We start from the raw sequence: 44,710 nt of genomic DNA, 5'->3' as shown, positions 1-44,710 counted from the left end.
GATGACCATAGCAAGTTGGTCCCACCCCTTCCCATCCCGAACAGGACCGTGAAACAACTTTGCGCCGATGATAGTGCTGCAACCAGTGTGAAAGTAGGTTATCGTCAGGCTTGTTATATAAAAAAACCCCGCTAGGTGCGGGGTTTTTTTTCGTCTGCAGCATTCATCGCACTAGATGCCCCAGGTGATGCTTTCGCCTTCAGCCTTGGCCGCGCGCAGCATTTCCATCAGTGGATAGGCGCGCTGCGAAAAATGCACTTTTTGTGCGCGCGCATGTGCGCCCGTTTCACCATCTTCCAGCGATTCAGGCGTATGGGCATCGTGTTCGATGTCGTTCTCCGGATGCAGTTTGCTTTCCGCGACTTCTTTTTCCAGCAAGGCCAGGGCATCGCCCGCTTCCGCTGGCGTGATGACGCCGCGGGTGGGGTTCTTGTGCAGAATGTCGAGGATACGCTGGGCGTGTTCCTGATACATCAGCACTTCAGGCGAGGATTTGGATTTGAATGAGATCAACATAAGCGCTTTCTGAAACTTGTTGTTAGTGTCGAAACAATATCACGACTTGAAATATCGCACAGGCCGTCCGATTGCCCGGATGACGCATTTGCGAGCCGGATAGGGCTATCTGTTGGACAGCGTACGTATTTACAAGAGCTTGCTTACGGTCAAAACATCCGTTTAAGCGATCATTAAGTCTCAATCCAGTTTCACGGAGTCCATGAAGGTGTCGATGGTGTCGCGCGACAGCTTGCGTTCTTCACCGAGAATGATGATCTGGAAGATGTGCTTGTCCTGTGCCACAAAACGGCCGACCAGCAAGACAGGCTTGCCTTGCTGCGTGCCGCTGGCCTCGATGCTGAGCGAAGTACGCTGCTGCGTTCCGGCAGCAGTGCTACTGGCCGCTGATGCGGTCTTTTCGCTGCGAACGGTGCCGTTGATATTTTTCAACAGGGCTGTCTGCATGGCGGGCAGGGCCGCTTGCGCCTGTTCTGCGCTGTCGAGCACCGCGCTGCCGATGGCAAAGGTGCTGCCGTCGATTTCGCTTGCTGTCATGGTCAGGCTGACTTTCTTGCCATCGAGATCAATCTCGCGTGTCAGCACGGCTGGCTTGCCTGGAAACAGGGCTGTGAACTGGGCGTCGGGGCTGCGATAGTCGCGCCAGTCGAATTTCGGACTGCAGGCGGACAGCGTGCAAGCTGTCGCGAGCACGGCCAGGAAGAGGGCAAGTGATGGTTTTTTCATCAGCAGATGGTAGCAGTGCCATCAGGCACGCGCAATCGCGCACGCGTGGCTTTCACTGGTCGCCTTATATTTCAGGCAGTACACGCCGGTACTGGATCGCTTCGGCGACATGCGGTTGCGTGATCGTGGGGCTGCCCGCCAGGTCGGCAATGCTGCGCGCCACGCGCAGTACCCGGTGGTAAGTGCGCGCTGACCAGTGCAGGCGCGACATGGCGCCATGCAGCAGCTGTTCACCATGCGCTTCCAGGCAACAATGCTGTTCGATTTCCATGTTGCTCAAGCGCTGGTTCGCTTTCCCCTGGCGTGCCAGTTGCAGGGCAAAGGCTGCTGCGACCCGCGTGGCGATGGACTGTGTGCATTCGCCTGCGCCTGCGTGCCGCCCCAGCGCCGCCGGCGGCATGGCGGCCACTTCGATTTGCAGGTCGATACGGTCGAGCAGCGGGCCGGACAGGCGACTGTGATAGCGCAGCACGGCGTCCGGTGTGCAGCGGCAGCGTCCGGAAGGGTGGCCCAGATAGCCGCATGGGCAGGGATTCATGGCGGCGATCAACTGAAAGCGGGCAGGAAATTCGGCCTGGCGGGCCGCGCGCGAAATGCTGATGACGCCAGATTCCATGGGCTGGCGCAAGACATCGAGTACCCGGCGCTGGAATTCGGCGATTTCATCGAGAAATAGCACACCGCAGTGTGCCAGCGAGATTTCTCCCGGGCGCGGCACGTTGCCGCTGTGATATTCTTAAATAACTGCGACACTTGGCCCAAATTTTCAGTTACTTAGGATTCAATTTTGGAAAATTCTGCGACAATAAATCAGAAATTAGATGCGACTGACCCCGAAATGAATCGAAATAACTGCGACGAGGCCATGCCGCGACAGACGCGAAAGATCAAACCCACCCGCCGTAGCGTCTCGGGTGTCCATCCGTTCCGTGGAGAGTCGTCTATACCGTTCGAATCGACGCTCGAAAGGGACTTTCTTCTCAGGGCCGAATTCTTTACAGATGTCTTGGACGTGATCCCTCAGCCAGTCCAAATACCCTTCATTGGAAAAAATGGCCAAAGCTACATCTACACGCCGGATTTCCTCGTGTACTACAAGCTCGGCGGCAAGGACTATTGCAACTATCCGAAGCCTGTGTTGGTTGAGGTGAAGCCCGAGGCCGATTGGCGAAAAAATTGGAGAGAATGGCTGCCGAAGTGGAAAGCCGCACGCCGCTATGCGATCGCCCAGGGCTGGATTTTTCATGTTGTCGATGAATCGAGAATTCGCGACAAGGTTTTGGAGAATGTTAGGTTTCTGGAGCGCTACAAGCGCATGTCCTTTGCGCCTGCAGATAGCGAAGCTGTTGTTTCCAGCGTACAGGAGATGGGCGCGACGCCAATACATTACCTACTCGCACGGCACTTCATGGGGATATATCGGGGTGAAGGGGTGGCGCATCTATGGTCACTGCTTGCGGCGCGGCGCCTTGACTGTGACATATCGCAACCTCTCAATGAATTCACTCAAGTGTGGATCCCGCATGTTTAACGATACTGATGCTTTGATGCCCAACGATGCCTTTGAACCCGTCCGTGACCGCGTAGACGTGAGTGTCGGGATGCTAGTGCGCCGGGCCGCAGACGTGTACCGCATTGCGCAGGTGCTCGATTTCGAATCCTTGATCGGAGTGGACGTGGCGACGGGCCGTAGCACTGCCCTGCGGATTGGAGACCTACGGCCATTGACGCGAGATGGACAAGGTGAGCAGCCGTCCGGCGTGGATATGGCCGAGATCGCCGATGAAGACTGGCGCATTGCTCAGGAGCGCCTAGCGGCCATTAAGCCACTGCTGGGCAGAATGCATATTGGGCGGGAAGATGTCGAGCTGCGCGGAGCCGAACTTGGAATCGACCCGGCGACGCTATATCGTTGGCTTCAACGGTACAACGCATATGGGGTAGCGACGGCACTAATTCCGCAAAAGCGCGGGTGGAAAGCCGGCAATAGCCGTATTGGGTCGGAGACTGACGCCCTGATCGAGCAAGTCATTCGAGACTTTTACCTGACACCGCAGCGCCCGACTGCTCAGAAAACAGTACTAGAAGTTCTGCGAGCCTGTCAGGCCAAGGGGGTCAAGGCACCAAGTGCTTCCACCGTCCGCGCACGGATTTCTCGAATTGCGGAGAAAGAGCAACTACGGGGACGGGGTTATAAGGAGCAGGCCAAGAATAAGTTTTTTCCAGTGCCGGGTGCCTTTCCACACGCTGACTTCCCTCTGGCAGTGATGATGATTGATCATACGCCCGCCGACATCATTTTAGTCGACGACGTTTTTAGGAAACCGATAGGGCGTCCCTGGATCACGCTTGCGATCGACGTCCATTCCCGGATGGTTACAGGTTACTACCTTTCGTTTGACCCCCCATCCGAGACATCGGTTGCCATGTGTGTGGCGCATTCGATCCTTCCAAAAGAGGATTGGATGTTGCTGCACAAGGTTGAGGCTGAATGGCCGGTGTGGGGAGTTCCCAAGACAATCCACGTCGACAATGGCGCCGATTTCCGTTCGAATAATTTCCAGCAATCCTGTCTGATGTACGGTATCAGCCTGGAATTCCGGCCAGTGAAGCAACCCCGGTACGGAGGACATATTGAACGCATGCTGGGCACGTTAGCGCGGGAGATCCACGCCTTGCCCGGCACGACGTTCTCGTCGGTCAAGGACAGAGATGGGTACGACTCGGAAAAGCACGCGACCATGACGAAGTCCGAGTTCGAAGAGTGGCTGGTGACGCTCATTTGCAAGGTCTATCACCGCCGTCTGCACACTACGATTGGTTTGACGCCAACACGCAAATGGGAGATTGGGATATTCGGCAACGCCGAGATTCACGGTGTGGGTGTGCCGCCGCGACCCACAAACAGCCTGACCATTCTGCTGGATTTTCTGCCTTTCTTCCGCCGCACGGTGCAGACGTTCGGCGTGACTATTGACGGTCTCACCTACTATGCCGAGGCGTTACGGCCATGGATCAATGCTCAAGATCCAGAGACGAAGAAAAAGAAGGATTTGGTCTTCCGGCGAGACCCACGCGACATCAGCACGATATGGTTTTTCGATCCGTTGCTAAAGCACTATTACAAGATACCTCTGGCCGACCTGGCGCTGCCGTCCATGAGCATTTGGGAATATCAGCAGGCGCGGGATAAGCTCAAGCAAGAAGGTATTGCGAGCGTGGACGAACACCAGATTCTCCGAGCCATCACGGAACTACGTAGCCGTGTGGACGAGGCGATGGAAAAGACCAAGACCGCGCGGCGGCAGGCCCAACGCCGGAAAGAGCATGCCAAAAAGATTTCGCCCGCTCAACCTTTACCCGCATCCTCGCTCCCATCAAATCCATTGGCGCCGATGGGGATAGATGATCTGCTCGACGGCGACATACAAGATTTCGGAGATATCGCATGAGTAACTACGAACATATCCATCCTGACTTTCGGCATGTGATGGCACTGACCGATGCGGAACGCTTGAGCTTCCTAGATCATCCTCGATGGATCGGCCATAAGGTCGCCCAACACATTCTCGATACCTTGCAAGGGCTTCTTCTCAAGCCGAGCAGGCCCCGAATGCCGAATTTACTGATCGTTGGGGACTCTAACAACGGCAAGACCACGATCATCGAGCGATTTCGGCACCTGTGCGGACAAGGATACGTAAACGAAGAGGCTGAGCCGGTGAAACCCATCATTGTTGCCGAGGCGCCGCCGAGCGCGGACGAAAAGGGTTTGTACATTTCTATCCTCGAGCAATTTTTTGCGCCCTATCGTGCAACGGATCCGACGTCGAAACTGCGATACCAGGCTATTCATTTGTTCCGGTCCTGCCACGTGCGGATGCTCATCATTGACGAGATGCACTCATTGCTGACGGGTTCTCCTGTCAAACAGCGCGAGGTAATGAACGCCATCAAGCTCATGTGCAACGAGCTGGCCATACCGATCGTGGGGGTTGGTACGCGTGAAGCGGTGCGCGTGCTGCATAGCGACCCCCAGCACGCAAGCCGGTTCGATGTGTTGAGCTTGCCTCTGTGGGAACTGAATTCCGACTTTCAGCGGCTGCTGGCCGGGTTTGAAAAAGTTTTGCCATTGCAGCAGCGCTCGAACCTGCATTCGCCCGAGATAGCGAAATTGCTCCATACGATATGCGAAGGAAATACGGGCAACTTGCATCGACTGTTGGTTGAATGCGCCGGCGAGGCGATCAAGTCGGGCAAGGAGCACATAGACAAGTCCATCGTTGAAAGCAAAGCATGGTTACGGCCCACACGTGGCATCCGGGAACTGGTCGGGTAGTGAGTCGCTGGCCTGTTCCAGTTGCGCTCGCACCCGACGAACTGTTCTCCATGTGGCTCGTGCGGGCGGCGCTAGCGCAAGGCGTTGACCCGCTAGTTCTTGCGGGGCATCTGTGGCCGAAGTGGCGCGTATGGACGATTGACTTGGACCGAGGCATAAACGATGAGCGCATGAATACACTCGCTCGTGAGTCAGGCATCGATGCGGCCACGCTCAGGGCAGCATCGCTTCTGCCGATCGCCGTGGTGACTGGGCTGGAGCCGGAGGCCGCCAGCGGGATCTGGCACTGGATACTCGCCTTGGGATCTCGTAACCGGAAGCGACGTGGCGGTTTGCAGTACTGCTCCCTTTGCCTGGCCAATGATGTTCGACCGTATTTTCGCCTACATTGGCGATTGGCGTGGCACACATGCTGCGCCGTTCACAAAGTGAGCCTGCGCGATCGATGCTGCCATTGCCAACTTCCGATCGAACCGAATCGGCTAACGGCTGCCGCTGTTATGACCTCTTGCGCGAACTGCAAGGGAGATATTCGACACTGCCTGGCGCTGTCAGCCGCCGATGCCGCGCTTGCGTTTCAGAAGTGCGCTGACCAGGTGGCACTCACTGGAGCAGGAAGTTATGGGGCCCATCGGGTGCAGGCAAAGGAATGGTTTCATCTCGCGCGCTATTTTCTGATGCTATTGCGTTGCGCGGTCAGGCATCAAGATTCAGGTCTCGGGAGATGCCTTGCTGTTGTGGATCCAAGCGTGTCCCGCTTGCGCCCGCCAGTCACCGGTCTTGGCTTCGAAATGCTACCGACTTTGGAGCGCTCTGGGTTTCTCGAAAGCGTCGGAGCACTCATCGGGGCAGGGCCTGAACAGCTTCGCAGTGCCGTAATAGCCGAGTCGATGAATGATACGTCGCTGCGCCAGAGGTGGCGATCGCTGCCGCCCCACATCGATAGTCTCGTGCACGAGATTCCGCAGCTGGTCCGTTCACGCAAGACAAAAGGAAATTCAACTCCAGCACCGATGTCTCGGCAGACTGTATTGTATAAATGGGCACGCCTACAACGTAAGATGCGACGGGCTTCATGAACAGCGATCAAGCACTAAAACAGCTATGTGACGAATGCGGCAGAGGGATGATGAGGGCGCATCGCGTCGAGGCAGGACAGCGTTTCTGCGGGACCTGCTATCAACGCGTATTCGAACGGCGCCAATGCGCCCAGTGCGGCGTCCTTGCCCGTCTGCCGAAGAGCAATTTGGAGGCAATTTGCCGCGACTGCATGAAAAGTGCTCCGTGTGCACGTTGCGGGAAGAGCGAATATAAGATTGGAAAGATCACACACTTCGGCCCCGTTTGCAACAGTTGTTCCGTCTATTTTCGCCCATCAGCGTTGGTAGAGGTGCCGGTTGTACAGACTGAGGCGCAGTGCGCATTGGAAACCGGACGTACGCCAGCACCGTCCGATCACGGTACCTGCCAGGATTGCCGGCGCCATCGTCGTTTGTCAACTACCTCAGAAGGTCGCCGGCTGTGCTATGCCTGCCTCACGGTTGGCATTATTCCGTGCCCGTGCTGTGGCACGGACATGCCTGCCGGGCGGGGGAATTCCTGCGAACAGTGCTATTGGAAGGATACTTACCTCAAGCGACTTCGGCTGGATGAGGCGGGGCTTTCAAGTTCGACATTTGTGCAACTATTCCACGCATTTGGCATGTGGCTCTTGGAGCAAGTGCCGGCCCAAAAGGCGGCGCTGACCATCCATGGCTATTTTCCCTTTTTCTATGAGATGGAAAAGCGCTGGGGTGAGATCCCGCGCTACTCGCAGCTCCTCATCTATTTCACCGCAGAAGGCTTGCGGCGCGTTCGGCTTCCAATGCGCTGGATGTCCGAAACTGGGCAGGTTGTCGTCGATGCACAGGAACGGGAGGACGCGTCCGATTTGCGCCGCATCGCCGTTATAGTAGCGTCCCTCCCTTCAGGAACGCCGGCCGGGCGAGTCTTGGGCGCATATAGTCGCGAGCTCCAGTCGAAGGTGGGCGCAGGTCGTGTATCCATCCGGACAGTGCGTCTGGCTCTACGCCCTGCTGCATCCCTCTTGGCCAGCTGTGAGGAGAATGGTTTTCAGTTGCCAGAGCAGGTAGCACTAGATCGCTACCTTCTCAACGCCCCTGGCCAAAAGGCATCGATTACTGGCTTCGTCTCTTACATGAACCGCCAACATGCGGCGAACCTCGTCATCCGAGTGGACGAGCAAAAAACACTATTGATGCGCCGTCGGCGACTTGAGGCTGCATTGGTCGCGCTACTTGAGGGCGAACGGCGCGACGAAGAATTCAAGACAGAATGGATTTCGATATCACTGGCATACTTTCATGGCTTGCCCCGCCGGATCGGGAAAGGGCTGAAGGGTATGTCCATTTCCGCCGATGCCGAAGGCAATTTCTCGGTCGTTTTGAAAGGAAAAACTTATTGGTTCCCCCACTGGGATTATCGCCCCGGACCCGCGCCGGCGTCTGATTCTATCGTGACGCGGCGAGTCAGTCGCTAAAGTTGTCAATCTTTGGGGTGTGGTGATTATTGGTGAGTGTTGCTTGCCGGCCTTTGTGTTAGCTTGATGCGGCGCCATGCAGAGCAGCTTGGCTACGAGCCGTAGATCACACTGATCAGGGTGGATTTCACGTCTTGATTGAATAACGCCCCCGAGAATTTTTATGACAACGCCGATAGTCGCCAGCAAAAACAGATACGAAATTTTGAGCCTTTACTCCGAAGTCGCCCCCTTTCTTGAACAGGTAGTGCGCTCGGCGGATGCTCACCGCAATGCGCTCGGTTTTTTTGCTGAGAACGTCTTTTACGATTTTGCTGTCCGAGACCGCCTTCTAGTGATGGTGGAGAGTTCGCCGACTGGGCGTCAGTACGTAGGGCATCTACTGTTTCGGCCACAGCCTCCTCGCGCTCACGTAATGCAGATGCTGACGCTGCCGGAGTTTAAGAGACGTGGGCTTGCTAGCCAACTGCTCGATCACTTGCGTGCTCAGCTTACTCAGAATGGGTTCATTTCCATTTACGCTCGGGTCGCCGAGGACTTGGTCGAATCGAATGAATTCTGGCATAAGCAGGGCTTCTACGTGCAGCGTGTCGAGAAGGGGGGCGCTACTCGCAAACGTCAGATACATGTCAGATGCCACGAGCTCGCTTCGCCTCAGTTGTTCCCCACCAGCGGAATTGATGCAGGAAATCCGTTGGGCCTGATTACTTCGCCCGTCGATGTGGTGCCCTTGTATTTGCTTGATTTGAATGTTCTGTTTGACGTGGCGCCCCGTCGGCCACGCCATGCTGAAGCTGCCAGCCTTTTCCAGGCGGAGCGATCAAATTTTTGTCGGTTGGCAATTAGCTCGGAGATCCGTGAAGAGCTCCAGCGAACCGCGCATGTAGGGCGCACTGATCCAATGGCAGCGTATATTTCTCTCTACCCATCCTTCCCTCTGCTTGACGTCAAGGAAGGGGCGACACTCCTGGATGAGCTTGCAGCCCTCATTTTCCCGGACAGGTTCAAGAACGGCTTACTTACTGCCAACGACCGTTCAGATCTGAGGCACGTCGCGACTGCTATCCAACATGAACTGGCAGGCTTGATAACGAATGACGAAGCGATCCTATCGGCTTCTCATGCCATTCAAAAGCGCTACTCGATCGAAATCGTGTCGCCAAGCGCATTTCGGATCGAAGGCGATGCCCCAAGTGCTAATGCCGCTTTTGAAACCCGCCAGGACGTCACATTGGCCCTGCAGGAGGTGGGGAAAAGCGATGAAACGGCTGTCCTAGGCTTGCTATCCAAGCTTTCATTGTCCGGCTCAAGCATCGCAGCGGGTTGGATCCCCATTGATCCTCAGGGACGTATAGCGACGTGCTGTGCGGTCTGGCAGGACGGTGGCTTGGTGGGCTATGCGACGTGGGCTGCAAAAGGCGGCGTCGGTGCCCTTACGATACGAATCGCCGTTGACGAAACATCGCCTTACTCGTTGAACGCCACGCGGATCCTACTGATTTACATGCTGGAGAATTTGACGATTCAGGGATCGCAAAGTATTCGGCTTGAGTTCCCGCCGAACCAGTCTCATGTCAGGGAGCTGGCAGCTAGCTTTGGTTTTCACAGTACAGGGCATCATGGTAGCCTCACCAAACTGGTACTCGGAAGCGTCCTGACCAGTGCTACCTGGCAGGTAGGCCAAGCTGAGTTGGCCACAAAATGTGGGTTGAAACTTCCTACAGCGGCGCCAACGTATCGCAACGTTGACCAACCGATCCAAGTGCTTACACCGAACGGTAACCAGACGCACGTGCAGTTGGATATGCTTGAGACGTTGCTGTCGCCAGCGTTGCTCTGCTTACCAGGTAGGCCAGCAGTTTTGACTCCGATTCATAACAAGTTTGCAGACGAGCTTCTGGGAAGCTCGCCCCAGGGCTCGTTGCTGCCCCGTGCATCAGCATCTCTCTTCCAAGATAGGCACTACCTTAGCGGCCCTAATACGTTGCGGCACTTCAAGAGAGGAACGATAATACTGTTTTATGAATCCACAAAACACGGCGGTCGCGCCGCTGTGGTCTCCATTGGGCGCGTCCGCGAAGCGTATCTTCGAGCGACCGACCTGCTCGATAGCGATGGCCTTGAGCACTCGGTGCTTACGACTGATACGCTGGATAAGATCGGAAAATCGAAGATGAAGACAGTGACGATATTCGACAACATTTTTACGCTTCCTTACCCGGTGCCCTTGACTACGTTGAAACGTATCGGATGTGGAGCCGCGACTCAACTGATTACGACCCGCGCGCTTACCGATGCCCAGTTACGCGAAATTCTTACCGAGGCGTTTGTTCGTGGCTGATTCGGAACACATACTGATATCGTTGGCGCCGCGTCATGCAAAGAACATTTTTGATGGGGTAAAACACATTGAACTTCGTCGCAGGCCCATGAAAGTTGAGCCAGGGACGATCATTTGGATCTACGTGACTCTGCCTGTTGGCGTACTCATGGGGAGGGCGAAGGTTGCCGCCCTGCATACGGCGTCTCCTGGTGCCCTGTGGCGAAAATTTGGTTCTGTTTCTGGATTGGTTAGAAGCGAGTTCCTTGGATACTTGGATGGCCTTGCGGAGGGCTTTGTGCTCGTTCTGGAGGATGTGAAGGCCCTGTGTGAGCCGCTCTCGCTGGAAGCCTTGCGGGCTATTGCGAAGGGATTCAATCCACCGCAATTCTTCATTCGGATCGACAAGGAGCATCCCTTTTTTCCCTCATTGACAGCTCCGGCGAGTGTGCTTTTTCGTCGCAAGAGGCCCAAGATGCTCGACGCTAGCAAGCAGCCTTGAGACAAGGCCATCTCGAAGCCGTCGCTGCGAGATGGCGGCCGCTAGCCTGGACGGAGAGCTAAGGAAAGATTGCTCTCATGTGTTGATTTGCACCGAAAACTGGCCCACCTAGCCGCATAATTTGCATCGAAAATTGACCCACGTTTAGCACACAATCCTACTTATCTGAATGAGTAGGGGATCGGAGTGATCGACGTGGCATTACTAGGAATCATTAGACGCTGGCACCTTCGCGACCAGGTCCCATTGAGGGAAATCGCCAAGCGCCTCGGCATCTCGCGCAATACCGTTCGGCGCTACTTACGCTCGGAGACCACCGAGCCCGCCTATGCGGAGCGTCAATCGGCCAGCGCCATCGACCCATACGCCTTCCAGCTCTCAGGCTGGCTCAAGACCGAGGCGGCCAAATCCCGCAAGCAGCGGCGCAGCTTAAAACAGCTTCACGAGGATCTATCCGAATTGGGATTCAAGGGGTCTTACGACCGCGTGGCGGCGTTCGCCAGGCAATGGAGAGCGGGTCAAACGGAGTGGGTCAGTTCGGCGCGCAAACGAACAGTGGGTCAGATTCCGTTGCAAATTCGTGGGGAAAGTGGGTCAATTTTCAGTGCAACTTAACACCCGGACTGTTATCACAGCGGATGACTCGAGGTCTACCACGCCATTCGATGATCCTGTCCAGGGATCGAATAGCGCACTCCGATGGCAATGAGAAATCAACCTTGATGCCAAGCCCCTCACGGTCGTAGTCGTCGATGACATTGAACAATCGGACCCTCACGGTTGTAATCGTCAATCACGTTGAACAAGCGGATGCTACGGCCATCAGCCAGCTGGTCGTGCTGAAGTCCATCGACTAGGTCTCGTTGATTTGTGCAGGCACGGCCAGCGGCAGCGGCTTCTCCAGCACCAGCAGATGGCGTGGCTTGATACGCAGGTTCAGTTCTAGCTCGCGATAGATCCTGTAATCGGAAGACAGAGCCGACGCTTACTGCCAATCTGCTGCTGGCCGGCAGGCGCTTTACGGTCATCGAATCCCGTAGTTCATCCTGATTTGCAGAAAGACGCGAAGCATTGCGCCGAATCGCAGGAAAAATAGGCTTGAGCGGTTCGCCAGTGCCCCATTTGGCCCGCCAATCTTGATGAGAAAGCGAATCGATCAGTACTTCCTTAAAGGAGCTCTGTTACTACTGTTCATAGAAGCTGAATGGTAGGCTTGGAATTCAGGTCATTTATTATTAGTTCATATTAAATGCTAATTTCTGGCTTTCCTCCTATGCCAACAATTGCGTTTAAAAAAAACTTACTGATTGCGTGCCTTAGTGCGATTCAAAACTAATTTATCAAGTAAGGAAAACATGGCATCTTCAATCTCGAAGTCTGTTTTGTACGCTGGTTTGGCCGCTGTACTAAAAAAATCTGAAATCCACGATTTTTTGTCTGATGGAGGGATTTGGAAGAAATCGGGCCTGGTCAGAAATTTCTGATCGACCAAAATAGCTGGAATACTACGTATACCTAATGATTTTTGAAAGAGTGATGCCTCTTTTACTCGACTACTTACTATCGAGGAATTATAGGCATTTAAAAATTCTTGTTCATTTATCCCATTTTCCTTGACTAATCGCGTGATTTCCTCTAATCGACTTAACCGTACATTTTTTTTGTGTATTTCATCGAAAACCTGCTTTCGGACAGAAGACTCCTTTTTCATGTAATCGAGTGCAAAATATAGGCGTTGTTGCTGAGCAGTATTCTCACCAAAAAATACATGAATTCGGCGAAATGCTATTTTTTTACTATTTTTTGCTACCCATGCATTCAACTTCTCATCCAATACATCACAGTGAGGACAGCCGTAAGAAAAAAACTCAATAACCTCCACTTTTGAGGATTCGATAATATGTGATGATTTAGGGACCTCGATATACCCTTTGGTGTACCCATCTGATATATTTTCGGCTAAAGCAATTGGCAAAGCGCCATTGAAAATTGCGAAAATAACCGCGATAATAATATTTTTCATGATAGTTCAATGTTTAAAGAATTATTTAGTCAGGCCAATGACGTTAAAAGAGGAAAATATTTTATTGGTGACATACCAGCACACGAAAAATGACAAAAGCGCAGAGGTTAAGGTCACGCCTAAAATAGTAATCCATAAGGCTTCCAAAGGAGGTGACCATCCAAGTAAAAATACAGTCGACACTCCAATTGTGGAAGATAATAGAATTGCTGCAATTAGCTGCGATACCACATCAATCTGAATCCAAGAGAAGACGGTGGCACGGCTTTGTCCAATACAGAGGCGCAATGCCGCTTCACATCTCATGGGAACAAAAATTCCATGAATGTATAAGCCCAGGCCAACGATTAGAAGCATAGAAGCAACACTGATCCAAACCCTGGTTGCATTGGATAAATTAAAACTGGCACCGATAACGCCCCCCCCCATCGGTGCGACGTCTAAATTCAGCCTTTTATTGTTGCCTTCAAGTAATGATATTAATTCAGAACTAGGTTTATTCACTAGACCAAACCATATTGCAACTATATTTTCTCTCCCCCTTCTTCCGCCGATCTCCCTTAACGCTGATAGGGGAAATACGATAGCATTGGTAGTACGTCCCTCTTCCAGGGAGGCTAGCGCTGCCGGCAAGGGCACCAACTCACATCGCCAATTTGTTGCGACAACCAACATGGCTGATGTGTTCGCTGTCCTTTTTCCGGGTTGTATCAAGGCGCAACGCGGAAAAGACGAGCTTGAAATTAGCTCGATGGTCTTGGATGACGCGAATAGCATATCAGCCGAGGATACATGTGAATTTTTGGTATCTGCCACTGTCACTGAATTACGCGTTTGAAGCACAAAAACAGGGGTGGTAACTTGTATTAGATCAATGAGCGCGGCAGGTAACAAGCGGGAATGTGCCTTACTAGATTGCGTGATCTTGCTTACCGTAACGTGGTAGCTTGGAAATCCATCCAACCTGCCGGCGCGAGATAACAATTGTTCGACAGCGTTGAGTTCAGCTAGCGCCACGGACAACGCGACCCATGCAGCGCCGCAGGCCACTATTGCAATGATTGACCTCGCGGGAAAGCCGAAAGCACGGCGTAAACCGTGCCGGCCGTAAAGATATAATTGATATATCACGCAGACAATCGCGCTTCGGTGGCAACGCCGACTATTTTTCCTTGGTCAATGCGAACGGTCCGTGATAGAGCGTCTGCCACAGCTTCGTTGTGCGTCACAACAATCAGCGTTGTTCCATCCGCAGCAAGCGTATTCAAAAGCTCTAAAACATCAGACGAGCTTCTATCATCTAAACTTCCGGTGGGTTCGTCCGCCAATATAACGGGAGGGTTACGCATGATCGACCGAGCAATAGCGGCTCGTTGTGCCTGTCCTCCAGAGACTTCCGCCGGAAATCGCCTTGCGAGATTTTCAATGCCGACTTTCGATAACATTTCCAGCGCGCGGTAAGATGCTTCACGTCGGCTCACATTCAAATGCTCAATAGGCACTTGTAAATTTTCTTGTAAGGTTAAATGAGGTAATAACGCGAAATGCTGAAAAACAAACCCTATCTGCTCACCACGGAACTTTGCCAGTTGAGCAGGTGAGAATGATCGAAGATCATGTCCGTGAAACTCATACGATCCGGACTGCTGACGCAACAAACCGCCTAATACGGACAATAGCGTGGATTTCCCGCATCCGCTTGGCCCCATCACCGCCACGCGTTCGCCTTGCATAATATCTAGATCGAAGTGATCAAGAGCAAGTTCCCTGGAATTGTAAGAAACGCAAAGTTTTCGTAATTTAATCATTTTAATTTTCAGGTAGTAAGTTTTAACCGCCCAAATCAACTTCAGCGTTCATTCCTGGTAAAAGCCGTTTCGTTGAAGCCGGATCAAATTGGACGCGAAATTCTCGTCTGGAAATTCCCGAGTCATTAGTAATTACTGGGGAAACGTCACGAACCTTTGCAGCGATAGGGTGTGCACCCTCCGTATCAACCAGAATTGTCGCTTTGGCGCCCACTTCGAAACGCAAAGCATCTGACTCTTTTGCTATACAAGCTCCTATTAAGATGCTCGGATCCGCGACTTCAAACAAAACGTCTCCACCTCCGACGCTCGCGCTGCCCGAGCCCACAACCATCCCAGGCTCAACAGATCGAGTTAAAATTACGCCATCGAATGGCGCTTTCACCACAGAACGTTTCATTTGAACGTCAATTGTTTGTAAATCAAGACGCGACAATCCTTGACTCAGCTCATTTTGTTCCAAGTCATTACGGCGTTCGACGAGTGCGGCTTTCTCCTTTCCATATTGAGGTAAGTAAGAATTAACTGTACCCGCCATGTCGTAGACAACAGAGAACTCTTTTTCAGCTTTTACAATCTGAAAACGTAAAAGATCCGCTTTTTTTACGAGTTTTTCTAACTCGATTTCCGTTCTCGCCTTTTGTACTTTTAAATCTTCAATATCGATAGTTGCCAATATCTGGTTTTTTGATACACGACTTCCCTGTTCAACTTCGACAGTTTTTACAGCTCCACCGATTTGAGCCTTCAATCGTACGACTTTTGCAGAACGAATTACACACGTTCCACGAACCCGATAATCAATCGAGTTCTGCCTGTTTTGTACACCTTCGGTCTGGACAGCTACTGCCCCTTGGCTACCGTCTATATGTTTAGTACAGCCGATCGTTGCGAACACAACGAGCAGGGTGGTAGAGAAAATTTTGAAAGCTCTTGACATTATAATTTTGAACGAATAGTTGAGCTAAAATTCGTAGCTGCGCTCACCCGCGCACTCGCCGCGATTACTAAGATCGCTAACGCTGTTATAGCACTCAACGAGAGAAGATTGCTAGGGGATATCATCGAACTCCCAGAGTTGACAGAGAAATTAACTACACTACCAACGATACTACCCAATACCATGCCAATAAAAATCGAGGCTATAAGAGACCGAATACTTAGCCAAATTGCATAGCCAACAGTTGCACCGAGAGCACGCCGCAAGGCTATTTCATAACGCAAGCTATTATATCGAACAAGCATGAGTAGCGTTACCAGTGTTATAGAAACTGTGAAGAAGCCCAAGCGCAATCGGCCTGCCCAACTCGTCACGACTTCAGCACCAATCTCGTCCTCAAAATACTTTGAAAATGGCGTTACTTGAACCTGCATATTAGGGTTTTTCAATGATATATTTTTCAATATTTTTTCTAGATTCATTTGACCGTCTTGTACGTTCACTCCTTCCCTAAACTTAACTAGAACGTTTATTTTTGGCAAAAGAAACAAGCCTGGCACATTTATTTTCTGTTGCTTGCCAGTTGTGAAAATGACATTTTCAAAGAAAGACGTATCATAGCCAAGATTTAGGGTCTGTTTCCGAACGAAAACTGAAAATCGCGCTTTCGACCAATCGAAGCTAGAGCGCATCTGGTACGGCAACATGGCTATAGTCTCATCGGGAATGCTTACGATCGCGGACGAGTGATCGACAAGACGTAGTTTTCGAGCTAACGCATTACTGGGCAAGTATTGACCAGCGAGCAAATCATTAGAATTTCCCAAATTAAATTCCTTCATAAAAACCGGAGGAACATTTAAGACCTCAACCACGGCTTTTGAGTCATTTCCAGTGCTAAGCTGCCATGACGATCTTGATATCGCCATAACGCTATCGATTTCAGGCATCGCTAAAATCTTTGATAGCGTGTCATGGGAAAGCAGTGCTAAAGGCCCATCAGAGACGTCAGGACCAGAATTGATTACTTTCCGCGCGTCATCGTCATAAAGTTCGCTTGCTCCATTTTCAACAGAAATAATCATTGTACGGTTGAACCCGTGTTGAGAAAGCGTTTCATCAAGAGCCATCTGCTTCGATGAAATATAACCTGTAATAAGTATGTACAATGTACCAATAACTAACGTACATAAACAAATAGATTTCTCGCGAAATAGAGACATAACGTACCGTGAAGGGATATTTTCTATAAAACAACTTAAATATTGATGCCTGAAATGCAAAAATAAACAATTCAGGCATATTTTAGATCAGCGGGATTGGTAGCCGCGTTATATTACTGCCTTATTTACTTTGGACCCTCGCAGCTACTGCAAGCACAAATCTTGGTTCCCTTTACCGTTACACAGCTGCAGCCTGTGCAAGTCGCAGCATATGCGGCGCCTACAGCACCAAGTAAAGCGATGACGGCAACAGCCTTTTTAAATACACTCATGTAATTTCTCCAAAAAATTAAGTTTATACCTTGAAAGAATTTAAATTCAAATTTCCATAAAGGCAATGTATATTAAAATGCAAACATTCTATGAGTCAACTGATTTTTTGCAATTTTTTAAATTCACTAATCCAGTTGTTTTTTTGCAACACTGATTGAAATTATCAATGCTAACAGGACTGTGTCGAAATAGAGATATACGTGAATTGTCACACTGTTGAACCTCCCGCCACTCGTGCCGTTTAAATATTGAAATATTTGGTGAGTTTGTGTGAGGAGACACAAAATGTATCTGAGTATTTTTTCGAAATCGGCAGAATTTTGTAATATCATACTTCCGTTTCACGGATAGTGTTAGCGTCAAACGATACGAAAGGACGTCGATTGAAGTGGAAAATAAGTTGGAGCAACGGTGCCACCATGATGCACATTTTTGCTCGCCACACGCATAAGAACTGCGTGCACACTGCTAGTGTGTGAATGCCTTCGTTGCCAGTCATCGCATATTCGATGGGTTTCGCATGAATACGATTTGCCTCGGAAGCTCCTAACGGGTTGGGGTGTTCGCAAGGCACCGTAAGAATTTCTTCGGCGACAACGAAACAAACTTTTTGGAGGAATGCATTCCAACTATCTCGGGAGCATTCACATCTAGCGAAATAGAATTCGACTGGCCTGTCTTAACGGCATCATTTCCAGCGCTCCTAGAATGTCTAAAAGGGGCTGCATGATAAAATTTCTAGTCCATGCATGGGGTGAAAAGCTCTTTCATGATAAAGTACGCGTTTCGGGACGCCGCCTCGCTGATACCCAGGAACAGCCGTGTCGTGGATAATTGAGCTTATAAAATTGAAGATTAAACGCGTTAAAAGGGATCTTATGCAATCTTTAGCTATCTTGTTTTTTTCTGCAGTGGTTTTAGCTAGTCCCGAGGCTTCAAGCGATCCCTTGCTCAAAGAAGATGTTTCTGTGGTCCGTGCATCGTGTGCATCAGATGGCGTGTCGCAAGCAAAAAAACGATTTTTTTCCGTTACTTCAAAGCCTGCCGCATTTGGCGATTTGCCATATTTTGAAATTCGGTCGTTTAAAACCTCTAATTTTGTGCGTATTTACTATGAGCCTAAATTGTATGCGGCCGCAAAAATCAAAGCAGGTTGCCTGATCGGCCTCTTAGATCTACTAGCCCCAATTATTCCTGATTCTAGACGAAACGTTCATTGGTCGGCTATGGTAGTAACCACCGATGAAAAATATACGCCACCGCGAAAGAAAGACGAGCTACGGTGGGTTAACGTCCTTACGAATGGAAAATGGGATGATAAGTCGGTCTATTTTCTAATACATGCTATGCCTCATGAGGAAGTCCACTTGAGCCAAGCCCGTAGCAAGAGCGAGCTACCAAGATGGTTTTTGGAGGGGCACGCTGAGTGGGCTGCCTTGCACGTTACTCAGCAAATTAAACCAGAAATTGCTAAACAAAGACGTCAAGAATTGTCGACTGCGTTTTCTCAACTCAAATCTGCTCATCTGACGACCTGGGGCGGAATACAAGTGAAAAAGGAAGCGATCGATCGGCAATTAACACCTGAAGATCGGGAAAAAATGGCCAACGATCCCACGTACTCTCCCGCTGGTCCGTTCACTTTTGGTCCGGGTGATTATACGGAGGACGATGAGAACGAGTCGGGACGATATGGTGCCGCGCTTGCCCTATTCGATTATTTAGAGAAGCGCTATGGTATCGCTACTACGCATGTTTGGATAAGCAAGGTGATAGCGAGCGGCAATGCAGAACAGGTAACCGCTCTTGCCGAAGAGGTATTCGGACAGAGCATAAAAGAATATATAGAGTAACTGCTCCGAAACGAAAAAAGCGCGCCCTCAAGTCTGTAGGACACCTCGAGACCACGACGTTTGGACTTTCGAAACCGGCTGCACGCCGGATAACGATGGGGATCGCTTCGCGCCAACCTGGGGGGGGGGGGGGGGCTCTTTGCCATGGAAGGCAATGTACTGCGCACGGGTGAAGAGATAGAGGACCGTACCCGGTTGCGCTGGGCCGGCATTGTTGAAATCGCAGATGGCCGCCGGATCGTTGTCGACGCCACCGATGCCGCGGAACACCGTGCCAACGTTACCGACCTGCGGGTGCGCCTGGTTGAACCCTTTCTTGGCGCCGCCCAGTCCGCAGCAAAAGTGAAAGTGCGGAACTCCTTTTCGGTGATCAGATTGCGGCGCACAGCGCCCCCCATCGCATACAGAGCATAGTCATACGGAACCTCTCGATAAGTTGAATGTGATAGGTAGTGATGGGCTCGCTGCCACATTACTGCTAAGTTTCCAGAGACGCTATTCGTCAACGCGGGGGCGATTTCTCCGTCGCTCGCGATCAAAGCGGTGATCGCGGCCTAGCTCGGTGATACGACTGATACATTGGTGTGTGGCGCTCATGCGTCTGCCGGTATCCATTGGAGTTCAAGCGGGTCTTGGTAGCGGCATCGGTGGAGTCCGACGCCTCGGTCGCGCGCATGGCGTCAATGCCAACTTGGAATTCAGCTGTCCGCCGGCTGTATCAACAAAGACGCCTTGGAGTACCCGTATTGACGCGAGATGATAGCTTGTTGCAGGGTGATCGTGTAGCCAGCATCGTCTCTAGGCCATGGTCTGATCAATTCATATTTGAAAGTAGTTCGGGCCTCGGCTGGTCAAACGGCAAGCTGACCAAGTGAATTTTGATGGAGTTGATGTAATAGTATTTTGGATATGGTAATCGGAGGCGACTTCAATACGTTAATGGTGCGCTTTTCATAACCATAGATCGCTGCGTACACTCCCTAATTTCCGAGCCAAATGGCCGACGCATACCCAAATGCGTGCCGGTGAGACGGCTTCCAGATGCGCAGTTTCCTCGACTGCCAACACTACCACTTGCAGGGGCGTTTCGTCGAGGAAGTGTAGTAGATAGGACATTTGGTTATCCGGCACCTGTCCGGTAAGCAATGCATGCCGTAGTTGATCGCTTGTAAGTTCGCCAATGTAGCTAACACTCGCGTTTTTTGCCGCCATCCACAACCCGCATTTTTTCTCCCTGGCCTTGATCGATGGCAGGTCAAAACTGAGCCCGAGTAGCCTCAGCAGATTGACCAAGCGCCCGAAGCTCAAGTCTCCGATGGTCCCAACTTCAAGTTGCTGCACTGTCTGGCGCGACAGACCGGCAAATTTAGCTAAGCGTTGCTGCGTCAACCCGACGGCCAGTCGACGGACGCGGACTACTTTTCCGACTTCGGATATGTTCATGAGATGCCATTATGCGTATGTACAAAATATTTTATATCCATTTGCAGAGCCTACACTTGCTTAACGTAGCTGTTTGAACAAAGTGGCTTCGTCACTATATCGATTTGTCTTATGAGTGCGGTCAATGGGATGCATTCGCCAACCTCAATCGAATTCTGATGATGAAGCGATCGGAACACCTAGGTGAATACCATAATGTAAATCTTTTATAGTCGCGTTTTTAGTTGTTGTAGTCGCATATTTAAATACAATTGACACTTATTGCGACGGCGTACCGGCTCGGACAGTTGGCGAGTTCAGCTTTGCAAGGGCACCCAGCACGATTGACGCGCATGGCTGGCTATCCGCAGTGATCTTGCTTGAAAGGCGATGTGAAAATGAATCGGCGATACCGGGGCAGCTTGCTGTCAGTCGCTTGAACACCCCGTTCTCATGCCGGATTTGAGCGGCCACGTAGCGTAACCATGGTTTTAACTCATTTTCATTATTAAGCCGAAAAACCAACCCTTGGAATGCCTCCTCGGCATCCTTGGTTGTGCCGTCTTCAGCTGAGATTTTCCTTGGCCGCCGCGCAACTTCGACAATGTATGTTGGGCCGCCGGGCACTATCAAGCGAGCCACGAGAATACCGCGTAACAATGGGACGCTCGGGTCCATAAAGGGAAAACGTCGGGCTGTTGCCGTTGCATCGTCGTCCTCTTTGAAGGGCTCCAAAGCGATCAATTCTGGCACAGGGATTGTGCTGAAGCCGTCGGCAAAGGTGAACCACGACAATTCCTGCACAAATTCCGGTCTTGTCGTGTGTAAGTGAACCATCGCGTCCCACATGTCCCTCAATGTCCCGTGGGATTCAAAGACGGGCCGGGCATGAATTGAAGCGTAGCCTACCCCTTTTCCGGATCCGTAAGCGTCGCCGCCTGAAACGGTGGATACATCTGAAGGTTTCCCCCCAGCGCCGGCCTTTGTTGTGGCCTGCTCTGGCTTCACATTGATCACCGGGCGCGCATCGCCAAGCACTTCAAAATCAGGATCCTGGATTTCGATTGCGCCGGTATCGGCGTCCGGCTCCACGTCGCCGGTCAAGTCGATGATCTCAGGATATTTAAGCAGTTGCCGCACTGGCGCTCCTGCCCACGCTTCCGGGCTACCTTCAGGCGCTGGATTTTCGGCATCACGGCTGTTTTCGCGTGCACGCAGGACAAGCGCGCCCTTGGGGTCGCTCATCCCTAGCACCCTGAGAGCCAGGAAGGACTTTCCGTTATTAAAGGGGATCCCTTCTACTTTGAGCTCGGCAGGCCCCTCGTACCAGGGTCCAATGTCAATGAACGCAGGGTTCTTGCTTTTTGGATCGTAACTGGCCTCCAGCTTGGCGTTGATGCCTTTGGCCACAAACTGAGTGTACGGATCATATTTGGCGTGGGCGAGAAACACGACATCACCGTTGTGCAGGCGCCGCCGCAACCGGACCTGCCACTGTCCTGGCTCTTCAGGCGTATCCAGCGGCGCATAGAGCCGATTAGTAGCCGTGTCGCCTTGCCCGTCCCACGGGTAGGTCGCAAGCACTCGCTTCAGCTCGCCCGATCTGCCAAAGCAACGAGAGAAGAATTCGATACAAGGCACGATAAGTTTGCCCCCGTCCGGCAGTGCGAATTCGAGAAGTGAGTTCCTGTCTTTGTCGAGAAGCAGCGGATGTTCTTCCATTGGATAAGGCGGAAGGGCCTGCCGACGCTGTGCTTCCGCGAACGAAGTAAATCGCCATTTCCCTGGAGAGAAGTTAACGGCGAATTGTTTAGGCAGCAAGCTCGTTTCAGCACGGCAGCGGTCGTTTTGCCAAATTGAGCCGATGCGTATTTGGCCCAAGACTGTCAACGGGAGTCGCCTTTGAATGACGTCATCGGATAACATCCCATCCGTAATTTTCCGGAAGAGTACGAGAACGTGCGGTTGAGACAATGCCTTGGCATTTTTGTAGAAGCCTGAGTACCACCAAGCCATTACCTTCTCATCGGCCACATCAAGTGATTCTTTGAGTCGGATTACAGAATTGACGCGCCTAGTCTTGTGCTTCAAGGGAAACGGCATGGGATGCTGTCGCGCCAGCTCTAAGTCGGCCAAACCCAAGCTGAGCGCGAATATAGTTTACGGAAAGCAATTATCGCAGCTATTTCCAAAACGTCGCATTTATTTCAAAAAGTCACAGCCGCCACCCACGAGGGCCACACCGGACGCTGTCTGGTGCGGGGCACGATAGGGGCGACGTTTCCAGTGTTCCACCTTGAAGTGGCCGCTCAGCGAATGTACGGCGGCCGATTCCAGCGCCTCTTCATCGCTCATGGGCGGCAGCACGCCGGGGAAGCGGCTGGCCAGCATGGTCTTGCCCGCTCCCGGCGGTCCCACCATCAAGACGTTATGGCCACCCGCGGCCGCTACCTCCAGTGCGCGTCGCGCTTGCAACTGCCCCTGTACATCGGCAAAGTCGGGATACGCAAAGGCGTGCGCTGCCAGCACGGGTTGATGGCGCTGAAGGGCGGTGTGGCTGGCGGGCGCGGCAAAATGCGCGCAGACCTCGAGCAGGCTGTGGGCGGGATAGATGCAGGCATTGCTGACCAGCGCCGCCTCGTCCGCGTTCGCATGGGGCAGGATGAAGGCGCGTGGCGCGCCAGCCTGGCTGCGCTGCATGGCAAAGGTCATGGCCAGTGCGCCACGGATGGGGCGTAACTGGCCCGAAAGCGACAGTTCCCCCGCAAATTCGTAATGGTGTAATTGGTCACCTGGTAACTGGCCGGAGGCGGCCAGGATGCCCAGCGCAATGGGCATTGTAGTATGGTTGATAAGGTAGAATCGTTTAGCCGATTGCTTACCTAAAAATCTATATAAATCAATGATATATGGAGGTAAACTGAATTTTTATAGGAGACATATCCTAGCTTAATGTATTTTGACCTAAGTAAAATGGGTGTTTTGCTTGGATTAGAATACAAAGTAGGGTGGTCAGTCCGGCCGTGGAGCACCAACGTCATCTTGAATAGCTCTTCCATCATATCGACCACTTGATCGTAGACGTCTAACTGTCACATACGGCCGGTAGCGTCAAACTTCTTGTAATCCATTGGCACCGACGACTGATTCGAGATATTCAACATGCACCGGCCCGGCAGGAGCAGGGAGTTGAGCGCAATAGATAACCGCGAACCTCCATATATATCTGCATCACGGATCAGTGCACGGCCTTGGCTTAGACAAATCGCCCCATCTCCAACGATATTCAGTCGATCTAGTTTTTCGTTACGGCGGTGATGGTGTCATGATGTTCCGGTTTACCCCTGGCCGTGCCCCTAGGTTCATTGGCACATCTAACGCAGTTCAAGAACATGGGATGGCCCTTCGCCACGCTGCCAGCCATAGGCAGATCCATCAGGCAAAAAATCTTCACATCGGCACTAACGTGCTACAGGATGCGTTCCAAGACATTCATATTGAACGCTACGGAATCCATACAGTTTTCCTATCATTACATAGCCTTAGCCACCCTGCTGCAGGTACTAAGACCGACCTGCTGTGTTGCACTGGACCCGATGTGCTATTGTAATGAGGCATCTTGAACAGGGTTGACACACATGGTAATTCAACTAATAGAGACTCCTGCGGATTACGCGGCCGCAATCAAGGAAATCGATGCGCTAATGTCAGCTCAAGCGGGTACTACTGAAGGACAGCGCTTGGTGTGTCTAGCTAAACTTGTTCAGAAGTATGAGGCCAAACTTTTTTCGATTGACGGCCCTCCGGAGCACTACGGACGTTCAGCTTCTGGATTGCAAACGGAACCGTAGGTCTTCCTTTGCTTTATGGCCCGTAGATGCTCGCGTCACCCAGTGTGATGGAGCAAGCCTACGCCATCTTTGCAACCGTTATTGAGCTTTCCGACGAGGGAACGCCAGCAAACGAAAAATTTGTTGAGTATCGAGCAGCGCAATACATCCGCAGCTACTGTGATTCGACATACGTGGGCGATCCGCCGTTCGAAATTTGGGAGGTCGAATTATTCTAATATGGGCAGAAAATATTGAACTGCTGATCGCAAGCGTTGGAGACAGTCCGGTATGGGGTGACTCCGGTCTGTCGTGATCGTCTGTGATTTTCCAGCCTGACACGGTGATATACTGGGTAAAACGGCCGGGTTCCACCAGGAGTGGTCGGTCGCAGACCGCTGCTTTCGAGCAACCCCACTGACTAGAACGGCAGTCCATGCGAATTTCCTACGTCCCGCACATTGTCGGTGAAGCTGCAATGGCCCAAGTTTGTGGTCGCGGCGGCTGGTTTAGCGCTGGTATTACATGCTCCATCCCATGGCCCGAACAGGATGTCTGGCTCCAATACGATGGTGCCGAATACATCCTGCGAGGCGCGAAGCGCCCTGGCGACGACAAGCACCCCCCTATGCCGTGCATTCACACGCCTGCCCCGACGCAAAGGGACGAGGAACTGGCCCGGCTTTACCGATTCGTTTCTATCCTGGGCTACTTCATGGGCGGCTACGTAGACATTACGGGCGCGAATTGGGGTACTCATCCCGTCGGATACGTGGGCATGCCCGGCAGAGAACGGATGCTGACCATCCAGTGTGGAAAATTCAACTTTAACTGCAATCACATGCCCGTCGTCGAGGACGATCAAACGCGAAAGGCGCTGGCATTCTTGCGTGAAGGGCGTCGACTTCGCCACGTCCACGAGGCCTATTCGTACTTAAGTTTCTTCAAGGTGATTGAAAGCCAGTTTGAAGCTCGAGACCGCGTGAACTGGGTGACGGACGCGTTGGACAAGCTTACCGAGGAAGATGCGGTCAAGCGTATCAGTGAACTACGCGCGCAGAATATTGACGTGAATAAGCATCTCTACGATTCTGGACGCAGCGCAGTGGCGCATGCAAACGTTGGCCGAGACATTGTGGACCCCGACGTGCCTGCAGACCGCCGCCGTATCGTTGCTGATCTGCCCATTATTGCCGCACTCGCTAGGCGCTACATTCAATTCGACGCAGGGATCCCTGACTCTGCAGAGCTCTACTCGACACGCGATCGCACGCAACCTTGGCACGCCTTAATGACGCCGGAGGCCGTCGACAAGTTGAAATCAAGGGGAGTGATCGAAGACGTCGCGGGGCTGGGGGAGTTTGCAGAGACTAGGGTCACGGTGCGGCTGTGGCCTGAACCCCCGACGGAGCAGTTCAATAACATGTTATTCCTCGTCGAGGGCTGCGGGGAAGGCGTGCTGTTTTACATCGCCTTGAACGAGCGCCAGACTATCGTGTTTCGGTTCGCCATCGATGTAGCGAGCGACCACGTTCACACGCAGCTCGACAATAGAGGTTTGGTGAACCCGGAGCATGTCACTGAGAAGGATGTCGAGGACTTTACCCGCTACTTCCACAGCGTCATCGGCAACCGGACGGTGGAATTGTCTGTTGACGACGCCGTGCCTGTGGACTGCGACGTGGTGATACCGGTCAACATCATTCCGCAGATTCCCGAAGAAGCCGTGGCGCGAGCGCTTGAGGCCTTCCGATGTAGCAGGGCGCAACTCGCCTAGCGCCAGAACTGGAGAACCGGATGGCGGATTTTGTTTGCTTCAATTGTATTGAAGATTCCTGTTTGCGGCGGCGGCACTTAATGTCCCGTTTGCATTCCCCTCGCATATGTATCGGGTGCGGAAATACGGTAACGCATGCCATCACGGCCGCTGACTTGGCAGCACTTACTGAACCGGTACTTCGGCACCATTTCGAGATCGATCAGGACCTTTACCCAGGTTACGAGCTTTCTTTGCAGGCTATCGTGGGGCAGGCGCTTCAATGCAGCAAAAAGGCGGTTCTGGAAAAAATCGCGGGCCTACTGGAGGTTCACGACGATGACGACTACGACGATAATGCTGTGCCGGACAGTGAGCACTTTTACGCATCAGGCCAAACGTACCAACGGGCCAATAGCCCGTTTGACGATGAGGAGCATGAACGCTGGTATGTAGTGGGCGATTGGCATAACGCCGCTACACGGCTTATTCATGGCCGCAGGTTTTTCAACGGGGGGAGTACGCGAGCTCTTTGCTGGCATCCTGCAGGAAGCGCTTGCTGCAGGATGCATTGACGACGCGGGCCTCTGCCCAGTTGTTGAGAATGTGCCGGCGGGCTTCGGATTTTTCCGTGCGCGCGTGGCCAGAAATTTCGGCGAGGAACAGAAGTTTTTGACGGAGCCCGCTGTCGAATTGGGAGCGCCACCCAAGGAGCTTGCGACAAACGGCAGAATGAACCCTGCGGGCATACCGTTCCTATACGTAGCAGATGATCAATACACTGCCGTTGCAGAGGTTCGCCCCTCTATAGGCGACACGGTAGTGGTTGGAAAATTCAAGGCTACACAGCCATTGAAGATATTTGACCTGACGGCTCTCTCAGGTCGATTGCTCCATCAGCAATTGAGCTTCTTTGACCCGAATTACGAAACTCGAAGCCACCGACGAACTTTGTTGGGCTACCTGCATGCGGAAATCAGCCGACCTGCCAAAACAAATGATACTGATTACTTGATGACACAAGCGTTCACAGAGTACATCCGTTTTGAATGTGGCGAGGAGTTTGATGGGATAGCGTTTCGGTCCGTGCAGCATGCTTACGGGACCAATTATGTGTTGTTCGATACCGCGAGTGAGGAAGAATGAACTTGGGCGGGTTGGAAACCACGGTTTGACGTGGAAATTGTCCCGTCGGATGTGGTTGCCGTTGAGATTGGAGCTGTAGAATATACCGCGAACCCAAAAATGATTCTTGCTAGCCACCCATACACCGAGGGACTGGCTGGCTAGGACGTTTTTACTAGCTAGCTCTACATCTACTTCAGGAAATGAAAAACCATGGCGCGCGTTGACCTCACCGTACCGTTCTCCGAAAAAGAAGAGGCAAAACAGCTTGGCGCTCGATGGGATTCATCGTCGAAGGTTTGGTTTGTGCCGGATGGAGTGGACCCACATGCTTTTCAGCGATGGCTGCCGAGCCTGCCAGATGTCACGGTCCGAGCAAATAACTATAGCGTCGCTCGAACCGAGGATGCCTGTTGGAAGTGCGGCGACCTTACACTAATGTACAGCTTTTTATTGCCAGCCGGGTACCAGACTTTTGAGCAAGGGGAAGACTATGTCGACGCTTGGTATACCAACGAGGGGACGTCGATGGTTTCATACGTCACTGACCTTTTGCCCTCCGTCGCAGCAAGAATAAAAGCCATTACCCGGCACTACTACTTGGACTTTAGCAAGACAACCAATAGCTCCTACTGGATGAACCATTGTGAGCACTGCGGCATGAAACAAGGTGATTTCGCAATGCACTGCGAGCCCGGAGGCGCTTTTTTTCCGATGGACGAAGAGGCTCTTTCGTCCATCAAGCTTCAACCGGTGAGTGAACCGTTTAGCTGCAATGGAAGCACCTCTTTCGACAGCCTGATAGACGATCTCTAAGCTGCCGTTGCGATTATTACCTCGGCGACGAAGAGAGGGGCAACACTTCGGCAACTGCTGATTAGCTGTAAGTTAGCCGAAAGCCCAGTTAGCGTATTCTAATCAGACCGGCCACCGATTCCTGCTCAAGTGAGGTCACTAATGACGATGGACTATGTGAAGGTGACACTAGAAGGTGACGAACTGGTGGCCGTGCTGCCTGACGGTAGCACACTGGCCCACGCTGATGCGGTGCGGCTGGCCGAGCTGCTGCAAATGGAGGGCGTGAGCGCCGATCAGGTGCTGATGCCTGATTGGCGTGAGGGTGACAGCGCCCCCATGAATGGCCAGAAAATAGCTTTACTGGCCCAGATGCGGAAGGGCTACGCCTAAGGCTTCATGACAGTTACCGGTATCGGCCAGAAGCGGACTTTAAATTTCCATTTTTGAACAAGTGAATTAAGCGGATTCACGGTTCGAGCCAACGGCCTAGGCCACAGGAAAACTCATGCTCCTTTCTACGGCAGAAGACCTTGCAAAGTTCGTCGATGAACTCAAACGCGAGACCGACCGTGGTCTGCCCTTGGTGGCCGCCGCACTAATCGATGATCGTCTCAGTGAGACACTGCGTTCATTTTTCTGCGAATTGCCGAGCGCTGCAAAACTGCTTGATGATGGAAGTTCACCACTCAGCAGCTTCTCGTCAAGAATCGAAGCGTGCCATGCGCTGGGCCTTATCGACGAATTTGAATACACTGAGATCGGGCTCATTCGCAAGGTGCGGAATGAGTTTGCTCACCAGAAGCACGGCATGACTTTCTCAAGTCCCCGCATCCAAGGCTTGTGTTCTACGCTTAAATCTGATCTACCCCAAGGCGCTGGCTTTCCTCTTCAAGATCCAAGATTTCGTTTCACTAACGCAGTAGTTGTTCTCGCCTTGCGCCTTTATCATCGCCCTGAATGGGTGGCACTGGAACGTAGGAAGCCAAAGGCTTGGGTCGACCAAAGTGCCACGAAGTGGCGATCAGTCGAAGATGGCTTACCTCCGCCCGGGATGCCCGTCATCGTTATGGCGAAGCCTGGGAGCTAAAGGATGTTATTGCGTTGCGAATGTTCGAAATGGGGCGACTGCTGGCGTCGCCCTTGTTCTTAAGCATCTGTTTGCTCTGCCATTTCGAGCGCGTCATCGACCTCTGTCAATTTCCGGCATTAAGGCGCCACCCATTTCCGGCGTAATGGCGCCGCTTTGACCACCGATTTCAGGGGCTCAAACTGGGTTGCAAGGATGCTTGATTTCTGGCGTTTTTGCAACGTGGTTTTTTATGCGAATGGTATGTATTCGGGCACTCACTTTTTAACTATGCGCCCGACTCGGCATCCTGATTGCGGCGTGGCTCGCTGGGAGGGTTTTCCTCAGTGGGGCTAGACAAAGGTGTTTACTTAATTTTCGGCACCGGAAAGCTATGTTATTTTATTAAGGTATGAAAGTACAGTTCTGGCGACGCGCCGTTAAGGGCCACGCTGAATAGGCAACGTCAGCGTGAAGCGCGCACCGCCGAGTGGCGAGCGGTCGATGGCGATGTCGCCTCCGTGCAGCAGTGCCGCCTTGAGTGCGATGGCCAGACCGAGGCCATAGCCGCCGGCCGCGTGGTCCTCTTCGCGCGCGAGCCGGAAGAACGGATCGAAGACCTTCTCGCGCGCGTCCAAGGGTATGCCGGGGCCGTCGTCTTCGATGACGACCCGCACGCTCGCGCCATAGCGCGCGGCGCTCAGATCGATGCGCGACGCAGCGTATTTGGCGGCGTTGCCAAGCAGATTGTTGACGGCGCGCGCCAGCAGCCGTTGGTCGCCTTCGATCTCGCCAAGATCGGAGTCGATGCTGACGCTGTAATGCCGCGTCCCGGACGGCAAGGGCGCGCAGCCTTGCAGCAGCGGCGCCAGCGCGACCGGCCGCGTCGGCATCTGGCCTGCATGATCGAGCTGGGTCAGGTCTAGCAATTCATCGACCAGAGCCTTCAGTTCATCGACATCGGTGGCCATCGCACGAACACGTTGTTCCAGCGCCGGATCGCTGGGCGCATGCCGGTGCAGCAGCAACTCCAGTCCGAACTCGAGTCGCGCGATCGGCGTGCGCAGTTCGTGCGAGACCGAGCGCAGCAGATTTTTGCGCGCCTCGAGCAGCAGGCCGATACGGCCGGCCATGTCGTTGATGCGCACGGCCAGCGGCGCGATGATCGATCCGGGGCGCTGAGCGGCGCGCACGGCCAAGTCGCCCCGGCCGAAGTCGTCGGCGACGCGGGACAGCGCCTCCAGCTCGCGCCAGTGGCGGCGCGACCACCACCCGATCGGCACCAGCAGGAACAGGGCGATCACGCCGAAGCGGATCGCTTCCATGCAGAGCGCTTGGCCGATATCGATCGGCAGATGCCGTGCCAGGATCACGTCGTCGTCGCTGCCGACGTAGCGCGCGCCGTCGCGGTCCACACGCCGGTAGAAGGCTTTGCCGCCGGCGTCGATGACGATGGCGCCGCGCGCCAACTGGCCGCGTTTCGATTCCGGCAGCGCCGCCAGTGTGGCGCGCAGCGGAAGCAGCTCGAAGGTGACGCCGGAGACTTCGCGCACTTTGTTCAGTCGTACCAGCCACTCGTCGGCGCCGGCCTTGTCGATGTATTGCTCGAGCAGGAAGATCTGGCCGGTCGACTGGCGCCGCGCGATCTCGTCGAACGGGTCGCCGAACAGCCGCGCGAAGGTGAGGTAGATGACGACCGTGGCCAGGCCGATTGCCAGCAGCACCGGCAGCGCGAAGCGCAGGAACAGGTGGTTCATTCCCAGGCCGAGGGGCTGAACAGGTAGCCTTCGCCCCAAATGGTCTTGATGCGTTCGGAGGCGCCGTCGTCGAACTTTCGGCGCAGGCGCGAGACGCAGTTGTCGATGCTACGATCGAGGCCGTCGAACTGTATGCCGCGCATTTTGATCAAGATGTCGTTGCGCGACTGCACCTTGCCGGCCGCTTCCGCCAAAATCAGGAACAGTTTGAACTCGGCGCTGTTCATGGCCACCTCGCGCCCGCGCCAGAACACCGCGTGGTCGGCGCGCGAAATGCGCAGCGTACCCACTACCACATCTGCGTCGGCCGGCGCGCTGCCGCGCCGGTGCAGCGCGCGCAGTCGGGCCAGCAGCACGCGCGGCTGTATCGGTTTGTTGACGTAGTCGTCGGCGCCTTGTTCGAGGCAGGAGACCTCATCGAACGCATCCTCGCGCGCGGTCAGCACCAGGATCGGCACGGCGCTCAATTGGCGCAGTTGGTGGCAAACCACCATGCCGTCGGTGCCGGGCAGGGTCAGGTCGAGGATCACCAGGTCCGGCTGCGTGGCGCTGAAACGCTCGAGCGCGCGGTCGCCGCGGGTGACGATGTCGACCTCGTAATCAAACTCGCCCAGATATTCCTTGACCAGCGCGGCCAGGCGCGCATCGTCTTCCACCAGCATCACTCGCTGCATTGACCCTCCCTTTGGATCAACATTGTAGCGCCAGGCGAAGGGCGCGTGGTGAATTTGACAATCGCATACAGCCGCGTACATTTTCTATACAAACGCGGCCTACAAATTGAGGACAATTGGCAGACAGTCCGAGGGGGATTGGAGCCGCGGCCGGCGCTAACATTCGAGGCTCCTACTTCAACCCGGAAAAACACCATGAAAATAATCATTGCTAGCGCCGCCATCATCCTCGCCAACGCCGCCGTGTCGTGCGCGCAGGCTGAGGACCTGTACGTGGGCGCCAACATCGGCCCGCGCGCCGACGGCCACGTCGACCAGCGCGCTGACGGCGTCACGACCCGCTACGATGCCGTCACGCACCAGCGGCGCGCCGGCATGTTCGCCGGCTATGTGCTCTCGCCCGTCTGGGCGCTGGAGACGGGCTATCAGGGCTTCGGCGGCACCACCGATTTCCCCCTGGCCGGCGGGCGCATGGCGGTCGGTACCAAGCTGGCCTATCTGGCCGCGCGCGGCACCTGGCGGCTGAGCGATGACTGGTCGCTGTATGGCAAGGCCGGCGTGGCGCAGGGCCGGCTGAAGATCGATCTGGCTGGCGGCGGCGTCAGCGACGCCCGCACGGTGCACAAGAATGGCGTCTACCTGGCCGCTGGCGCGGCCTGGCGGGTGACCGGCGACGTGTCGTTGCAACTGGAGTTCGAACACACGGACAAGATCAAAAACGAGGGGTTCTCGGCGGACATGGAAAAAGTCTCGCTCGGCGTGCGCTTCGGCTTCTAAGGAAAACATGAACAAGCTGTCTCCGATGTTGGCAATACTTTCCCTGGCCGCGCTGCCGGCGTGGGCGGACGACGGCGCTGTCGGCATGATGCCCGACGGAAGCACCGATATGTACGTGGGACTGGCGGTGGCAACTCGATTGTCGGCGGGCGACGACCACGAGTCGGCGATGTCGCTGCGGCCGCTGCTCCAGGTCCAAGGGAGTAACGGCATCTTCGTCTCGGGCACCGGTCTGGTCGGCATGCATCTGTCACAGACGCCGGGGGTCGAATATGGGCCGCTGCTGGCGGACAGTAACGGGCGCGATCCGGGCGACAGACCACGGCTGGTCAACACGCATCCGATAAGGGGTTCGTGGGACGTCGGCGGATTCTATAACTACTATCTGGGCTGGCAAACGCGCATGCTGACCAGTATTACCTACGATACCAGCGCCCACGGCCTGGTCGCCGGGGTGGGACTGCAGAAGACGTTGGTCTCGGTGGCACCGCATCACACTATCTCGTTTTCCGTCGGCGCGAGGCTGGGCAGCGGCGCCGTCATGCGTGAACGGTACGAGGTGATCGGCGCGTACCGGCCGTCCGGCGGCTTGATGTCGTTAGGCGCGGGCGTCAACTGGAACTGGGAGTTGAACAACCGCTGGCTGGTCAACACCGCAGTGTCCGGCCAACGGCTGGGAAACGGACCAGCCGGCAGTCCGGCCGTCGAACGGCGCAGTGCCGTCGTCTGGTCCAGCGGGCTGGCATACCGGTTTTAAAGCGCAATGGTCAAACTTTTCCTGCTCTGGTTTGTCGTCGCCCCCGCGCTGTGTTGGGGGCAGCAGGCGTCGGACTGGATCAGCTATCGCGACGCCTACCGCGAGATGATCTGGTTTGAAAAGTACGGCAAGCCGAAGCAGTTTTTGCAGAACCACCTGCGCCTGCGCCCGCGCGACGGCGGCGCCCAGATGGAGGGCCTGCGACTGATGCTCAACAGCAAAACCGCGCGCCTGGATGTGCCGCTCGACGCGCTGGGACGTGCCGTTTTCCCGTTCTCCAAGGCCGCCTACGACGACAACGCCGAGCTGGAATTGAACCGCAACCCCGGTCAGTTCTCACATGGGGCGTGGGTGTCGATCATCACGCGTGCCGATGGGGTCTACGCGGTCGCCGACCTGCTGACCGCGTGCGAGCAGATCGTGGCCTACCTGCGCTACACCGGCGCGCCGCGCGGCAAGAGCTGCGCCGGCGTGCAGTTCGCGTACGCAAAGGGCGAGGTGGCGCAAGTGCGGGTGGCGCGAAATGGGGGGAGCGTGGCGCTGGCCGCTGTGGACGGCCCGGCTTTCCCGGGCGACGCGGTGACAGGCTTTCGTGTCTTCGTTTATCGCTTCGCCGCGTTTGGCGACGGCGTGCAGGTCGTCACCAGCAGCACGCCGCTGGCCATCGCTGCGTTGCTGGAGTAGCGCCACGATGTCCGACAGCCAGGAAAAGCGCGCACATGCCTATCCGCTGACGAGGAGGATTTGCAGCGGGCGGGACAAAGGCGTGGCCGCGTGGAAAACCTGACTGGATGGTGCGGGGGGCGACCCACGGCATTGCGGGCGCTGGGGCGGTGCCTCAACGCTGCTGACGACGCGCTTCATCATCGATCTGAGCGCGTGATGCCTTGGATGCCTGACCAAATGAAGAAGGGGAATTAGCACAGGGCGTAGCCCGTAGCGAATTCCCCTCATGTCGACCCATTTCAATTAAGTTTATAACTATTTATATAGTTTTCGAAGCTTAGTGATGAGGTGTCTTGCGCCCCTTGTCCGCTGGTGGCTTGGACTTCTCCGACGCCGGTGGCAGCGCACGGTAACTTTCCCCGTCAAGCACGATCTTGTATGCGCCGTGACGCAGGCGGTCGAGCGTAGCCGCGCCGATCATCTTGTTGGCCGCGAACGCTGCGCCCCATTCGTCGAAGTGCAGATTCGATGTCAGGATCGTGGCCGTTCTCTCGTAGCGCTCGGCGATCAGATCGTGGAAGTCCTCGTCCTCGGGTGGGCGCAACGGTTTCAGTCCAAAGTCGTCGATGACGAGCAGAGCGACCTTGCTGAGGTACTGCATCCGCCGTTCGTACGTGTCCATGGCCTGCGCGGCGCGCAGGCTGGCCATCAACTGGGTCTGGGTGATGAACAGTACATCATGGCCCTGGCGGGCGGCGGCGTGGCCCACGGCCTGCGCGAGATGGCTCTTGCCGGTGCCGCAGTGCCCGGCGATGAGCACCGCCACTTTCTCTTCGATGAAGCGACAAGTGGCCAGGTCGTGGACGGCGGCGCGGTTCAGGCCTGGCAGGCGGTCGAAGTCGAAGCCGTCGAGCGTCTTCTGATTGCGGAAGTTGGCGCGCCGCATGCGCTGCGCCAGTTTCTTCTGGTCGCGGCGGGCTACCTCGTCATGGATCAACAGGCTCAGAAACTCGGTGAAGGCGAGCTTGCGGTCGATGGCTTCGCGGTTGCGCGCCTCCAGCGAGTCGAGGATGCCGGACAGGCGCAATTGCTTGAGCAGGGAAGTCAGTTCTGGAATCGGATTCATGGTCGTTCTCATTGAAGGATGGTGTCGGTGGCGCGGTAGAAACGGCCGCCCTCGGTGTAGGTACTGGCCAGGGCGTCGAATGCCGCCAGCGCGTCTTGCTGGTCGAGGCCTTTTTCCAGGATGCGCTTGACCACGTTGAGGCCGGGCGTACCGTAGTGGTTGGCGCGCGAGCACGCCGCCTCCAGCCTGGCCGCGCCGTATTTCTGCTTCAGCCCCAGCACGCCCTGGACGGCGCGCATGCGGATCAGCACCTTGTCGCCGACCATGGCGGCGCACGCCGGACCCACGCGCTCGGCCTCGGCCATGCACCACCGCGTGTCCTTGAGCAGCCAGGCCTGCGCCGCCGGCGGCATGTGATCGGGCACCGTCTTGCGTTCACCCCGGTGCTTGCAGCGCACGTGGGTGGCGACCGGTTCATGCTCGAGATACAACGTCACCACGCCCTCGCCGGCCTTGAGCCAGAGCGCCTGGCCGACCAGCCGGAACGGCACGGAGTAGTAGTTGTACTCGTACTGAACATGGCTGTCGCGGTGGACCTTGCCTTGATCCATGTGGCCAGCTGCGGCGGCACGTCGGGCAGCGGCGCCAGCAAGCATTTCTCCACGTCGGCGAAGCGCGTCAGCGGCGCCTCGCGGGTCGTGCCGTGGATGCGGTTGCCTGCCTGGCCCAGTACCCATTCGTGCAGTTGCCGGTTGGCGTCGGCCAAGTCGCGGAACTCGCGCAGCGGCAGAAAACTGCCCTTGATGTATTTGACGCCGGATTCGACGATCCCCTTCTTTTGCGGATCCCTGGGCGGACACGCTTCGATCTTGAACCCGTAGCCCTCGGCGCATTCGCTATACGAGCGCTGCACTTCGGGCTCGTACACGCAGGCGCGCGTGATGGCGCACTTGGCGTTGTCGATCGTCACGCGCTCGACCACGCCGCCGAACCATTCGAATGCGCGGCGGTGGCAGCCCAGCCAGGTGGCGACGGTCTGGTCGCGCACGAATTCGGCGTATTTGTGGCGCGACCACGCCAGCGTCATCACGAAGAACCAGGTCTTGAAAATCTCCCCGGTGTGCACGTCGGTGATCGGCGGGCCGGCACCGAAATCGACCTGGGCCGCCTCGGCCGGCTTGAATTCGAGCCGCAGCGGCACGTCCGCCACCTCGTCGACGACCAACTGGTGCAGGAACCGATACACGGCCGAGTAGCTGCCGGTGTAACCATGATTGCGTACCAGCGTGGCGTGGATGGTCGTGCCTTGGACGCCGGCGGCGTACCAGTTGGCGACCTGCGTGCGCCAGGGCTCCAGCGTGGAAACGCAGGTACTCGGCAACGGCTCCTTGCGCACCAGCGCCGCAGCCAGCACCGCGTCGTCCGGCAGTGTGAGCTCGGGCGAAAGCCAGCCGCGCGCGGTCGTCAACTCGCGTACTTGGGCGATCTTCTTGCGCCCCATGGTCTTGGACCGGGCTATCTCCCGGTCAGAATCTCCCTGACGCATGCGCATCAGGATATGACGGTATTGATACATCTCGAACCTCCGTTTGGTCACGGCTTCTCCAGGCGAAATGCCGGGCAGTCTAGCCGATCAATGAAAGTTCGAGCTCCTGAACGGGGGCAAAGTGGTGCCTTAACTTAACGCCGATAACGTCGTGGCGCTATAACGGCGGCAATCTGCTGGCGCCTTAACGCCGACGATGAAATGGCTCCTTAGCGCCGAAAATTCACAACCTCAATGCCGAGATAGCGCACCGTACTCTTCAAGCGCGTGTGGCCTACCTACATCTGTACCGCTCGCAAATTTTTTGTGCGACGGCAGATGCCCTCAGTAGCATACATCGTTGACACGCAACTGGACCCAGTCGCAACCGGTTCTGTCGCATTGTTGATGAAACGGCGGAATTTTTCCGGCATGGCACATCGCCCCTCAAACAGGACGGACCTGGCACGCCAGGGCATAAAATTGGTCGGCGAACGACATCGCATCGGTTCCGTTGATTGCAAACTGGCCCTTGCGGATCATGTACATGAGCTCGACGCCGGCGAGCACGCAGTGGGCGGCGCGGAACGATTAGAAGTTCAGCATCGGCCTGGTCACCCGCTTGATGGCGCGATGGTCCTGTTCGACGATATTTTTGACCGCGAGTAAATTCTTTGGTTTGCTTTTGATTGTCCGCATGATTGACGTAAACCGGTAGAACCAAACAGTCTTCCATCACTAGCGATGAAAGTAGCTGGTCTCATATTTGCACAGATAGTATCGCTCCAAATCTCCTTAACTTCTACCATTTGCCAACGTTCGGCACCGTCTGCTGGCAGGAGCATTAAGATTTGCAGGATCTTTTTCTCGGTATCTTGACTAACATCCTTACAGAAATCGACAACGTCTTTCTCCCGCCAAAGCATGCATGTCTCGTCAATCCAGATATGGCCATCTTTGCAGCCATGGCAAATCAAGTAATATGGAACACGGAGTTCTAAACTAACTGCACGCCACATTTTCACATCGTCTTCTTGCAGTAAGGAAAGTTCCGCAACCTCATGACAATCCTTGGTTCTGAGCATCTTTTGTTCCTACTTCGTCATTTCAGGTTCAGGTAGACCATACTTTGCAGCCGCATCCCTCAGGCTCTTTTGATATGCATTCCAGTTACTAGTCGCATTTGCTTCTCTTGCATTTTCGCAGTTGATACCATCGGTGGTTTCTAACCAAATTTTCTGTTTACTTGGCGTCAACGCGCTAAAAGCATTCACTTCAAAGTCCTTGCACTTTGCCGTTACTACCTTCGCTTCATCAGGATGTCCGAGGTAGTACGCCTCAGTCTTGGGCTCGCTGCCATTAATCGACGTGTGTTCTTGGCACGCGAAAAGCGACAGCGGTAATAGTGTCAAAAAGAGCTTTTTTTTGAATATTTTTCTTGTCTTCATAAGATTTTGTAAAGTGATAAATTTCTCGAAATTTACCAATATATTGTGAAGACGAAATAATAACCGAAGACCAACATAACTCCCAATATATTGGGAGATTTTTTTTGGATCCAGCGATTGCTTTTGGTCTCGTGTTACGTACTCTTCGTAAGAAGGCGGGATTGTCACAGGAGCAACTTGCGCTTGAGGCAGGAGTCGAACGAAATTTTGTCAGCTTGATCGAGCGAGGGGTCAACCAGCCCACTATTCGGGTGCTTTTCAAACTTGCCAATGCGCTACAAATTTCTCCCTCTGAAATGGTCAAAGCCGTGGAGCAGCATCTCATAGCTACTCAGTTAATCTCAGATAAAACCCCGGTCTAATAAAAATCGATGGTAAGAAAGCGGCCAGCTGCTCCACCTCGCAATCGGGCCTACTGATGTGTAGAGTGCTGAAACGGCAGCAGTGAATCGATCTGGCTGTTTGCGCAGGTCGGCAAGTCTTCGAAGGTTTCGGTCAGTCAGCGCAGCGGATCGAGGCCGTTGAGTTGAGCGGTACCCAGTAAGCTCTGAATCGCAGCGGCGCGGCGGCCGACCCGTTCCGAACCGGCGAACATCGAATTCTTTCTGCTGATCGCGATAGGCCGGATAGCGTTTTCGACCGGGCTGTTGTCGATCGGTAGCGTGTCCGACGCGGCGTAGCGCAGTAGTCCAGGCCAGCGCTTGAGCACGGCGCTGCTGGACCGACTGACTCACCACTGTCATATCGTCGAAACAGGGAACGAATCTTTCCATTTCCAGCAAAGCAGCATGGATGCCAAGGGGCGCATCAGGGCAGGGAGCATAGGTGCAAGCGTGGGAAAGGAGCATCCCCGGAGGAGCCGTACTAAAAATTACGCTGCCGTTGATGTGAGTAATGGTATAAATCGTTTAAGTAAATAACTGCGGCGCAGTAAAGGGAGTGGGCGGCTGAATTATCCGCGTAGCTTCAAGCTGAAGGTGGCCGTCGAGGCGTGCACACCAGGCATATCGGTATCTCAGCTGGCACTGCACTATCACCTGAACGCCAACATGGTGTTCAAGTGGCGGCGTGAGTACGTTTGCATTTCTTCCACCATATTGAGAAATACCCACGTCTTGGCCGCCATCAAGGGGGCAGCTCAGCCCATACGCGTAGACTTATTATAAAATCGTCTATTTTTCAAAGGAAAGCCCCTCATGCGCCGTATTCTTCCATTGCTCTGCCTGGTTAGCCTCACGGCCGCCTCACGGGCCGCCGAAAATGCGTGGAGTCCGTTTGAATGGAAGCAAGTTGAAATCATTGCCAGCGCTGGCAAGATCAAAGCTGCCATCATCGTGCCCACCAAGGTGAATGGGGTTGAGTGCCTGGCGCAGCTTGATACAGGCGCGCCGAGCAATGCGATGTGGCGCAGGAAAGCAGATGCGAGTCTTCCAAAGGTGGACGCGGTGCTTGAACTCGCTGGCCGGAGCCTGACCGTCAAGGCGCGCGCACCGCAATTGGCTGGACTGGAGGGCGGAAAGTGCAAAGACGAGGTGATCGTTACGATCGGCAACGGGTATTTCGACGACGGCACGTTGACCCTGGACTTGAAGGGTAGCCGCTTTTCCTACACTCCCGCTGCGGTGCTGGCCAGCGTGCATGCCGCCCAGCCTTTCAACTACGCGCAGTGGTCAGGGACTGACGGTGGGCATGTCGTGGTTGAAGTCGGCTTGCCGAACGGCAAACTGGCCTACGCCTTGCTGGACACAGGCGCCGCATCGTTCAGTATTTCAGCGATGAGTGAAGGCGATTGGAGCGAACTGACCGGAGGCGTTCCGCTTCAGGCTAGCGCGACCGTGAGCGAGTACAAAGTCAACAGCTGGGGCAAAAAGATCGCCTGTTATGAAATGGCCGCGCCCGGCAGCATTAGCATAGGCCAGACACTGAACGTTGAGCACTTCCGCGCCTCATATTGCGCGTATGAAGCGTTCAAACCTGGGCAAAAGCTGATTGGGCTGTTGGGCCTGCGCGATTTGAACGAACGCGTGGTGACGCTCGACTACCGTTCGCGCCGCTGGCTCATCAGTAACTAGCCGACGACACTTTGCCGCCGCATACAAATCTTGGGACAACCAAAAATTGCAAATGAAATGAGGAGTGATCATGTCTCGCGCACTTAGACTTTGGCCGCTGCTCACCGACGCTGGCGCGCCATCGGCCATTGGCTGGGCATGCTGGACGAGATCGACGCTGATACCAAGGCCGTGCTGAACATGCTGGTCAGTTGCAAATAATGCTGGTTTTCGGTGATGGAATGCAGGTCGGCGCCGTTGAATGCAGGTTCATTCGCAGTTATCTCTGGTTTGAGTGGGCCGCTGGTCGCAGTTAATTCTGGCCGAAAAAGCCGCTGAATGCAGGTCGGACCGTTTTCGATTGCAGGTCGTTACACCTACCGAGGTCGCAAGAAAGCGCTAGTTGAAAACCAGGTTGTCGAGCTGCGCCGCCGCGCTGGTGCCGGCGAGCCAAAAGCCCTGCTTGCGCGGGAGTTCGGCATCAGCCGTGAGACACTGTACCAATACCTGAAAGTGATGCCGGCGGCTTGACCCGTTTCCATCTATTACCCCAAAAACTCATTCCCGCTAGTGATGCTAATAACGTGGTAGCGCGTCAATTAATGCACGAACCTTCTTAGCAAGCACGGTAACTTCGAACGGCTTCGTCAATACTTCCATACCCGGATCGAGCCGGCCATTGCCAACGGCCGCCGTATCAGCATATCCAGTAATGAATAGCACTTTAAGGTCGGGGCGTTGTACCCTTGCGGCATCCGCAACTTGCCGACCATTCATTCCGCCTGGCAATCCCACATCCGTAGCCAAAAGATCAATGCGCGTATTTGAGTTCAGTATCTGCATGCCGGTAGGGCCGTCGTGCGCTGTTAGTACGCGGTATCCAGCGTCAAGTAGTACCTCTTCGATGATGTCACGCAGGGCGCGCTCATCCTCAATAATTAACACTGTCTCGCCTAGGCCGGTCTCAACGGAAAACGCCTCAACTGGCTCGTCGGCTTCCGCCGCGCCGGCGTAGAGCGGCAGGTATAGGGACATGGTTGTGCCATACCCTATTTCAGACTGAACCCGCACATGGCCACCCGACTGGCGCACGAAACCGTAAACCATTGACAGTCCCAGGCCCGTGCCTTCGCCTAACGGCTTCGTTGTATAAAATGGATCGAAGATACGCTTTATAACTTCCGGCGACATGCCCGTGCCCGTATCGCGGACCCAAGTTACGACGTACTGTCCCGGCGGTATATCCCTCTCCTTAGCATGCTCGACGATTTCCATATTCGATGTGCCAATTACCAGTTGGCCGCCGCCGGGCATCATCGCGTCGCGCGCGTTGATGCATAGGTTGAGCAGTGCATTCTCGAGTTGCGATGAATCAACCTTCGTCAACCATAGATCTGGCGTACGAACTATTTCAAACTCGACCATTGGGCCGACCGAGCGGCGCAACAGCTCCTCCATACCAGCGATCAGGCGATTTGCGTCGGTCGCTTTAGGATCAAGCGTTTGCCGGCGGGAGAAAGCGAGCAGCCGCTGCGTGAGCGAGGCGGCCCTTCGCACGGAGGATTCGCCAATGTCGATGTATCGCTCCAGGCCACTGTACTGGCCACGTTGCATTTTAAGCTTGAGCACCTGCAGGCCGCCACTGATAGAGGCGAGCAGGTTGTTGAAATCGTGTGCTAGGCCGCCGGTAAGCTGTCCTACCGCCTCCATTTTCTGCGATTGGCGCAAAGCCTCCCGCGCCGATTCAAGTTCAGCCTCGCGAGCTTTGTTAAGGCTAAGGTCACGACCCACGGCAACGAAATTAGCGCCATCGAGTTCGGGCGTCACGGTCCACTCGATGTGCTTCCAGCCGCCGTCCTTCGTGGCGATACGATTCTCAAACCTGGCGGGTCGGTGCGTCTCGGCCATACGGGTGATCGCTTCTAAGGTGGAAGCCATGTCCTCCGAATGCATGAACTCGCTATAGGAGCGTGTGAGAAGTTCAGTTTCGCTCCAACCCAGAACTTGCGTCCAGGCGGGGCTGACGGCCGACATACTTCCATCATAGTTGGCTCGGGCAAGCATGTCCTGGGACAAGTTCCAGAGAAGATCACGCTCCGCTGTGCGAGCGGCCAGCTCCGCATCACGCTCCTTCTCGGCGGTGATATCCCGGCCGGTCGCATAGGCCATGTTTCCAGCGGGCGCCGACGTCCAGGAGATCCAGTGGATCTCACCGATTTTATTTCGGTAACGGTTCACGATCGAGGCATGACCGCCAAACGCTGCTTTCTCATAAGCATCAACTGTCGGAGCATGGTCGGATTCAATCACGAATTCATTGACGTGTCGCCCGACCAGCTCCTCGGACGCGTAGCCAAGCAGGACTGTCCATGCCGGGTTCACCCGACGGAAGTAACCTTTAAAATCGATGACGAGCATGAGGTCTGGCGACGTATCCCACATGCGGTCACGCTCGGCCGTGCGCTCGGCAACCTGAGTCTCCAGTGAATTATTGAGCTCCTGAAGCTTCTGTTCTGCGTGCGTGCGAGCAATAATATCTAATGTTTGCTGCCGTTTGGCGAAAACATGTTTCGTGGTCTCGAGGCAGACGCAGAAAAAGCCGGCGACTTTTCCATCCGCGCCACGCACAGGCGTGTAGGAAAAGGAAAAGTGCGTCTCTTCGACATATCCATTGCGCTCCATTTGGAGCTCGATGTCGTCCCAATACAGAGGCTCACCTCGATAAGCTTGCTCGACAAGCGGCAAGAGGTCTGCTTTGATCTCGTGCCAGACCTCGAGGAAGTCTTGTCCGAGTGCCGGGTGTTTACGGGCGAGTATTTCTGCATAACGATCGTTATAGAGGAGCATGCGCGCAGGCCCCCACACAAGAAACGAAGGTTGCTCAGACACGAGCATCATACCAATGAGCGTTTGCAACGATTGAGGCCAGTCCTCGATTCGGCCGAGCGGTGAGCTGGCCCAGTCATGGGCGCGAAACAGCGCGGCCATGACGCCGTCACCGTGTAGGAATTCCGCATTGGATGCCAACACGTCAGGCTGTATGAGCATTGAGCGACTCTTTAATCAAGTTAAATTGTAATTTTTACCGACCCGCAGGTTGCCGGAGTTAACTTTCACCCCCATCCGTTCAATATTCGAATGTCGCGACCGTATTATGCAGGCAAGCCAACGACTTCGTTGTAAGAATTTAGAGATTAATCGTGAGCCCTGTTTTGCCGGACACTTGTGAGGAGCACCAGCGGCTTAACCCGGTTTTCTGTTCCACTGCACCTGAAACCCCAATATATGTAGCGAAGCGTCTTTACGTGCGCTGAAATAACGAAAATCACTTTAAATATATGCGCTGTATGATGGCTCACCCCTTTAGATGCGACTGGCGCGGACTCGGGCTTACCTTCAGGGGCCACCGCAATGACACAAGTCCGTCTCTATACCTTTATCGACCAAAATCTGGAGCCCATTCTTCAAGCCTGGGAAGACTTCGCACGTACCATCGAACCGCCAGCGTTGTCCATGGACGACGAGGAGCTACGCGATCACGCGCGGCAGATGCTTCATGTCATCTCGAAGGATTTGGCGCTCCCGCAGACCAAGCACGAGAGTGAACAGAAATCGAAGGGCCTTGCAGAGCCTGAACATCAAGACACAGCAGCCGAGGCGCATGCCGAAGCCCGGCTGCTGTCCGGCTATACGGTAGTGCAACTGGTGTCCGAATACCGTGCCTTGCGCTGCAGCGTACTTAGCCTCTGGACTGCGCGAGATGAGCCAGAAAGCGCTACCAACAGGGAGGACGTCACTCGCTTCAACGAGGCGGTGGATCAGTGCTTGGCGGAATCCATCGCCCGCTACGAGCAGATGGTAAAACAGACCCAGAACATGTTTTTGGCCATCCTTGGTCACGACTTGCGTAACCCGGTGGGGACCATCACGCTAGCTAGCAGCTTCTTAATGGAAGCGGTCGACATCCCTGCGAAGTACGTGCTCGTGGCCACCAAAATGTTCAACAGCGCGCAACGCATGAGCCGGCTAATCAATGACCTGATCGACTTCACCCGTTCCCACTTGGGGCCTGGTATCCCGGTCAAGGCGACGCCGGCGAACCTGGCACGCGTATGCCGCGACGTGGTCGATGAAATGCGTACCTTGCATCCAGAACAAGTCATCGAGCTGGTGATGCCTCCGCATCTCGATGCCATCTTCGACGAGAGCCGAATCGCACAGGTGCTGTCTAATCTAATCGGCAATGCCGTCCAGTACGGCGACAATAGGGAACAGGTGGCCGTCACTTTGAGCACGCATGGCGACGATGCCGTGATTTCGGTAAATAATCGTGGGTCGGCTATCGCTGCCAAGGAAATGGCAGCGATCTTCGATCCGTTTGTCCGCATCGCGGCAAACCCAGGTCAGGGTGTTAGCGAAAGAAATAGCTTGGGAATCGGCCTGTTTATCGCGCGCCAGATTGCCCAGGCACACGGTGGGGAATTGCAGGTCGTGTCATCGGAAGGCGATGGCACCACTTTCACGCTTACCTTACCGCAGTTGCCCGAGCCGTTCACGGAGTAGCCCAAGCTGCGCAACGACCTGCGCCGGCCGATGATGGAGAAAATTGGCTACCGCACCGACACCTTCAACCTGGACGGCATCGCCGGCAGCCAGCGGGACTACATCCATTGGCTACTCGGTGTCAGCACCGGCAACAAGGCAGAGCCAAACATGTCTCACACGTGTCGCATCGACCCATGTAAGACGCGAAAAACGTATCAGCATGGCCCGCATTGGTACACCCGTACGGTACAATCGCCCAAAAGCAACTTCCGCTATCGGCCCAGGCTGTGTAAAAACTCAAATATAGTTGCATGTGGCCGAACTGCGCGTGGTTGCGGCCGTGTCGCGGGTTGACGAGGCGTTAGGAGAGCCGTTTCTGTTTTCT

The 44,710-nt window shown here is 54.5% G+C and carries 37 protein-coding genes, 1 rRNA gene and 8 pseudogenes; 25 read left to right on the top strand and 21 right to left on the bottom strand.

From position 1 onward, the window contains the following. Nucleotides 1-110, top strand: a 5S ribosomal RNA gene (gene rrf, locus ACQ4WN_RS24940); the annotation flags it as partial. 61 nt (nucleotides 111-171) lie between these two features. Here rrf and ACQ4WN_RS24935 read toward each other — a convergent pair. The 3 genes and pseudogenes from ACQ4WN_RS24935 to ACQ4WN_RS24925 all read right to left on the bottom strand — a co-directional run. Next, nucleotides 172-516 carry a DUF1840 domain-containing protein gene (locus tag ACQ4WN_RS24935; RefSeq protein ID WP_436553932.1) on the bottom strand — a complete coding sequence of 115 codons (345 nt, stop codon included), beginning with the start codon at nucleotides 514-516 and terminating at the stop codon, nucleotides 172-174. A 180-nt stretch (nucleotides 517-696) separates the two neighbouring features. After that, the gene (locus ACQ4WN_RS24930; RefSeq protein ID WP_436553931.1) at nucleotides 697-1,242 is read right to left on the bottom strand and encodes a hypothetical protein; all 546 of its coding nucleotides are present in this window, start codon (nucleotides 1,240-1,242) and stop codon (nucleotides 697-699) included. A 64-nt stretch (nucleotides 1,243-1,306) separates the two neighbouring features. Beyond that, nucleotides 1,307-1,966: pseudogene (locus ACQ4WN_RS24925) on the bottom strand (ATP-binding protein); the annotation flags it as partial. A 63-nt stretch (nucleotides 1,967-2,029) separates the two neighbouring features. On the opposite strand from ACQ4WN_RS24925, the gene ACQ4WN_RS24920 reads away from it, so the two are divergent. The 8 genes and pseudogenes from ACQ4WN_RS24920 to ACQ4WN_RS24885 all read left to right on the top strand — a co-directional run. Continuing rightward, on the top strand, nucleotides 2,030-2,773 hold the full coding sequence (locus ACQ4WN_RS24920; protein ID WP_436553930.1) for a TnsA endonuclease N-terminal domain-containing protein: 744 nt from the start codon (nucleotides 2,030-2,032) through the stop codon (nucleotides 2,771-2,773). Beyond that, nucleotides 2,766-4,694, top strand: coding sequence for a TnsB C-terminal domain-containing protein (locus tag ACQ4WN_RS24915; RefSeq protein WP_436553929.1), 1,929 nt, complete (start codon nucleotides 2,766-2,768; stop codon nucleotides 4,692-4,694). Before ACQ4WN_RS24920 ends, ACQ4WN_RS24915 begins: the two co-directional genes overlap by 8 nt. Next, complete coding sequence (locus tag ACQ4WN_RS24910) at nucleotides 4,691-5,581, top strand: TniB family NTP-binding protein (protein ID WP_436553928.1); 891 nt, start codon at nucleotides 4,691-4,693, stop codon at nucleotides 5,579-5,581. The genes ACQ4WN_RS24915 and ACQ4WN_RS24910 overlap by 4 nt, the downstream gene beginning before the upstream one ends. Further along, nucleotides 5,539-6,660 carry a TniQ family protein gene (locus ACQ4WN_RS24905; RefSeq protein ID WP_436553927.1) on the top strand — a complete coding sequence of 374 codons (1,122 nt, stop codon included), beginning with the start codon at nucleotides 5,539-5,541 and terminating at the stop codon, nucleotides 6,658-6,660. Before ACQ4WN_RS24910 ends, ACQ4WN_RS24905 begins: the two co-directional genes overlap by 43 nt. A gap of 623 nt (nucleotides 6,661-7,283) precedes the next feature. Continuing rightward, nucleotides 7,284-8,120 (top strand): hypothetical protein, encoded by an 837-nt coding sequence (locus tag ACQ4WN_RS24900; RefSeq protein WP_436553926.1) that lies wholly within the window; start codon nucleotides 7,284-7,286, stop codon nucleotides 8,118-8,120. 163 nt (nucleotides 8,121-8,283) lie between these two features. Beyond that, nucleotides 8,284-10,461 carry a GNAT family N-acetyltransferase gene (locus tag ACQ4WN_RS24895; RefSeq protein WP_436553925.1) on the top strand — a complete coding sequence of 726 codons (2,178 nt, stop codon included), beginning with the start codon at nucleotides 8,284-8,286 and terminating at the stop codon, nucleotides 10,459-10,461. Beyond that, nucleotides 10,454-10,942: an ASCH domain-containing protein gene (locus ACQ4WN_RS24890; RefSeq protein WP_436553924.1), complete on the top strand. Its 489-nt coding sequence runs from the start codon at nucleotides 10,454-10,456 to the stop codon at nucleotides 10,940-10,942. The genes ACQ4WN_RS24895 and ACQ4WN_RS24890 overlap by 8 nt, the downstream gene beginning before the upstream one ends. A gap of 186 nt (nucleotides 10,943-11,128) precedes the next feature. Further along, nucleotides 11,129-11,470 (top strand): annotated as a pseudogene (locus ACQ4WN_RS24885) (helix-turn-helix domain-containing protein); the annotation flags it as partial. A 91-nt stretch (nucleotides 11,471-11,561) separates the two neighbouring features. Here ACQ4WN_RS24885 and ACQ4WN_RS24880 read toward each other — a convergent pair. The 6 genes and pseudogenes from ACQ4WN_RS24880 to ACQ4WN_RS24855 form a co-directional block, all read right to left on the bottom strand. Then, a pseudogene (locus tag ACQ4WN_RS24880) lies at nucleotides 11,562-11,906 on the bottom strand (hypothetical protein); the annotation flags it as partial. A 336-nt stretch (nucleotides 11,907-12,242) separates the two neighbouring features. Then, entirely contained in the window at nucleotides 12,243-12,965 is a 723-nt protein-coding gene (locus ACQ4WN_RS24875; protein ID WP_436553923.1) for a thiol:disulfide interchange protein DsbA/DsbL, read from the bottom strand. Nucleotides 12,966-12,986: 21 nt separating this feature from the next. Next, on the bottom strand, nucleotides 12,987-13,982 hold the full coding sequence (locus ACQ4WN_RS24870; protein ID WP_436553922.1) for a hypothetical protein: 996 nt from the start codon (nucleotides 13,980-13,982) through the stop codon (nucleotides 12,987-12,989). Nucleotides 13,983-14,092: 110 nt separating this feature from the next. Next, nucleotides 14,093-14,773 carry an ABC transporter ATP-binding protein gene (locus ACQ4WN_RS24865; protein ID WP_436553921.1) on the bottom strand — a complete coding sequence of 227 codons (681 nt, stop codon included), beginning with the start codon at nucleotides 14,771-14,773 and terminating at the stop codon, nucleotides 14,093-14,095. Nucleotides 14,774-14,795: 22 nt separating this feature from the next. Further along, nucleotides 14,796-15,713, bottom strand: a complete 918-nt coding sequence (locus ACQ4WN_RS24860) for an efflux RND transporter periplasmic adaptor subunit (RefSeq protein ID WP_436553920.1) — start codon at nucleotides 15,711-15,713, stop codon at nucleotides 14,796-14,798. Continuing rightward, nucleotides 15,713-16,843: an ABC transporter permease gene (locus ACQ4WN_RS24855; protein ID WP_436553919.1), complete on the bottom strand. Its 1,131-nt coding sequence runs from the start codon at nucleotides 16,841-16,843 to the stop codon at nucleotides 15,713-15,715. The genes ACQ4WN_RS24860 and ACQ4WN_RS24855 overlap by 1 nt, the downstream gene beginning before the upstream one ends. 1,187 nt (nucleotides 16,844-18,030) lie before the next feature. Between ACQ4WN_RS24855 and ACQ4WN_RS24850 the strand changes: the two genes are divergently transcribed. Together ACQ4WN_RS24850 and ACQ4WN_RS24845 are read left to right on the top strand one after the other, a co-directional pair. Next, nucleotides 18,031-19,062: a hypothetical protein gene (locus ACQ4WN_RS24850; RefSeq protein WP_436553918.1), complete on the top strand. Its 1,032-nt coding sequence runs from the start codon at nucleotides 18,031-18,033 to the stop codon at nucleotides 19,060-19,062. Nucleotides 19,063-19,206: 144 nt separating this feature from the next. Continuing rightward, nucleotides 19,207-19,476 (top strand): hypothetical protein, encoded by a 270-nt coding sequence (locus ACQ4WN_RS24845; RefSeq protein WP_436553917.1) that lies wholly within the window; start codon nucleotides 19,207-19,209, stop codon nucleotides 19,474-19,476. Nucleotides 19,477-20,013: 537 nt separating this feature from the next. On the opposite strand, the gene ACQ4WN_RS24840 is transcribed toward ACQ4WN_RS24845, so the two are convergent. The 3 genes and pseudogenes from ACQ4WN_RS24840 to ACQ4WN_RS24830 form a co-directional block, all read right to left on the bottom strand. Next, nucleotides 20,014-20,505, bottom strand: coding sequence for a helix-turn-helix transcriptional regulator (locus ACQ4WN_RS24840; RefSeq protein ID WP_436553916.1), 492 nt, complete (start codon nucleotides 20,503-20,505; stop codon nucleotides 20,014-20,016). Nucleotides 20,506-20,763: 258 nt separating this feature from the next. Continuing rightward, nucleotides 20,764-22,626 carry a hypothetical protein gene (locus ACQ4WN_RS24835; protein ID WP_436553915.1) on the bottom strand — a complete coding sequence of 621 codons (1,863 nt, stop codon included), beginning with the start codon at nucleotides 22,624-22,626 and terminating at the stop codon, nucleotides 20,764-20,766. Nucleotides 22,627-22,704: 78 nt separating this feature from the next. After that, nucleotides 22,705-23,322: pseudogene (locus tag ACQ4WN_RS24830) on the bottom strand (ATP-binding protein); the annotation flags it as partial. 1,039 nt (nucleotides 23,323-24,361) lie between these two features. Between ACQ4WN_RS24830 and ACQ4WN_RS24825 the strand changes: the two are divergent. The 6 genes from ACQ4WN_RS24825 (at nucleotide 24,362) to ACQ4WN_RS24800 (ending at nucleotide 29,080) form a co-directional block, all read left to right on the top strand. Continuing rightward, nucleotides 24,362-24,553 (top strand): DUF7677 family protein, encoded by a 192-nt coding sequence (locus ACQ4WN_RS24825; protein WP_436553914.1) that lies wholly within the window; start codon nucleotides 24,362-24,364, stop codon nucleotides 24,551-24,553. Between the two features lie 197 nt (nucleotides 24,554-24,750). Beyond that, a complete protein-coding gene (mauJ, locus tag ACQ4WN_RS24820; RefSeq protein WP_436553913.1) occupies nucleotides 24,751-26,091 on the top strand; it encodes a methylamine utilization protein MauJ in 1,341 nt (446 codons plus the stop codon). A 471-nt stretch (nucleotides 26,092-26,562) separates the two neighbouring features. Then, nucleotides 26,563-27,216, top strand: coding sequence for an RES family NAD+ phosphorylase (locus tag ACQ4WN_RS24815; RefSeq protein WP_436553912.1), 654 nt, complete (start codon nucleotides 26,563-26,565; stop codon nucleotides 27,214-27,216). Nucleotides 27,217-27,408: 192 nt separating this feature from the next. Beyond that, nucleotides 27,409-28,011 (top strand): DUF5710 domain-containing protein, encoded by a 603-nt coding sequence (locus tag ACQ4WN_RS24810; RefSeq protein WP_436553911.1) that lies wholly within the window; start codon nucleotides 27,409-27,411, stop codon nucleotides 28,009-28,011. A gap of 141 nt (nucleotides 28,012-28,152) precedes the next feature. Next, nucleotides 28,153-28,383, top strand: coding sequence for a hypothetical protein (locus ACQ4WN_RS24805; protein WP_436553910.1), 231 nt, complete (start codon nucleotides 28,153-28,155; stop codon nucleotides 28,381-28,383). 115 nt (nucleotides 28,384-28,498) lie between these two features. Beyond that, nucleotides 28,499-29,080: an MltR family transcriptional regulator gene (locus ACQ4WN_RS24800; RefSeq protein WP_436553909.1), complete on the top strand. Its 582-nt coding sequence runs from the start codon at nucleotides 28,499-28,501 to the stop codon at nucleotides 29,078-29,080. Nucleotides 29,081-29,499: 419 nt separating this feature from the next. Here ACQ4WN_RS24800 and ACQ4WN_RS24795 read toward each other — a convergent pair whose 3' ends face one another. Both ACQ4WN_RS24795 and ACQ4WN_RS24790 read right to left on the bottom strand, forming a co-directional pair. Beyond that, nucleotides 29,500-30,816: an ATP-binding protein gene (locus tag ACQ4WN_RS24795; RefSeq protein WP_436553908.1), complete on the bottom strand. Its 1,317-nt coding sequence runs from the start codon at nucleotides 30,814-30,816 to the stop codon at nucleotides 29,500-29,502. Further along, nucleotides 30,813-31,490: a response regulator gene (locus tag ACQ4WN_RS24790; protein WP_436553907.1), complete on the bottom strand. Its 678-nt coding sequence runs from the start codon at nucleotides 31,488-31,490 to the stop codon at nucleotides 30,813-30,815. The genes ACQ4WN_RS24795 and ACQ4WN_RS24790 overlap by 4 nt, the downstream gene beginning before the upstream one ends. A gap of 195 nt (nucleotides 31,491-31,685) precedes the next feature. Here ACQ4WN_RS24790 and ACQ4WN_RS24785 point away from each other — a divergent pair, with 195 nt between their 5' ends. From ACQ4WN_RS24785 to ACQ4WN_RS24775, 3 genes are read left to right on the top strand one after another with little or no spacing between them, the layout of a single operon-like run. Next, nucleotides 31,686-32,267, top strand: a complete 582-nt coding sequence (locus ACQ4WN_RS24785; RefSeq protein WP_436553906.1) for a porin family protein — start codon at nucleotides 31,686-31,688, stop codon at nucleotides 32,265-32,267. A gap of 7 nt (nucleotides 32,268-32,274) precedes the next feature. Next, nucleotides 32,275-33,024 carry a MipA/OmpV family protein gene (locus ACQ4WN_RS24780; protein WP_436553905.1) on the top strand — a complete coding sequence of 250 codons (750 nt, stop codon included), beginning with the start codon at nucleotides 32,275-32,277 and terminating at the stop codon, nucleotides 33,022-33,024. 6 nt (nucleotides 33,025-33,030) lie between these two features. Next, a complete protein-coding gene (locus ACQ4WN_RS24775) occupies nucleotides 33,031-33,708 on the top strand; it encodes a hypothetical protein (protein WP_436553904.1) in 678 nt (225 codons plus the stop codon). Between the two features lie 319 nt (nucleotides 33,709-34,027). On the opposite strand, the gene istB is transcribed toward ACQ4WN_RS24775, so the two are convergent. The 5 genes and pseudogenes from istB to ACQ4WN_RS24750 form a co-directional block, all read right to left on the bottom strand. Next, nucleotides 34,028-34,816, bottom strand: coding sequence for an IS21-like element helper ATPase IstB (gene istB / locus ACQ4WN_RS24770; protein ID WP_436553903.1), 789 nt, complete (start codon nucleotides 34,814-34,816; stop codon nucleotides 34,028-34,030). A gap of 8 nt (nucleotides 34,817-34,824) precedes the next feature. After that, a pseudogene (gene istA / locus ACQ4WN_RS24765) lies at nucleotides 34,825-36,332 on the bottom strand (IS21 family transposase). Between the two features lie 396 nt (nucleotides 36,333-36,728). After that, nucleotides 36,729-36,941: pseudogene (locus ACQ4WN_RS24760) on the bottom strand (DDE-type integrase/transposase/recombinase); the annotation flags it as partial. Beyond that, nucleotides 36,896-37,366, bottom strand: a complete 471-nt coding sequence (locus tag ACQ4WN_RS24755; RefSeq protein WP_436553933.1) for a hypothetical protein — start codon at nucleotides 37,364-37,366, stop codon at nucleotides 36,896-36,898. The gene ACQ4WN_RS24755 and the pseudogene ACQ4WN_RS24760, both read right to left, overlap by 46 nt. A 9-nt stretch (nucleotides 37,367-37,375) precedes the next feature. Next, nucleotides 37,376-37,729, bottom strand: a complete 354-nt coding sequence (locus ACQ4WN_RS24750) for an EexN family lipoprotein (RefSeq protein ID WP_436553902.1) — start codon at nucleotides 37,727-37,729, stop codon at nucleotides 37,376-37,378. 104 nt (nucleotides 37,730-37,833) lie between these two features. Between ACQ4WN_RS24750 and ACQ4WN_RS24745 the strand changes: the two genes are divergently transcribed. Further along, complete coding sequence (locus tag ACQ4WN_RS24745) at nucleotides 37,834-38,091, top strand: helix-turn-helix domain-containing protein (RefSeq protein ID WP_436553901.1); 258 nt, start codon at nucleotides 37,834-37,836, stop codon at nucleotides 38,089-38,091. A 50-nt stretch (nucleotides 38,092-38,141) separates the two neighbouring features. On the opposite strand, the pseudogene ACQ4WN_RS24740 reads toward ACQ4WN_RS24745, so the two are convergent. After that, nucleotides 38,142-38,438, bottom strand: a pseudogene (locus ACQ4WN_RS24740) (IS66 family transposase); the annotation flags it as partial. Between ACQ4WN_RS24740 and ACQ4WN_RS24735 the strand changes: the two are divergent. The 3 genes and pseudogenes from ACQ4WN_RS24735 to ACQ4WN_RS24725 all read left to right on the top strand — a co-directional run. Next, nucleotides 38,428-38,649 (top strand): annotated as a pseudogene (locus ACQ4WN_RS24735) (ATP-binding protein); the annotation flags it as partial. The pseudogenes ACQ4WN_RS24740 and ACQ4WN_RS24735 overlap by 11 nt on opposite strands. 276 nt (nucleotides 38,650-38,925) lie before the next feature. Then, the gene (locus ACQ4WN_RS24730) at nucleotides 38,926-39,801 is read left to right on the top strand and encodes a pepsin/retropepsin-like aspartic protease family protein (RefSeq protein WP_436553900.1); all 876 of its coding nucleotides are present in this window, start codon (nucleotides 38,926-38,928) and stop codon (nucleotides 39,799-39,801) included. A gap of 318 nt (nucleotides 39,802-40,119) precedes the next feature. Continuing rightward, nucleotides 40,120-40,311 (top strand): helix-turn-helix domain-containing protein, encoded by a 192-nt coding sequence (locus tag ACQ4WN_RS24725; protein ID WP_436553899.1) that lies wholly within the window; start codon nucleotides 40,120-40,122, stop codon nucleotides 40,309-40,311. Between the two features lie 45 nt (nucleotides 40,312-40,356). Here the strand turns inward: ACQ4WN_RS24725 and ACQ4WN_RS24720 are convergent, their stop codons facing one another. Next, nucleotides 40,357-42,828 (bottom strand): PAS domain-containing hybrid sensor histidine kinase/response regulator family protein, encoded by a 2,472-nt coding sequence (locus ACQ4WN_RS24720; RefSeq protein ID WP_436553898.1) that lies wholly within the window; start codon nucleotides 42,826-42,828, stop codon nucleotides 40,357-40,359. Between the two features lie 363 nt (nucleotides 42,829-43,191). On the opposite strand from ACQ4WN_RS24720, the gene ACQ4WN_RS24715 reads away from it, so the two are divergent. Next, the gene (locus tag ACQ4WN_RS24715; protein WP_436553897.1) at nucleotides 43,192-44,343 is read left to right on the top strand and encodes a sensor histidine kinase; all 1,152 of its coding nucleotides are present in this window, start codon (nucleotides 43,192-43,194) and stop codon (nucleotides 44,341-44,343) included. Nucleotides 44,344-44,710: the final 367 nt, after the last annotated feature.

Origin of the sequence: Janthinobacterium pasteuri (assembly GCF_051380775.1) — a bacterium.
Taxonomy (GTDB): Bacteria; Pseudomonadota; Gammaproteobacteria; order Burkholderiales; family Burkholderiaceae_D; genus Janthinobacterium.
This window is presented reverse-complemented; position numbering and strand designations above follow the sequence as displayed.

Bases quoted from the DNA above. Each gene is read 5' to 3' on its own strand.
- ACQ4WN_RS24800 (WP_436553909.1), top strand. From the start codon at position 28,499: ATGCTCCTTTCTACGGCAGAAGACCTTGCAAAGTTCGTCGATGAACTC.
- istB (WP_436553903.1), bottom strand. From the start codon at position 34,816: ATGAATCCGATTCCAGAACTGACTTCCCTGCTCAAGCAATTGCGCCTG.
- ACQ4WN_RS24855 (WP_436553919.1), bottom strand. From the start codon at position 16,843: ATGGCTCTTGATGAAACGCTTTCTCAACACGGGTTCAACCGTACAATG.
- ACQ4WN_RS24795 (WP_436553908.1), bottom strand. From the start codon at position 30,816: ATGAACCACCTGTTCCTGCGCTTCGCGCTGCCGGTGCTGCTGGCAATC.
- ACQ4WN_RS24805 (WP_436553910.1), top strand. From the start codon at position 28,153: ATGACGATGGACTATGTGAAGGTGACACTAGAAGGTGACGAACTGGTG.
- ACQ4WN_RS24905 (WP_436553927.1), top strand. From the start codon at position 5,539: ATGGTTACGGCCCACACGTGGCATCCGGGAACTGGTCGGGTAGTGAGT.
- ACQ4WN_RS24845 (WP_436553917.1), top strand. From the start codon at position 19,207: ATGGAAGGCAATGTACTGCGCACGGGTGAAGAGATAGAGGACCGTACC.
- ACQ4WN_RS24725 (WP_436553899.1), top strand. From the start codon at position 40,120: ATGCAGGTCGGACCGTTTTCGATTGCAGGTCGTTACACCTACCGAGGT.
- ACQ4WN_RS24935 (WP_436553932.1), bottom strand. From the start codon at position 516: ATGTTGATCTCATTCAAATCCAAATCCTCGCCTGAAGTGCTGATGTAT.
- ACQ4WN_RS24915 (WP_436553929.1), top strand. From the start codon at position 2,766: ATGTTTAACGATACTGATGCTTTGATGCCCAACGATGCCTTTGAACCC.
- ACQ4WN_RS24720 (WP_436553898.1), bottom strand. From the start codon at position 42,828: ATGCTCATACAGCCTGACGTGTTGGCATCCAATGCGGAATTCCTACAC.
- ACQ4WN_RS24750 (WP_436553902.1), bottom strand. From the start codon at position 37,729: ATGAAGACAAGAAAAATATTCAAAAAAAAGCTCTTTTTGACACTATTA.
- ACQ4WN_RS24785 (WP_436553906.1), top strand. From the start codon at position 31,686: ATGAAAATAATCATTGCTAGCGCCGCCATCATCCTCGCCAACGCCGCC.
- ACQ4WN_RS24815 (WP_436553912.1), top strand. From the start codon at position 26,563: ATGGCCGCAGGTTTTTCAACGGGGGGAGTACGCGAGCTCTTTGCTGGC.
- ACQ4WN_RS24865 (WP_436553921.1), bottom strand. From the start codon at position 14,773: ATGATTAAATTACGAAAACTTTGCGTTTCTTACAATTCCAGGGAACTT.
- ACQ4WN_RS24895 (WP_436553925.1), top strand. From the start codon at position 8,284: ATGACAACGCCGATAGTCGCCAGCAAAAACAGATACGAAATTTTGAGC.
- ACQ4WN_RS24790 (WP_436553907.1), bottom strand. From the start codon at position 31,490: ATGCAGCGAGTGATGCTGGTGGAAGACGATGCGCGCCTGGCCGCGCTG.
- ACQ4WN_RS24755 (WP_436553933.1), bottom strand. From the start codon at position 37,366: ATGCTCAGAACCAAGGATTGTCATGAGGTTGCGGAACTTTCCTTACTG.
- mauJ (WP_436553913.1), top strand. From the start codon at position 24,751: ATGCGAATTTCCTACGTCCCGCACATTGTCGGTGAAGCTGCAATGGCC.
- ACQ4WN_RS24825 (WP_436553914.1), top strand. From the start codon at position 24,362: ATGCTCGCGTCACCCAGTGTGATGGAGCAAGCCTACGCCATCTTTGCA.
- ACQ4WN_RS24810 (WP_436553911.1), top strand. From the start codon at position 27,409: ATGGCGCGCGTTGACCTCACCGTACCGTTCTCCGAAAAAGAAGAGGCA.
- ACQ4WN_RS24715 (WP_436553897.1), top strand. From the start codon at position 43,192: ATGACACAAGTCCGTCTCTATACCTTTATCGACCAAAATCTGGAGCCC.
- ACQ4WN_RS24930 (WP_436553931.1), bottom strand. From the start codon at position 1,242: ATGAAAAAACCATCACTTGCCCTCTTCCTGGCCGTGCTCGCGACAGCT.
- ACQ4WN_RS24780 (WP_436553905.1), top strand. From the start codon at position 32,275: ATGAACAAGCTGTCTCCGATGTTGGCAATACTTTCCCTGGCCGCGCTG.
- ACQ4WN_RS24840 (WP_436553916.1), bottom strand. From the start codon at position 20,505: ATGAACATATCCGAAGTCGGAAAAGTAGTCCGCGTCCGTCGACTGGCC.
- ACQ4WN_RS24900 (WP_436553926.1), top strand. From the start codon at position 7,284: ATGTGGCTCTTGGAGCAAGTGCCGGCCCAAAAGGCGGCGCTGACCATC.
- ACQ4WN_RS24910 (WP_436553928.1), top strand. From the start codon at position 4,691: ATGAGTAACTACGAACATATCCATCCTGACTTTCGGCATGTGATGGCA.
- ACQ4WN_RS24775 (WP_436553904.1), top strand. From the start codon at position 33,031: ATGGTCAAACTTTTCCTGCTCTGGTTTGTCGTCGCCCCCGCGCTGTGT.
- ACQ4WN_RS24860 (WP_436553920.1), bottom strand. From the start codon at position 15,713: ATGTCAAGAGCTTTCAAAATTTTCTCTACCACCCTGCTCGTTGTGTTC.
- ACQ4WN_RS24730 (WP_436553900.1), top strand. From the start codon at position 38,926: ATGCGCCGTATTCTTCCATTGCTCTGCCTGGTTAGCCTCACGGCCGCC.
- ACQ4WN_RS24875 (WP_436553923.1), bottom strand. From the start codon at position 12,965: ATGAAAAATATTATTATCGCGGTTATTTTCGCAATTTTCAATGGCGCT.